Below are 57,671 nucleotides of genomic sequence, written 5' to 3' on the forward strand. Positions count from 1 at the left end.
AACCGCTCTTCAAAGGCTTGTTGGAATCAAACCATCCCAAAACCTGGAACCCATCTAATTTTGCTTCAGGCCTGAGTTTAAATACCGGACTGTTGTTGAACAAAACATCCACATGGTTTTCCAAACCCCAGTTGGCAGGTAGAGAAGTATCTACCCTTGTGACTAGGACACTGCCGGGAACGTAATATTTTTCACCCGGCAAGGGTCTTTCAGCACCATCTCTTACAACTTCCACCAATGCATTTTTCACAGGTAATTTCAGATGATAAGCCAATGCGGAAGCACTTCCAACAGCGATCACTTTACCACCGTTTTCAAGGAAAGATTTGATTTGAGGGATAGATTTGTCCGCCGTTATACTGCCAAGCATGTGTTTGTAGGCTTCAGGAGTAGTCTTCTCATCTGGAGGAGAACCCCAACCTCCACTTTCGCCACCTCTACCAACGGCAGGGATTCCTCCGCTGATAAAGAGAATGGCATCATATTTTTTGTTGAGGTTACCCGCATCGATTTCTTTGGCAAATATCACCTGAAACTCAAAATTGTATTGCTCCAGCATCCATCTCACCCAACCGCTTGGCATCGATCCACCATAAGTATCATACAAAGCAATGCGTGAAGGCTTGATAGGAGTGGTATTGCTTGGGACGGCTTTGGCAGGAAAAACCTTTACGCCATATTCCGTTACCTTAGAAGTCAATACTTTGAGTCCGTTTTGCGGAACATAAAATGATCCCGCAGGCAATCCTTCGACTTCGCTGTTGATCCTTGAAACTTTTACTCCTGATTTCAATAATTCATTGACAACCGTAAAAGAATCATTTTGCTTGCTGCTTAAGTAAAATCCTGTTTTTGAAGAAGGTACTATAACTGAAGGTAAAGCCTCGAGTTTTCCATAAGCCAAAGTTTCAAACGGTCCTGAAAACCCATCTAGAACCCGGTCAAACTGGATTCCCATTTGGTAAGCCAATGTCCAACCTGCAGCATCATAGGGTCTGATGGGAGGGCCTCCGGGATATTGGAAGTCATTGGGATAATCCTGCGGTTCAAACATATCGATCACATGTGGTCGGAATGCCTGATCGGTTTTCACCACATAAGAACCCTTTGGATAGGTTTTGCCCTCCACGGTAAACTGCGAAGTAGCTTTTTCAATCCTAATCCCGGTTTTCACCAAGGCATTGATAAATTTGACTGTAGTGGCAGGATCTTTTTGGTCAGCACTGATGATAAAACCTCTTGGGTCTCTTTCAGCTTTGGCCTGATACAGACTATCATAGAATATGGAAGGAATGGCGCCACCCCTTGCCGAAAATGGATTGGACGGGGTAGGGTACTTGTCCTTTACTTTTTCATAGGCAGTTTTGATGGCATCAATCTTTCTTGGAAATGGCGTCCAATAATCCCCGCTTCCCCTTTCGATGGAGCCTTTGCCCATCGAATAAATATTGTAAAGAAGGTGATCGCTGTTTCTTGAAGCATAATCCAACACAGCAAAATTCATGGATACCGAGTAGTCAATAGATTGTTGGAAATGCCATGCTTTCTGAGGCGTGACAGGAAATGGGGTATTGCTGTTTGGCAATAACCTGTCCGGCACCAAAGGAATTTCCTCTGGATTTGGTCCACCGATGATCTCGGTGAGGATACCGATCATATTGTGGTAATGTGTGGTCGTCCTTAGACCGCCATTGTACCAGGTTGAAAAGGATGAACCGTTCATTCTTGTAAACCCCGGCTTGTTTTCGGCATTCAGCCTGTTATACATCGCCGCACCGACAGCATCGATTCCTGTCACCATCATCGGGTCAAACACATAATTGAAAGGATCTCTATAGGGAGGACCTGCCAAGACCGAACCTGCCGGACCTCTCTGATGGTGGTTATACATCACCTGAGGGATCCATTCTATGAATAGTTGGTGACCAAGGTTGGTGGATTCCTTCATATTTTGGATATAAAAATCCCGGTTGTTGTCATGGCCGATATACTTTTGGTAGAGGACAGGAAGGTTGGAAAGACTTCTTTTCTCAGGTTCTGACTCTCTCATATACCAGTTACCTATTTTCTCATGACCGTCAGGATTGGCATGGACAAATAATATGACCACATTGTCAAGAATCCTTTTTGTCTCTGAATCTTCTTTGGTCAAAACCTGATAGATGGTTTCGGTCAGCTGATGGATGCCAACTGTTTCTGTAGAATGAAGTCCACCATCTATCCATATAATGGCTTTTCCTTCTTCAGAAAGTTTTCTTGCGTCTGCTTCAGTAAGGCCTTCAGCTCTAGCCATTTTAACTGAAATGTCCTTGAATTTATCCAGGTTAGCATGATTCGCAGGAGAAGTGACGATCAGCATCCACTGGTCTCTTCCTTCTTCGGTTTTGCCGATAGAAACGAGTTTGGCTTTGTCGGAAGCTTCGGCCACTTTTTTGAAATATGCCTCAGTTGCAGTGTAATTGCTGATGTGGTAATCGTCACCCATTCCAAATCCGAAATGTTCTTTAGGGCTAGGAATTTTTTGTGCAAAGGAATTGCCTGTACACAACATAAATAGTCCAAGGAGAAAAATTCCCCCTTGGACGGTTTTGGTTATCTTATGTTTGATCATCATTATGGTATGTTTTTAAATCTTACGCCTACGCGGCAGGCACACAGTTCCCCTCTGGATTCATCACATGAATTGTCATTGTATTGGACGATTCTGGTTCCATCTTTCATGACCAAGATGAATTTGAATAAGAAATAGTCATTGATTGCAATGGTCGAAATCGTGGTTCCAGTAAATGCCGCCAACTCAGTCGTAGTCAGGCTATATGTTTTTGGAAAGGTTGTTACCTTTTCATACAATCTGTCTGCAGCCCTCACTGTACTTGGAAGAGGAAATTGCCTTTCGTTGGGATGTACTTTTGCCAAGGATAGAATAATCGGATAAACCGGAGGATTGCCTTCTCTTTTGTTGAAGCTCAGGTAAACCTCGATTTCCTGTACTTCAGCCCTTCCTTCAGCATCATAATAATCCAGTGTCCATTCAAATTTTTGGGAGGTAGCAAAGGTTGGATCTGCAAGATTGAAGAAAGAAACTCTTGCACTTTCAAATGTAGGCAAAGCCGATGCACTTGCATTGATAGTGACCTTTGGTGTAGCGGCATAGGTAAAGTTCTCCCATTCATAATCGACTGTTTTGCAGGAGAATGAGACAAGAACTATGAAGGCTATGAATATTTTATTTTTCATATGATTGATATTTAAATGAGAGTGAATAGGGGAGAATTATTTCTTCCAAAATACAGGGACGATCTGTTGGTTTCTTTGTAACTGGTCTCTGTTTTCGATTACCGTTTCGTTAGAAGTGAGTTCGGTTTCCGCAAAATAGAAACGCTCAGGAAACACATCCAATGGAGCAATCAAATCCTCTAAAGCTGGTAAACCTGTCCTTCGGTAATCATTGTAAGACTCCACTCCATTGCCATACATGGCGATCCACTTTTGCATCATCACGATTTCGAGTTTTTCGGCATCTGAAGCAGCATTGAACTGAGTGACCAATCTCTGGGTAAATCCCGTAATAGTGGCTGCCGGAATTGGGAATGCAGGCGAAAGTGAATTAATGGATTGCATATTTGCTGCAACGGCCGTTGACAAGAGCAGTCCAGCATCCTCACCTGTATTTAAAGTCAAAGCAGCCTCCGCCCTATAAAACCGCATCATGGTATTGGTCAGCAATGGTTGCCTTCCGGCACCTGTTCCGTCACCATTTGCAAATAACACCAACCTGAATGAGTTTGCAGTACTTCCTGTAGTCGATCCAACATTATTCAAAAATCCTGTTGTATTTCCCAATGAAGGGATTCTTCCATTGTCATATACACCTCCTGATGGATAGATTCCAACGATTGCCCTCGTATTTTGATCTGCGGGTGAGGCAGCACCATCTCCCGGATATCTTCCATAATAGCCTTCTCCTACCTGAGAATTGGCCAATCCTGCTCTTTCGTTGATTCTGAAGATGTAGTATCTCAACCTTGGATCATCCTGGGCCTTCAACCTGTCATGTACCACCATACTGACATAGCCATCCCTGCCTGGGGAATATGCGGTACTGTACCATGGATGTCTGGCATCCGGCGCAGTGTTGGTTCCGAAAAGGAAAGAGAAATCATCTACATTACTTTCAATAAGGTTATTGCCTTGAAGCAGTGCATTGATTCCCTGGATGGACCTGGTCGGGTTCGCTTTTCTGGTCTGAAGGAGCAGTTTGAATTTCAGTGAATTGGCAAACTTTGTCCATTTTACTTTTGAACCTTGATAAAAAAGATCCGCTGATGATAGCACGGTAAATCCTTTGTCCATATCCAACAATGCTTCATCTATCAAGCGAAGTAAATCATCGTATATGACTTCCCCGTTGTCAAACTTGGGATCAGATACTTTTGCGGCTTCAAAATAAGGGACATCTCCCCAAACATCCACCATCAGACCAAATAGGAAAGCTTTCTGAAGTTTGGCTATCGCTACATATCCCCAGCTTCCCTGTTCGGTACCCACATTGATCATCGCTTCAAGATCAGGGATGGCTTGTGTGTAATAGCCAAGCCATGTGGCTTGGAAAGTGCCGCCAGTCTGGTCCCACCTGTTCAGGTTGCCTGCAGCCCTATGCTGGATGACATTTGAAGCACCTCTGTTGATGGTGTTGAAATTACCCACAATGGAGAGTTGGGTAGCCGGTAACAAAAGAGAAAGTTGTGGGGAGGTAGGGTTATTGGGATCATTGTTGATATCCACAAAATCCGCACAAGCCCCCAAAAACATGGCTGTCACTGTCAGCAATGAAAGGAATTTTAATTTTGTATTTTTCATAATGTTTTTCTTTGATTGGTTTAGAAAGTGAACCTTAAGTTCACACCATACCTTTTGGTAGGTGGCACTCCCAATTGATCATAACCAAGGTTATTGGCTCCTGCTGTACTTACTTCAGGGTCATACCTCATAGCCGCCGGTGTATTTGGGGCTTTGTACCAAAGGTTCCTTCCACTCATGGAGATAAATGCACTTCCAAATGGGGTTTTTGACAACAATTCTCTTGGGAACATATACCCTAGGGAAATTTCCCTTAACCTCACTACAGTAGCATCAAAGATTGCAGCCTCCTGCACATATCCTGCTGAAGGCCCACTTGGACCAAATCCACTTCCGAAGAAGTAATCATTGTAATTCAAGGCAGTATTATTGGGGATTTTGTTTCCATCCTCATCTAAAAGTGGGGTTCTGGTATTGATATTTCCCAAGTATCCGCTTCCAATTCTGAAGGAATCCCTGTCTTCTGTATCTCTCAAAACACCTCTTGCATAGGTCTCACCAATGGTAGTAGAGAGAATATCTCCACCCGATTTCATATCAAATAGCACATCAAGAGTGATTCCACGGTAGGAGAAGGTATTATTTAAACCTGCGAAGAAATCCGGATTTGGATCTCCGATAGGACCGCTTGTTGTTGCAAGGATCGGCTTTGCTGTCTGTGGATTGACAAGGATGCTTCCTTCATCATCTCTGGCAAATCTAGTCCCGAAAATCATCCCGTAAGGCAAACCTTCTATATGGACATTTCCTCCATAAGTCAGCTGCGCAAAACCACCAAGGTTCTCCACTTTATTTCTGTTTCTAGTAAAGTTGGCATTGATGGACCAGTTAAATCCCCTGTCTGACACAAATGGATTGGCTGTCAATCCGATTTCAATACCCTTATTGGAAGTTTCTCCAAGGTTAATAATCCTGGTAAGGAACCCTGAGGAAGGTGCCGCATTTACCACAAAGATCTGGGAAGTACTTTCTTTGGCATAGTAAGTCAAATCTAAAGTGAATAGATTTTGGAAAAATCTTAATTCTGTACCCACTTCAAATTCTGTTATGAACTCCGGCTTTAAAGCACTATTTGCAAAGCTGTTGGAGATGGTTTGTGTACTGATGCCGGAGTTGGTAGCATTGCTAAATGGAGAGTCAATTCCTCCGAAAGAAGCATTGGCGTTGAATACATTTACAGTCTGGTAAGGAGAAGCTTCATTACCGACTTTGGTATAACCTGCCCTGATCGTTCCAAAATTCAGAACAGAACTATTCATTTTCAATGCTTCTGTAAATACAAGTGACCCATTGACACCACCATACAGGTAACTTCTGTTTTCTGCAGGCAGGGTAGAGGACACATCATTTCTTCCTACAAAATTGAGCGAAGCATAATTTTTATAATCAAAAGTCACATCACCAAAAAAGGCGTAAAACCTTTGCTTGATCAAAGTCTGGTTGTTTGGAATATTACCAAGTGTGATCGTGGTAGTATTTCTGATGTCATTCAATCCTGCCACAATAATTCCATCTCCTGAGAAAGCTGCTCTTCTAGTCAATCTTTGGTTGATATTGTTTCCAAGAATTACCCTGACTTTCAGATCATCATTTATTTTGGTGTTGATGGTAGCCAAAAGAACGTTATCCAATTCTTCCCGGTAGATATTGTCTGTGTTGATGGTACCGTTAGCATAGACACTTGATCCTTTTCCCAAAACACTGAGTCTGTTGTCCGTAAAGCTGTTGAATCCAAAAGTATTCTGGACAGTCAGCCAGGGGGTGATTTCTTTGCCCAATACAAAACTTCCAAAAGTTCTGTCTACTTCACTTGTGGCAGGACTGTTCTTGACAGACCAATAAGGATTGTCCAATGCCCTATAATATACATTGGCTCCGGTTACGGGATTTTCAAATGGATAGCCGGTCAGGTCAAAGCTCGTCGGCATAAATAGCAAATTGCCCATAATAGATCCTGACCCACCAATCGGAGGGCTTGTCTGATTGGTTTTGACATAATTCAATGTTCCCCTTACAAAGAAGCCATTGTCAAGTTTGGCGTTTCCACCGACATTGAAGGAAGTTCTAGTGATGCTGTTACCAGGAACTACACCATCATTGCTCGTCCGCGTAAACCCTGCAATCAAACTTGTTTTTTCACCGCCACCACTGACCATGATGGAGTTTTCAAAGAGATTTCCTCTCCTGAAGAAATTTTCGACATTTTCTTTCATGTAAGACCTATAAGGTACTTCTACAGGAGTGATTCCATTAGCCTCGTAAAACTGAGGAAACTGAGAGGCAGGATTGGTAGTCAATGCCAAAGGGTGGGGGATAGTCGCGCGGCTGGAATAAGGAGAGCCGTATGAACCGAAGACACCCGCCCTGTAATCACCATTGGTTCCCTGACCATATTTATCTTGAAAGTCAGGTATACCTGAGAGCCTTTCATTGGAATAGGAGCTGTTGTAGGTAATCTCCATTCCTTTCCGTCCTTTTCGAGAGCCTGTTTTGGTAGTGATGATGATTGCGCCATTTGCTGCTCTAGACCCATAAAGTGCAGAGGCCGCGGCACCTTTCAATACCGTGAGACTTTCGATGTTGTTGGGATCAATATCAAATGCCCTGCTGGATGTAGATTGGCTGCTTTGTGTTTGGTTGGTTCCGGCTGATTCAAAAGAAGAATTGTCAAAAGGCACACCATCCACAACAAAAAGCGGTTGATTGTTATTGCCAAGTGATGAATTACCTCGGATGGTGATGTTGGTAGCACCACCAGCCACACCACCTGCGCCTTGGATGTTGACTCCGGCTATTTTGCCTGTCAATGCCCTTACAGGATCGGGTTCATTCCTTTGGCTAATTTTCTCGTTGTCTAGGGAAGATACAGAATAACCCAAGGTGTTGGTATTTCTTTCGATACCTGCCGCAGTGATAACGACCTCCGAGAGTTGGAAACTCTCTGTTAGCCTTACAGTGATTTCACTTTGATTGGATACATTCACTTCGGTCTTTTCATAACCGATGTAAGAGATAACGAGAATGTTCTCGGTTGGCTCCAATTGGATCGTAAAAATCCCGTCCAGATCAGATACTGCTCCTTTGGTAGTGCCTTTGATCACAATGTTTGCACCGGGTATAGGCATGCCTGCCGCATCCAGTACTGTCCCTTTGACCAGCTTTTGCTGGGCAAAAACGTTGCCTTGGATACCGAACAGGCAAATCAGGGTGAAAATCATCAAATATCTCCAAGATAATATTGGGATACGATTTTTGGTAAATGTTTCTTTCATAAGCTTTAATAGATTAGAAATGAGAAATAAAATGCCACCATCATCCCAAATAAAGTTGGGTGATCAGGTTACTATAAAATAGGTTATAAGGGTTTTTGTAAAAGTGGCTAGTCTAATTCCATTTGCAAATGGAAATGGTCAGGATATTCTGTGGTGTCGACTGATTAAAAATATGCCTAATAAAAATAGCACAGCCCCCGTTTGAGTAAAAATATCCCAATGTTTATAGCAGGTAGAATTTGGGAAGGATGAATGGAAAAAATATGGTTTGAGTTTTAGACTAGCTATATAATCCTAAAATTGTATCTCATTGTTAAAAAATGGTTTCTAATTTTGCATATTTCAACAAAATTTTTGTAATATTTTTCAAAACTGGTTTTTTGGTAAATAAAACAAAATGGAAAAATGTCTACCCGTTAATTAGACTCCTCGTCCTTGTACCTCTCGGCATAATCCTTCTCATCCATCCCTTTGCTGAACCTTCTGAGATTATAGGTAAAACTCAACATCACATAACGCTGAAGCACATTGGACTGAATATCTTCAATAAACGTTTCCGTGATATTCCTCCTCACATTGGCATTTTCACCCAGCAAGTCATAAACCATCAGGCTGATTTCACCGCGTTGATTGTTGAAGATTTTTTTGCCCAAACTCATATTGATCAGGGAAAAATTGGTATCAAATCCCTGTGACAATCCGGAATTGATCTGATGGTTCAAGTCAAGCCGGTAAATAATTCCTTCCCAAATGATCCAATTGAAGTTGACCCTAAACCTTTGTTGGAAAAATTTACCATCCAAGCTGGAGTTAAGGGTGTTGTTTACTTCATTGAAAGAGGACCTGGACCAAATGTTAAAATCGATCTGATCACTGATATTGCTGCTTAGGGAAAATCCGGTACTCAACCTCTTCGAATTGTTAAACCCGATTTGATCATTGACCTGACCGGGTCTTTGGGTAAATCCAAGCCCAGCATTGATATTGAAGTTGGACTTGATAAATCCAAAAGGCATTCCATAGCTAAACCATGACCTAAAATCCTTAAAGCCGTCTAAGTTCACCGGTTTGTTCAACTGCGACCCGGTTTCCAAAATGATCCCGTCCTGAATTTCTGTAGGTTCGCTGGCAATCAGGGTACTGTTGGAAATGAAATTGTCGACAAACCTTGACTGGGCAAAAATATTCCAGTTTTTATCCGTGTCGGGATTGTTGCTCTTAAACCTCAGCCTGAGTTCATTGGTAAAAGACTGGTCCAAATCAGGATTACCGGTTCTTAGCTGCAAAGGATTGGTGTTGTCAATCACTTGCTGAAGCTGGCCGATCTGCGGTTCATTGGTATAAGTATCGTAATCCAATTGCAGGTTGGTATTGGTGGAAAATTTGTACTCCATCCTCACCGTAGGGGTGAAATTCTGAAAAGTCTTGTTCAACACATCCGGATTGGGAAAGAATTGGTCGTTTTTTAACCTGGCATCCTGGTACTCCAATTCAGTCTGTAATTTATATTTTTCAGAGGTAAACTGATACCCGAATTCCAATTCCTGGGTCAGGTATTTACTTTGAAAAGTATTACTCAATGCCGTATCCAAAGAAAGCGTGCCATTTTCAAAATCCCCGTTTTCAACATTGAAAGTAAGTTTGTCGGAGTCGTTGAACCTGTTTCCGATTTGGTATTCCACTTCCATCTGACCTCTTTGCCCCAAAGGCTCGGTGTAAGAAATGCGGCTTTGCCAAAAATCGCCTGTCCTTTGTCGCGTGGTGCGTTGGTCTATGACCTCCTCACGGTTTCCGCTTTCCTCATAGAAAGTATTTTCTGCCTTACGGTCGGATTCGTCTTCATTCCATCCTTTGGAAAAATTGGTCCTGAAGATGACCGTCCTGCCCGGTTTGTCAAACTTGTGGCTGTAAAGCAGTCGGTTGAAAAGGTCAAAATCCTGGTAGGAGCCTGTTTTGAGGTTTCTGACCGAATTGATCAGGTCCACGCCATTGTCAGTTTCTCCGATAAATCCTGAATTTTCAGTTTCATACCTGGCCGAAAACCTAGGGATATAAAGAATCCGGTTTTTCTCGTCAATGTTATATTCCAATCGGAGATTGGCCTGATGTTGGTTATTGACGCGGACATCCGTACTTTTTTCCCTGTAAAATTTATCTGAGTCATCTGTGGTCACAAAATCCCTGAACCGGTCAACAATACCCACATTTTTCCTTTTGGTAAAAACATAACTTCCTGTCACTTTGATTTTGTCCATCCACAGGTCGGTATAATTCAGGCCAAGGATATTGGTGGTAATTACCCCTTGCTGCGGATTGGTGTTGTCCTGTGCAGTAGGGTCGCTGGAGTAATCGAGGATATTCACATTATTGGCCAATCCTGTAAAAGTGATCCTTCTTTCTTCATCAAATGAATTGATGCTGGCACCTACCAAATACCTCTCATCGGTTCCGTATCCGGCTGTTGTTTTCCCAAATTGCCCTTTTCGCCTGCTTGCTTTGGTAATGATATTGATGGTTTTGAGCCTTTCCCCATCATCAAACCCACTCAATTGGGATTTTTCGCTCTTTTGGTCAAATACCTCAATACTTTGGATGACCTCAGCCGGTAGGTTTTGAAGGGCAGTCTTGACATCCGTACCAAAAAACGGTTTGCCATCAACGAGTATCTGTGAGATATTTTCTCCCTGTGCCATGAGAATTCCTCCTTCAGAACTCACTCCCGGCAATTTTTCTATCAAAGTCTGCGCACTTGCATCCTTCATGGTTTTGAAAGCATCCGCATTGAATAGGGTAGTGTCGCCTTTTTGGGTTCCTGTCGAGCGCCTTGCTTCTATCACCACCTCATTGAGGTCAGTAGCCACTTCACTCACCGAGATCACTCCCAAGTCAAGATTGGCATTCAGTTCCAACGTTTTCAAAAAATCCCTGAATCCCAAATACTGCACTTTGAGGATATATTCTCCCTGCCTAATCCCTGTAAAAGCAAAATTCCCGTCAATGTCAGTAATTGTTCCCGTCACTTGGGAGGAGTCATTGAGCGACAAAATAAGCACATTGACAAAAGGAAGGGCCTCCTGCTTTCCTTCTACCGTGACCATGCCTTTGATATTAAATGACTGAGAAAATCCCTGAAAGGCAATCAAACCAAAAATAAAAACTGATAATAAATACTTCATGAAAACGGTAATTTGAAACTTATAGAAATCAGGTGGACAAAAACAGGTACTTGATACCTCTTTCCAACAAACTTATGTAGGAGAGGTTCTGAAAGGAAGGCATTATTTGCTGAGTGGCTGATTTACCCGAAAAACCGCCCCAGGCTTTATATGGGAAAAATAATTTTCAAGGCCGATTCCCCCTTAGGAAGGGCCTTGAAATTTAAAGAATAAGGATAATTTAAGCCATGGTTAGGTAGCTTGTTGTCGATAGTTTATAGTCCATAGTCGATGGTAAGTTGTCCATAGTTTATAGTCTATGGTCCATTACCTAGGATCTGCGGTCTTTGTAGACAGGCTAGCTTTTTTCTTTTATGTGCTAACAGTGAACTTTCGACCGTATCGACTGTCGTCCGTGGACTGTGGACTGTGGACTTTCGACTGTATCGACTGTCGTCTGTGGACTGTGGACTGTGGACAATCGACTCCTAAATAAAAACACAATCCTCCGGCTTGATGACAAACGTGGCATTTTCCACCAAGGCAGCCTCACTGTCTCTCCTCCTATGAAGTCCGGCACTTTGTTGGGCCGACCAAAGTCTTTTCATATTCCTGATTTCTGCTGCAATAGAAGGCAATTTTCCAGATGCAATGTGTTGTACAAGGTTCCGCATCTCCAACCTCCTGTCTTCCATAGCCAAACTGTCGCCCCTGTTGTACACCAAAGAAACAATGGCCCCTTGGACATCAGGTGGAAGTTTTTCTAATCCGGGATATATCTTTCTTGATTTCTTTGCCCAAATCGGCATGGACTTGGTGTAAAAAACTGTTATGGCAGTGTCCCAAGGTATGGAGACGTTTTTGACCATGTCGGTCAAAGCATTTTTGGCATTGACCTTCGTTTTGCCCACCACCCCCAAAAGGATATTGAAATCGGATTGGGGGAGGAATTCCTTCCAATCATAGGAAAAAGTGGAAGCGTTGACATAGCCCAAATCGTATCCGATCCCGATGGTGATGCCACTGTACTCGCCCGGCAGAATCGGACTTTTGTACTTCCTTTCATAAATGGCTTTGGAAGAAACCTCAAAGGCTACGATGACATCCAATGACCTTTTGGAGGCAATCAAACTCGCACCCGAAGGAATGGGAGGGAGAGTTTGGCTGTAAAGCATTTCCAATCGTGAAAGGGTATTGGTACCGACAATCCCGTCGACATCATTTCCCTTAAATCCCAAAAACCTTTGGACAGATTTTTTTCTTTCCGTAAAATCAGCTGTTAGGGGCACTTGGATGCCAAGGCTATTCAATATGGAATTGGTAGTGACCAAATCAAAAACACCTGTTTCTGTGGTGCCAAGGGTTTTTTGAAGATTCTGAATTCTCTTTTGGAATAGGTTCATAATTGTTTTTTGTTGGGTTAAAAATTTAAAAGAAAAGTAAAATGCGTGTGTCTGAATGGATTCCGGACTAAAGTTTTTGGGTAAATTCTCGCCAAGCATCCTTTCGGGTCTTTAACATATTCAATTGTTCAGAAAGGGAAAATACATTGGTCTCCCCGTCATCCTGAAGGAGGTACTGCCTGTCTCGTTTTCTTCGGGAACTGAAGGATCTCATTTACTTTATGTGAGACCCTTCACTTCACTCAGGGCGATGCCCCAAAATCTGTCCAGGCTAAACTTCGCCAACTAAGATACTGACCTTCAGTGATATATTGGAAAGAATTACAGAATTAAAAAATTTAAAAGAAATTCAGCTTTTTAAGGAAATAGGTAAATTAAACACCGATTTTTTTTCCGACGAAGCCAGAAGAATTGTAATTTAAAATGAAATGTAAATGAAGGGTATGGTAAATTAAATCAAAAAAGACCAAACATGAATTCGGTAAATCTTATGCAAGGATATTTAAATTATAATTTTGAATATTGTATTTATTTGTAAGAGAAATGTTTAAATCCTAAGATGAGTAGTTCACAATTCAAAATATTTATTGTTGAAGATGACCCTTGGTATGGGCAAATACTTCAGCATCATTTGGGCATGAATCCTGACTATGACCTGGAGCTTTTTGCCAGTGGTAAGGATTTGCTGAACAACCTATATAAGAAGCCCGATTTGATCTGTATGGATTTTGGTTTGCCTGATATGGGCGGTGATCGGCTTCTCAAGGAAATTCATGCCCGCAACAAACACATTCCACTGATTGTCATCAGCGCCCAAGAGGAAATCAGCGTGGCGGTGGAACTCCTCAAAGCAGGCGCCAAGGATTACATCATCAAAGATGACCATACCAAGGAACAACTTTGGAAGTCGATCCTTCATATCCGTGAAAACATCCACCTGCGTCAGGAAGTGGAAGTACTGAAAGAGCAACTCGGACAGAAATTCAGCTTCGAAAACACCATTATTGGCCAGAGCGATGCTATAAAGAGAACCTTCAATCTCCTCCAAAAAGCGGTAAACACCAATATCAATGTGTCCCTTACCGGGGAGACAGGTACGGGAAAAGAAGTTTATGCCAAGGCGATACATTTCAACAGTGAAAGAAAAAAGAAACCATTTGTGGCTATCAATATGGGGGCTATTCCCAAAGAACTGGCGGAAAGTGAACTCTTTGGACATGAAAAAGGCGCATTTACCGGAGCTTCAGGAATCAAAACCGGAAAGTTTGAAGAGGCACAGGGAGGAACACTTTTCCTTGATGAAATCGGAGAACTTGACATTTCGCTCCAAAGCAAGCTTCTAAGAGTCATCCAAGAGCGTGAAATCGTGCGTGTAGGAGGGAATAAACCCATAAAAGTAGATATTCGGCTGATTACTGCAACCCATAAAAATCTGGCTGAAGAAGTGAAACAGGGACGTTTTAGGGAAGATTTGTTTTTCCGGATAGTGGGCCTCCCGATCGAGCTGCCACCGCTTCGAAATAGAGACAACGATGTGATCATTTTGGCAAAACATTTTATAGAAGAATTTGCCAAAACCAACAGGACCAAAGCATTGCAGCTAAGCGATACCGCCAAAACCAAATTGAGAAAATATGCATGGCCCGGCAATGTCAGGGAACTCAAGGCTGTCATGGATCTCGCCTGTGTCATGGCAGATACCGCGGAGATCAAAGCAGAGGACCTGACCTTTTATGAAATAGGGGAAAACAAAGCCTATTCTTCAGAAGAAAAGACGCTAAAAGCCTTCGAAGTGGAAATTATTGCACATTTTCTAAAAAAGTATGAAGACAATGTTGTCCTAGTGGCCGATAAATTGGACATTGGCAAATCCAAAATCTACAACATGTTGAAAAGTGGGGAAATCAAATCTAATTAATCAATTATGTACGGTATCGTAAACAAATCCATCGAAGAGCTAGTAGTTCACAACTTTGGAGCTGAAAAATGGGAAGAAATTAAGACAAAGAGCAACCTTGATATCGAATACTTTATCAGCAATGAGAGTTATGATGATGAGGTTACTTTTGTATTGGCACAAACCATCGCCGAAAATTTAAATATACCCTTGTCAGAAGTATTGAAATCCTTTGGTGAATGGTGGATACTTCATACGGGAAAAAATCACTATGGCTACCTATTGGAAAGTGGAGGGGAGAATTTCAGGTCCTTTCTGCTTAACCTTCCCGCATTTCACAATAGGGTGATGATGATGTACCCTAAATTAATGCCACCAGAATTCCAAGTTTCACATGTAGAGGAAAATTCAGTTCATTTACATTATTTGTCCAAAAGAAAGGGGTTGACTGACTTTGTATATGGACTTATGTCCGGCTTGGGAAAGTTTTTTGCTACAGAGGTATTTACAACACATATTACATCTGTCCAAGGCGAAAATACTCATGAAATAATTAAGGTAGAATGGAAGTAAGAGGATCAACCGATCTAAATTTTTTATTGGAAATATTTCCATTTGCATTAGTGGTTGACAAATCATGTCATGTAATTAATTCAGGTAAAAGCCTGATAAAAATTACCGGGGATATTCAATCAACTTCTTTTTTCAACAATTTTGAAATCCAAAGACCCTACTTAAAAGATAAAAACTTTGAAGCATTTAAAAGTCTGAATAATGAGATACTTTTTTTAAAACACATTGGAAGCGGGCTAGTCTTCAGGGGAAATATTAGGTCGAATAAAGGTGATACATCTTTAATATTCCTAATCAGTTTGATGGTGATGGATATAGAAATATTGAAGCCTTTCAAAATCACCTTTTCAGATTTTGCCGCACACGATCCTACATTTGACTTCTTGCATCAAGCCAAACAATCCCAAATCAACGAAGGAGAGTTGAAGGAATTAATCTCAAGATTTAATAAGCAATCACTCGAATTAAGAAGATCGAATACAGAGTTGTCCGAAACCAAATTCAGGCTGCAAAGCATTTTCAATGAGATGACTAATGTGGTCTACTCGGCAAGTTATCCTGAACTTCAGATGTTGTTTGTTACACCATCAGTTGAATCATTGTACGAAATGACGATTGATCAATGGATGACAGATTCTGATTTATTAAAGAAGGTCGTTCATCCGGATGACATTGGAGTTATTTATGAAGTTTTTTCTTTATTGAAAAAAAATGGGTTTTACGAGGTAGAACACAGAATTCTCACTCCTTCCGGAAAAGTTAAGTATGTTCTTAACAAGGGGAAGTTGGTTTATGAAGGAAACAGTCATCCTGTCCGCATTGACGGAGTAATTATGGATCGCACTACCATACATTTCTCCCAAGAAACTCTTGCCCAAGAATTGAGGCTTCAAGAGACTCTTATTGACATTGCCTCTACGTATATCAACCTCGACACCAAGGACGTAGAAAACACCATCAACCGCTCACTTGAAAAAATGGGCCTATTTGTTTCGGCTGATAGGGCCTACATTTTTGATTATGATTTTGTAAAGGAAACTACGACCAATACCTATGAGTGGTGTAATACAGGAATAAAACCCGAAATAGAGAATCTCAAGGAAACTCCCTTAGAATTTATCCCTCAATGGGTTAATTGTCATCAGAAAAACGAGGCTTTCTATATACCTGATATCCAAGAATTGGAAGATGATGGAGAAGGAGGTCTGAGATCTATACTCGAGCCTCAGGGTATCAAAAGCCTGATAGCAATCCCCATGTTGGATGGGAATGAGTTGGTTGGCTTTGTTGGCTTTGATTCTGTAAATGAATACCACCACTACAGCGAAAAAGAAAAGCGGTTATTGTTTCTTTTTGGCCAAATGCTGATCAATATTCGAAACCGCCAAAAGTGGGAAAATAAACTCAATCTTCAGGAGGAAAAATATAGGAACATCATTACCAATATGAATCTTGGTTTATTGGAAGTCGACTTGGAGGATGTGATCGTCTTTGCCAACCAGAGTTTTTGTGAAATTTCAGGATACAAACTTGAAGAGCTGAAGGGCAAAAAAGCAGCTGATTTGTTTTTGAAGGAAGAAGATAGACCAAAAGTCAAGGACAAAAATGACCAAAGAAAAAAATCCATTTCTGACAGTTATGAAATTGAGATTCTGGATAAATATGGAAAACCCCATTGGTGGTTTGTAAGCGGTGCTCCTAATTACAATGATAAAGGTCAAATGATTGGAAGTATCGGGATTCATTTGGACATTACCGAACAAAAGAGGCTGGAACAGGAATTGGCAAAGGCCAAAAACTTCGCAGAATCTGCTGCAAAAGCAAAGGAACTGTTCTTGGCAAACATGAGCCATGAAATCCGGACTCCCTTGAATGTCATCATTGGTATGATACGTCAATTGAGTAAGGGAAACCTTAACACAGACCAACACTTTTATGTCAAACAATCAGAAAGTTCGGCCAAACACCTGCTGACCATTCTCAATAATGTGCTCGATATCGCAAAAATAGAATCAGGCGATATGGAAATCATGAAGGAGCCGTTCAGTCCCAGTGCGCTTGCGTATAACGTGCATTCTATGATGTTCTCTCAGGCAAAGGAAAAAAATCTTGAATTTAAAATAAATGTAAGCCCTAACATCAAATCAGCCCTTATAGGAGATGAAACACGGCTAAGACAAGTCCTGATCAACCTGATTGGAAATTCAGTAAAATTTACTGACAAAGGCCAAATTACTTTATCCATAAATCTAGTCGGTGAAACCGATAATACACAAATATTGGAATTCAAAGTATCTGATACAGGCATTGGTATGTCTCAGGATTTTATATCCAAGATTTTTGACAAATTTTCCCAAGAACAAAACACTGCAAATAGGAAATATGAAGGTACCGGACTTGGAATGGCCATATCCAAAGATCTTATTCAATTAATGGGGGGAAAGATGGAGGTGCAAAGCGAGAAAGAGAGAGGTACCACATGCAGTTTCATCCTTAAGATGCCTATTGGTCTGAGTGAAAATCTTACTGTCAAAGGCAGGGAAATTTCGCCCAATTTGTTCAAAGGCTTTAAGACCTTATTGGTGGAGGACAATGAAATGAATAGATTTATTGCCATGCAAAGCCTTGATTTTTTGGGATTTGAAACCTTTGAGGCTGAAAACGGGCAGAGGGCTATAGAGATGCTCTGTAACAATTCTTTTGATCTCATTCTGATGGATATTCAAATGCCGGTAATGGACGGCGTGGAGGCCACTGTTTTTATTCGTGAAAAACTTAAAATAAATACACCGATAATTGCACTGACGGCCAACGCTTTTAAACAAGATATTGACTTGTATTTAAGCAAAGGAATGAATGATTTTGTCACCAAACCCTACGATGAACAAGAATTTTTTAGAAAAATAGAACATGTGCTAAGCCTTCATTTACAACAATCTTTGAATGATGAAAATAAGGGTAAGTCGGATGTGTCTAAATTGGAAATTGAAAAAAGAGATCCTCTATATGACCTGAATCAACTCAAATTGATTAGCAGGGACAATGACGAATTTGTGAAAAAAATGATCAAAATCTTTGTTTCAATTTCAAGAGAAAACTGTGAAATACTCCAAAAAGCACTGGTAAATGAAGATATTGAAACCATGAACAAAACAGCCCACAAAATCAAACCCAGTATCGATCAGATGGGCATCATATCTCTCAAGGAAACGGTGAGGAAAGTGGAAAAGTACGACCTTTCCAACGGTACTGAAAAGGAACTCCATTCACTCGTTCAGCAGCTGATCTCCACGCTTCTCGACGTCGCTGATGTCTTGGAAGAAAATGAGGATCTTTCCTAAATACAGAATTTTTTTCCAAAATATGGAAAATACAATGACTGAGCACTTTTTTAAACTATCTGAAAATCAATGATTTGATTCACTTTTTTTGATAAGGAACGGCATTTGATCCGACGGAGGGAAACACCAACGTCATGAAATACTTCTACTTCTTTTTATTATTCATTTCACTTTCTGTCCCGGTTCTTGGGCAAAGTGAACCCTCTACTTATTTCAATATATATGTCCCACCAAACAATGAGGCTGTTCAGCGCAATGTGGCCCTCATCCTCACAGCTGTAAGTGATAGCACATTATTTTCCATTTTGGACGATGATATGGACGGTGACAGTGATGATAGTGTAAGTGGAATGCTGATGTCAGGTCAGTCTTACATATTGTATATCAAAGACAACGGAGTCAATGATGATGCGCTTTATGCTTCAGGAGGGACTTTGGCAAGTAATGGTGATTACTATATAATCAATTCTGATAAATTAATTTATGCATCTATGTCTACAGACAGTGATTGGCAGCATGATTTTGTGCCTTCTGTCAATAAAAAAACGGTAGGCCAAAAGTTTTTTGTGTATTCTCCCAAAGTAAGCAATTCCCCCCGGGATTTAAATGTGTTTGCTTACCAGGAGAATACCACCATATCTATTTTCAAAATTTCCTCATCGCCTACAACACAGACCGGATATACAAATATTGATTTGGCTGAAAAGCAACTTGTGGTTCAAAAAACAATCAGCCCGGGTCAAGACATCATCCATTACTCTCCTGATGGTAGAGACATCATGCAATCAGGCGGAACATATTTGATAGAATCCAATAAGGACATCAGTGTCCAATATGGAGCCCTTTGGGGCAATGCCCGAGATGGAGGTGCTTATGTCCCGTCTTCCAATGGCAGTGGTTCAGGAGAGCTGTTTTACTTTGCCGTTCCTTATCAATCCGGTGGTGAGCAAGAGATAAGGATTGCTTCATGGGACAATGCCAATGAAGTGGTCCTCAGCCGCTACCAAAACGGAACCTGGATTACCATGAATAATTGGACTCTCAATGAATTACAGCCTGCAGATTGGGTAGGTAAGCAAAATGGGAATGTCACATTTCCAACAGTTTTTAGAGTGACCTGTTCACCCGGTAAGCGGGTATCCGTTATGGAAGCCAATTGGATGGAAACAGGTTCTACCAATACATCGGACATGTCCACCATGCTGTCTTCCGAGGCTGGTACTTCCTCGGGAAAAAGATTTCTTGCTTACATGCTTCCTCCAAGCCGGCAAAATAATGTCATCAATCCTTTTACAAAACAATTATTCCAAGGTAGTATTTCACATTTTTATCTTTTTGCAGGAAATAAAAACACCTCAGTCACCATCAAGGATGCCAAAACCAAAGGACAGGTATTGAACAAAACATATCAGATAGAGGCAGGAAGGTATGCGGATGCATTTTTCACAATGGACGAATGGAAAAGTGTATACAATGGTACAGGAACTCCTGTAGGCCCGGACAGACCATATGTAATCATTGAATCCACAGAAAGAATCGCTATACTTTCTACCAACTTCAACGACAATTGGATGAATTATTTTGGAACTTCTCTTCCTCAAAGTTTCACCCAATCAGGAAGCCTAAGTAATACTGAAGCCAATCCCGGACAAGAGGTAACAATGATTTCGACAATTGAAATTGGTGGTAATCAAGTAGTGGAAAATGCGACAATTGAGGTAAAGTTTGCATCAGGGTTGATTCCGTTGGAGAGTAGCCTGAAAAAAAACGATCAGATAGTGGAAGAAGGTGTCATTTCATCAACTTCGGAGGGAAGTACTATTACATTTTCCCCTTTGACTTCAATTTCAAGCAATGACAATTACTCCGTAGAAACCACACTCTTGGTGGCGTCTACATACAATGATGGTTCATCCATAACCAATGAAACTGTCTTAAGTGTTGAAACAGTAGTTTCCGGAACGGTAGAAGGGGAATTCCAACAGTCCTATCTGACGCAGGGTATCCAAAACAATGCTTCAAATACCAGTAATCTATTTTATTCAGCTTGCCAGATTGCCACCATAGCGAGCAGTGCCAACAATAGCTGGAACCCATCTTGGGCAGACTATAACAATGACGGGCATGAAGACCTTTTTATAGCAACAAAAGATGTTTCTGCTAACAATGAACTGTACCGAAACAACGGGAACGGTACCTTCACCAAAATCACCAACCATCCACTTGTGAATGAAAAAACCAATACCGTAGCCGCAGTCTGGGCAGATATCAACAATGATGGACGAAATGATGTCTTGCTGGTCAATGCAACCCAACATAAGAGCAAGCTATTTCTCAATAATGGGAACGGTAATTTTTCCGAATTAAAAAACTCCGGAATAGATCCCGATCCACAGTATTTTCATGGTGCAGCCTTTGCTGATTTTGACAATGACGGTTTCGTCGACCTGATCATGACCAATTTCTTTCAGACTCGTTTTCATCAGCTTTACCGCAATAATGGGAACAACAAATTCTCTTTAGTCACCAATACTCCTGTTACTTTAGAAAGCGAGCGGTCCATGGCACCGATCTTAGCTGACTACAACAATGACGGTCTGGTGGATATTTTTATTCCTAATGGCAATAACCGGCCTAATTCCCTTTTCAAAAACCTAGGCAACTTCCAGTTTGAAAAAGTAAAGGACAAAGCCATCGAGGCAGATGCAAAAAACAGTGTCGGGGCAGCATGGGGAGATTTTAACAATGATGGCTTTATAGATCTTCTCGTTACCAATGCTTCAGGCCAAAACAATGACCTGTACCAAAACAAGGGGAATGGTACGTTCGAAAAATTGGAAAACAGTATTGTCTCGTTGCAAGGTGGTGACAGCCACGGGGCTGCATGGTTTGACGTGAATAATGATGGAACTTTGGATCTCTTCATTACCAATGACAATGGACCATCCTTTTTGTACATCAATAATGGACAAGGGGGATTTACAAGAAAACTCGAGGAAATCATCTCAGGCAAGTTGGGAAATTCCTATGGGATAGCTATCGGAGATTATAACAAAGATGGACAACTTGATATGGCCGTATCCACCCATACTAATGGCAATACAAGGTTTTTCTGCCATAATGAGAATTCAAACAGATGGATAGGATTTCAATTACAAGGCGAATATTCCAACAAGCAAGCTTTAGGCGCTAGGGTAGCTATCAAATCAAATGGGCAGTGGCAGTACCGCCAAAATCTGCCTCTCAGTGGATTTGGTAGCCAAAGCACTCATTATGTGCATTTTGGGATAGGTGCCACTGAGACAGTGGACAGCGTCCAGGTGATTTGGCCGAGTGGAACCAAGCAAATAGTTTTCATATTTGGAATGAACCAATACAACATGGTCTTGGAAGAAGGAGGAAAAAAAATCTCCGGCGCAGTGTACCATGATCAAAATAAAAATGGAATCCAGGACGAAGACGAGAAGTTGGTCGCAAATATCCGGCTGAACTTCAATGATGGAAAAATCAACATGGCTTCCAATGACAATGGACAGTTTGAATTTTATACAAACGAGGAAAGCCTGAAGGCCACCCTCAACCAGCCGCAATGGACGATTAATCCAAAATTTGCCCAGTTCCAGGTTTTGGGTGGGCCTGAAGCCATTGAGATCAAACTTCCTGTAAATGCCGTCCAAATCGGCCATGACTTAAGTGTCCAAGTGGCTACGACTGCCTGGCGAAGAGGATTTACAAATGAAACCATTATGCAAATAAGTAATCTGGGTACTGAAAAAGCCGAAAATGTATTGGCCTATCTCAAGCTACCGGAGGAAGCATACCTCACGGGTGCAGATAAGGAATTTACTTCCCCATCACCCAAAACATACACTTGGGAATTAGGTACTTTGGATCCTGGATCTGTAAGGTCTATTCAAATAACCGATAGCATTGGCTTAGCTGCCCAAACAGGACAACTTTTGCTCCTTGAGGCTTATGTAGCGTCAAGTGGAAAAGATATCAATGAGGAAAATAATAAAATCTCAGAAGAGATTGAGGTAGTCGGGGCCATCGATCCCAACGACATCCTAGTAAGCCCCAAAGGAGATGGACCTGAAGGGTATATCCGAAAAAACCAATCGCTTAGCTACACCATCAGATTCGAAAACATGGGAACTTACAAAGCCACCTATGTCAGGATAGAAAACGAATTACCGGAATGGCTTGATCTCAATACCTTTGAATTGTCTTCTTCCAGCCATCCATTTACCTATTCGCTTTCTGCTGAAGGCAAGCTTGATGTATCTTACCGAAACATCGACCTTCCTCCTGCCATGTTGGATTCCATAGGTGCTCATGGCTACTTTAAATATACCATAAGACCAAAAACCAACATTCCTGAAGGCACGCAATTGCCCAACGATGCCAAAATATATTTTGACTTTGAAGATCCGATTGTGACCAACACGGTAATCAATACCATCAAATTCAGTGGAGAAACAGATGTCAAATCCCTGAAAATCTATCCCAATCCGGCAACAGACCGAGTCATGTTCAATATAGAGGAAGATCCTTTCCGGTTGACAGAGCCCCAATTGATTTCCTATTGGGAGATTTTGGATGCTACTGGAAAAATCTTTCAAAGTGGGAGAGAAGATCAGGTGCCTTCACTTCAGATTCAAGTGGGCTACTTACCAAAAGGTTTATATTTTATTAGAGCCTCAAATAGATCAGGAAAAACTTATTCAGGAAAGTTGCTTAAACAATAAAACCCCAATTTTTACTTTAAAAAGAGCCACCGATAGGTGGCTCTTTTTATTTCCATATTTTGGAAAATATTCAATTTTTGGAATAAAATCATTTACCATATTTTATATAAAACATTGATTATCAACATTATAATAATTCAGGAATAATATTGGCATAAAGTGATTCAACAAACAAAACAAAAAAATGACAACAATAAGTAAAAAAGTATTTGTAGTAGACGATGACAGATTTCATTTGGAAATCATGGAACAACTTCTGAAAAACAATGGCATAGAGGAAGTAACCCTTTTCGAAACTGGCATGGACTGTCTCGCGGAAATACATCAAAATCCCTACATCGTATTTTTGGACCATCAGATGGATGTGTATTCAGGATACGAGACACTCCGAAAAATCAAAAGATATAACCCCAATATTTTTGTGGTGATGGTATCCGGTCAAAGTGACATTCAAACCGCTGTGGATACCCTCAAGCATGGGGCGGTTGACTACCTACAGAAAGACGGAAACCTGGAAGTGAATATTCTGGCAGTGATCCAAAGGATTGAAGTAATCAAACAAAAGCTGAAAGACCGAAAGCCATCCGTCCTCAAATCCTTCCTGAACCTCGTTTAACTATGAAAAGGTTTTTAACCCTCGTATTTTTTGCTGCTTTGGGCTTGTCCTCTTGCAAAACCACCAACCTGTTTGTGGACAAAGAGGCTGGGAATGCTGTCGCGGATCTAGACAGTATCTTTTTGCCCGAGGGCAATTATGAGTACCATATCAGAAAAGATGACAAGATCACCGTCAGCATCTGGGGAGAGGACGACTTGAGTGTAGGTTCCACTTACGGGATTTATAATTCCAATGAAGTGTATGGCAAATGGCTGATGGTAGATGCACTAGGGAATATCGAAATTCCAAAAATCGGTTCGGTCAAAGTGGAAAACATGACTACCGGTCAACTCAAACAAGCCTTAGAAATCCGCTTTGGAGAATGGATCAAAAACCCAGTAGTGGACATCAAAATCCTAAACCGCGAAATCACGGTCTTAGGTGAAGTTCGAGATCCTCAGGTAATCAATGTGGACAAAGAGCGCAATACCCTTTTGGAAATGATCACCCGCTGCAAAGGATTGGAAAATTATGCCAATGCCAAAAACATCAAGGTCATGAGACAGGTAGGAGAGGACGTCTTTGTCGCCAATATCGACCTGACTGAAAATGGAGATTACCTCAGGAAAAACATCAACCTCTACCCTGGCGATGTAGTGGTCGTTCCTTCCAAGAAAAATAAAGAATTTGATAGAAGGGTTTCCATCATCATCCCTTTTGCCACAGCAATAACAGCCGCAGCCATCCTTTTTGGAGCATTATAATCCCTCAAAAACATGAACGATTCTTTGAATTTTGTCAAACCCTACCTGCGTGGCTGGCCTATCATCATCGGAGCAATGGTGCTCGCATTTTTGATAGCAAGCAGGTACCTGCAGTATGTAACTCCTATGTATGAAAGCACAGCTAAATTGCGTTTGGCGGATTTGACAGAGGGTGTTCCCAACAGTAACCTCTTCAAGGACCTGGATGTATTTGCCTCTACCCAAAAAATAAACGGAGAAATAGAATTGCTAAAATCTTATGCACTGATTTCCAAGGCATTGGAAAAAGTTCCTTTTGAAGTTCAGGTTTTCAGGTCAGGGAGCATCCGAAAGACAGAATTGTTCCAGGACAGCCCTGTTATCATTACTCCTTTGCAGTGGAATGAAAATCTCAAAGATGTCACCTTCCGCCTAAGCATTAGTGAAAACCAGGATTTGACCATCCGTGATGAAAAGAATAATGTGTATAGCGGCCATATTGGCGACACGGTGTTGATCGAAAATTCATTGGCGGTCATCCAGCTGAATGAAACATTGCTCAAAGAAAAGAATTACCTAAAAATCGCGGATGAGTATTTGTTCACAGTCAACAGTCTTTCAAAACAAATCAGTCAGATCAATGCGGGGATTGATATCATCGCAGTGGACAAGGATATTCCTGTCATCAGGATCAGCTTCAAGTCTTCCCATCCCGGTAAGGCAGCCATGTTTCCTAATGCCTTGGCAGAAGCGTATATCGAAGACTACATCGAAAATAAATACGGGGCGGCAAATGTCACGGTACAATTCCTGAACGAACGTATCGCCGAAATCAGCGAAAAACTGGTTGAATCTGAGGAAATGATTCTCAATTACCGCGACGTTAACAGCATCACCAATATCAAGCAGGAAACAGAAACCGATCTCCGGCAGATTTCCCAACTCAAAATCCAACAAACCAACCTGAAGATGAGTCTGGAGGCGATTAAGGATTTGGAAAAGTATGTCCAGTCAGGAAAGGAAAATTTTCTAGAACTGGCCCCGAATTTTGAGGCTTTTACTGACCTGCTTTCGACAGAAATCATCAAGAACATCAAACAGCTTCAGGCAGAAAAAAAGGATTTGCTCTTACAGTACACCGAAAAGGATGAAAAGGTCATCGTCGTGGATGCCAAAATCCAGGATTTGACCTCCTATCTCGCCGAAAGCATCACCAATACCCGCAAAAATCTCCAGACCAAATATGACAAGTTGAGTTTTGACATCTCAGAATCAGAGAAAGTCTTCATAGAAGTTCCTGAAAAAGAAAGAATGATGACCATCCTGAACCGTGAGTTTGAGATTTTCCAACAGTCATACAATTTCCTCAACCAAAAGAAAATCGAAGCTGAAATCGCCAAAGCCGCCAAGATAGCCTTTCACCGGATCATCACCCCCGCCTCAATAAGCAAAGAGCCTGTTTCGCCCAATCGCATCATCATCAAAGCCGTCTCCGCCATTCTCGGAATGTTTGGTGCCATGTCTTTGATATTTGTGGTGCACATGCTCAAAGGCAGGGTCAACGACCAGGCTTCGGTCGAATCCAACAGCATGATCCCGATAGCCGCAGCTGTTCCCAAACTTAAAAATGATAATGAAAAGGAAGACTTTTTCTTAAAAACCATCGCCCAATGGGAAGTAAAAGGTCTGCTGAACAACAACCAAATCAGTTGTTTTACCGGCTTTGACCATAAGCATGGAGTAAGTTTTATCGCCAAGGAAATGGCCAATGCAGCATGGAGACAAAGTAGAAAAGTGCTTTTGTTGGAGATCAGAAACCAGGATATTGAACCAGGTAGTGATTTCTATCAAGAGGAAATCATCAATAAGAATACCATTAAAGGAATCGTATCTGCGTCGCAATTAAAAACAGTAACTACAAAAGATTGGCAGGAATTCCTTCAGAAAAAAGCTTCGGAATATGACCAAACCATAATTATCAACACCGACTTTGGTCAACCATACACATTGGCCACCATGGCTGCTTCCGGTTTGAATATCGTGTGTTTGGATACTCGTCTTACACCCGCCAAATTGATAACAGAAGTGGATTTGATCAAAGAAGAATACAAGTTGCCCCAAGTCTTCCTTGCACTCAACCGAGCAGGGTATAACCCAAGCCTTATCAGGGAAAGTATTCAATTCATCCAAAAGGGGCTTAAAACCCTAAAAAGAAAAGGATAATATGAAATTTGCAAACAGTCCCAAGGTCATTGTCCTTCTCGATCAGGCGCTTTTTAGCGGCACGAGTTTTCTGTGCACCGTCATCATCGCAAGGATGTTGGACATGGAAACTTTCGGCCAATACTCGGGCTATTTATTGGGAATTTACCTTGCAGTAAGTGGCATTGGTGCATTTGTGATCCAACCCTTGCAGGTTTTGGTAGGACAAACTACAAACCTGAAGCAATATTTGACTTTTGCTTTTTGGCTTCAGGTTTTGGCCGTTTTGATATTTGTGGCGTTGATTTTTGTAATTGCCTTTGTCATTCAGGCCAATATCCCTTTTTCAGCTTTGTTATTTGCAGCAGGCTTTCTTTTGCATGACTTTGGCAGGAGGGTATTATTGGCCACAAACCGTCCCAAATCCACGCTTTTGTTGGATGCTATTTCCACTTTGGGATTGTCAGCAGCCCTTTTCATTTTCTATTTGGATCATCAAAAAGACCTCTCTTCCCTGTTCAGCTATGTAGCAATACCTTACCTTTTGTCCTCTCTGCTTCTTTTTTGGCAGATCAAGCCAATTTACTTTGAAAATGCGGTACTTGTTTCATCATTTCGCTTACATGTAATCGAAGGTAAGTGGTTGTTTCTCACGGCCATCACCCAATGGTGGTCCAGCAACCTGTTTGTGGTGGCCTCGGGGATTTACCTTGGAGCGGCTGCTTTGGGTGCCTTGAGACTTGCCCAATCCCTGATGGGTGTATTGAATGTGTTGCTGCAGTCTTTTGAAAATTACATTCTTCCCCAGACTGCCGCCATCATAAATACCGATGTCCATCAAGGTATGGCCTACCTGACCAATGCCAGCCGCAAAGCAGGGATGTTGTTTTTGCCCGTGTTGGCGGTCACGCTCATCTTCTCCCAACAAATATTTGTATTGGTAGGAGGGAAGGAATATGCTTCATATGCCTACCTCCTGCAGGCAATCACCTTGTTGTATGTATTGGTTTTCATCAGCCAACCCATACGATTATTGATCCGCGCCTTGAGACTCAACAGGCATTTCTTTTACGGCTATTTGTTTAGCCTGACATTCGCATTGGTTTTTTCCCATGCGCTTCTTTCAAATTTTGGGTTGTCCGGAGTCCTGATAGGATTGGCAGCTTCCCAGTTGCTCCTGATAGCGTACTGGGTATACATTTTATTAAACAGAAATCTTCAATTATGGAAATCATTCACATCGTTTTAGGCAAAGCCAATCCTGACCGCCTAAATGGGGTAAATAAGGTGGTTTTTCACCTTGCCACAGAACAATCCAAAGCCGGAAAAAAGGTTCAGGTTTGGGGTGTCACGCCAAATCCAGTCCATGATTATCCGGAAAGAAATTTCAAGACGCTGCTGTTTAAGGCGGAGAGTTTTCCTTTTGCTGTAAATGCTGCATTGAAAAAGGCAATTCTATCTAACCGTAACGCCGTTTTTCACCTGCATGGCGGATGGATACCGCTCTTTAGCAGCCTGTCCGGTATTTTGGCTAAAAACCACATCAAATATGTACTCACACCCCATGGCGCTTACAATGAAGTAGCCATGAAACGCAGTTCCTTTCAGAAGAAAAACTATTTCCATTTGTTCGAAAAATCCCTGCTCCAAAGGGTTCATAAAGTGCATGCCATCGGCAAAAGTGAGGTAGAGGGTCTGAATCATATTTTCCCACATGCCCATTCATTTTTGTTGCCTTATGGATTTGATTTGAACACGGACAGTATCAAAACTTTAAAAAATAAAGACTTTACCATAGGATTTGTCGGTCGCTTGGACACGCATACCAAAGGCTTGGATTTGTTGATGGAGGCCTATGCTATTTTCCATAAAAAATATCCCGATTCCAAATTATGGATTATTGGGGAAGGGGAAGGACAGGCTTACCTGGAGAATTTCATCACCGAAAAACAACTCAAAAATGTAGTGCTTTGGGGCAAAAAATTTGGAACAGAAAAGGATGCATTGATTGGTAAAATGCACGTTTTTGCCCATCCTTCGAGGAATGAGGGCCTTCCAACAGCTGTCTTGGAAGCAGCAGCATTGGGTACACCTACCATCGTCACTTATGCTACCAATTTGGCCGAATATGTCTCAGAATTTAAGGCTGGCATAGGCATTGAAAATGAAAGTATAAATGCCCTGGAAAAAAGTATGGAGGTGATCTATAATGCCTATCAATCCGGGCAAATGGATACTTATATCCAAGGTGCCAAAGAAATGCTTGAAAATGTTTTTGCTTGGCCTGTTTTGGTCGAGAAGTTTGATGAATTGTATCGGTAAATGAAACTGGAATTTATACCCAAAGACCATAGTGCCTTTCTCAGGAAAATCAATTGGCAGTTGTTGCTGATCTTGCTCCTGATGACAGCCTGTTTTTTTACATGGAGTGAAAATGTGGTCATCACCCGCATCATTAAAGTCATTGGGCGGATGGGCATGTTGGCCGCTTCTTGGTATGTGTACCGAAGCATCATTCAATATGGCGCTGCTGACAATCTAAAAACTAACAATGTGCTCTCCATCAGTTTTTATGGACTGTACCTGCTTTTGGGTTTTGCCTCGTTTATGTGGAGCACCAATGTCGGCTACAGTGCCTTGCAGTGGTTTATGACTTCCCAAACATTGGTTTTCTGCTTTTTCTTTGTCAAAAGTCTGTATTTATTGGATCAATATTTCCCCAAGCATCCCATCAGACTTTATAACCTCCTAGGCAACAGTGCCTTTTTGCTGATCTTGGTTTTTGTCATCGGAATGTGGGTCAATCCGGATGTGTTTTACCGCCTTACCCATGGAGGCGAGGAGGCACGTCTGGGAGGATACATGATGAATCCCAACGAATTGGGCATGCTGGCAGGAGTGGGGGTTGCAGGGCTGATGTTTGATATCCGAAGAAACTACAACAAATGGTGGACGATTGTCAAACTGCTCATCTTGTTCTATGGCTTGTTTGCGACAGGTTCTCGTTCATCCTTGATTGGGGCTTTGTTGATCATCGGGTTTCATGTCTTACAATCAGAACAGAAAAAGTTCGCCATTGCCGCTATGGTGATCATGATGATGGTGGCCCCGATTGCCATCTATAAAGTGGTGCTCAAAGACGGAGATCCCGAAAGGATGGAGGAAGTCCTCACCTTAACAGGAAGGCTTCCTTTCTGGCAGGCCTTGATTAATGAAGGCCTGCCAAGAGAACCTTTGCTTGGATTCGGGTTTATGCGGATCGATTACAAAGAGTATTTTCAAAGTGCCCATACCTACCCCGGCAAAATGACCCACAATACCTTTATGCAGGTACTGATGAACCTAGGGTTGGTAGGAATGACTTTGGTGCTTTTTCAGATGATTTTTACTGCCCGGGGGATTTTACGGGAAGATGCAGAAAAGAAGCTGATGCTTTTTTGCCTGCTGATACCCATCATCATCAATTCCTTTACTGAATTTGGTGTTTTTGGAGAATCCAATTACGGGATTCTATTCTACCAATTGGTCATTCTCTACATCTCTTTCCAAGCCGGAAAAATCCTTACCCCGAGACATCGCCTTCATTTGGTCAAAATGGGGAGGATATGTTTGAAGTAAATCAATTTATTTTTATTCGATATTGGGATATTGGATATTAATTGATATTGGATATTAATGGATATTGGATCAGCCGCGGCGGACAAGTTATTGATTGATATTGGATCCTCCGTAACGGATAAGTTACTGATTGATACTTAGGCCGAAAAGGATGCTTAATTATTTTTTAATAATGGCAGACTAGCCTGTAACCATATCAAATTTTTCAAAAATGGTTTCCAAAACATTACATTTTTCCAAAATATGGAAAATTTATTTTCCCTAAAATAGCCTTATAACCCTGTTTTTCAATGATTTATGTTTCAGGCACTGCATTTGGCATAAGTCAGAAAACAAGATTAAAAAATGGATCAATTTCTACAAGCATTGGGATTTACCAGAACTTCAGAAAAGACAGAAGGTAGAAAACTCTACGTTTTGCATAATCCCGACGGAAGTCCAAGATGGATCTGGAATGCGGAAAACCCAAACCCCGATTTTTTGAGGTTTTATGCGGTTTCTAACCTGCGGTCAAATGTCTTCAGTATCCTGATAAAGGCCATCTTCTTTTTAAAGTTGCAGCATCTTTTTTTTAAGCAAAACAGCCTTTTTGTACTTGCGGAGGAGACACATATTCTGAATCCTTATTTAAAGAGCAATTTCGCATTGTTTACAGGAACTGCGGGCCCAAACCGAAAATTGGTTCTTTTCGCCAAACAGAAGTTTGTAAAAATTGCCCTGAATGAAAATTCCACTGGGTTGATCGAACAGGAAAAAGCCAATCTTCAACAGGTGAATGGAGGAAAATATCTTGAGATCCCTTCGAGCAAAAGCTTAGGAAACGGCATCTTGGCACTTTCTGATTTGGGTAGCTGGGGAAAGCGGATCAATTCATTTACTCCACTTCATGCTAAAGCGCTACAAGAGCTCACACAAAACAAACTCAGGGAAAACATCCTGTTTGGCAAAACAGAGATCTACCAAAACTGTCTCCAAAATCTCGAAATAGAGAAAGAAACCTCCTTCGACTTATTGCCAAAGCAATTGGTAGAAAATCTGAGAACTTTGGCCATTTCACTCAGCAGGCAAACAATTCCCACCCATTTTGCCCACGGTGATTTTACCCCTTGGAACTGTTTTGTCGAAGAAGAAAAAATTAGCTTGTACGATTTTGAATTGGCTCATGAAAACATGCCTTTTGGTTTTGATGCCTTCCACTTCGTGATGCAACAGGGAATCTTGGTAGACCATCTTCCTTACCAAGCCATCAAACCAAAACTGGTGGCCGCATTTGAGTTACTTACCAAAGAGGAAAATAGGTCCAATCTGGATTTTGATGCCTGCTTCAAAGCGTATTTACTGGTCAATACTTCTTATTACTTGCGCATTTATAGCCAACAGGAAAAATGGCACACCCAAGTCAATTGGTTGCTCAATACCTGGAATGAAGCCATCAGCGACGCACTTTCTTCCGCAGAAAGCCATCGTTCCCTGCTGATCGGGAATGTCTTTGACTTTGTCCAAAACCAACAATATGCAGCGATCAAATTTCTCAATACACATCCCAAAAGTTTGTCGGAATACGCAGACATTGACCTGCTGACAGAAAAGACCACTGCCCAAACCCTGCTTCAATATCTCAAACAGCACATTCTGGTAAAGCGTGTCAACATCCAGCCACAATCCCACATGATGAGTATGGTTGCGGTTTTGCAGGATGGAAGCTTGCTTGCCTTGGACCTCATCCGGCAACTTAAAAGAAAATCCTTGGCCTTTATGAAGGTTTCAGAAGTGATCAACAGGTCAGAAAGGAATGACTATGGTGTTAAAATTCTGAACCTAAGCGATACGCAAACTTTTCTGAAATACTTCTATGGCCTTAATTTCAGTCCGATTCCTGATCGATACCTTCATTATTTTGAAAAAGAAGAAAGTGCAAACATTGATCATACGATACTAAGTGCCCAAGTTGCATCAATGCCTGAAAACAGAGGCATGTCAGGATTGATCAGTAAAGTGAATTATGGTTTGGATGTGTTGAGGAATATTTTCCATCAAAAAGGAATCATTATCACTTTCAGTGGGGTAGACGGGGCTGGAAAGTCCACCATCATCGAGCATACCAAAAAAGAACTGGAGAAAAAGCTGCGCAAAAAAGTGGTGGTGATCAGACACCGTCCATCGATTTTGCCCATCCTAAGCGCCATCACCCAAGGAAAAGAAAAAGCTGAACTAAAAGCCGCCAATACCCTTCCCCGTCAGGGTCAAAACAACAATTGGATCAGTTCGCTGCTGCGCTTTGGGTACTATTATACTGACTATTTGTTTGGGCAGTTTTATGTCTATGTCAAGCATGTGATGCGCGGCGAAGTGGTGCTGTATGACCGCTACTATTTCGACTTTATCAACGACAGTTTGCGCAGCAATATCCGCCTGCCCAAATGGCTGACAAAGGCAGGGTACAAACTATTGCTGCAACCTCACCTCAACTTCTTTTTGTATGCGGATGCCGAAACCATCCTCAAACGCAAAAAAGAATTGGACGCGGAAGCGATTGCTACTTTGACCAAAGATTACCTGAGTCTTTTCAGTGATTTGGATAAGAAGGCGAAAGGGAAATACTTCCCCATCGAAAACCTGCATCTCCAAGAAACCATGGCAATCATTACTTCCAAAGCCCAAATACAACTTGTTTGATATGAAGAACCTGATACAAAAAGCTATCCGTAGGCGCAATCCTAGTTTCACCTTTGATCCGGCATTGGGTAATGTCGCGCTTTGTTCCTTTATCTGGACACAATGCTGGGGTTTGTTGAGAGGTTTGAAGTTGCTGTTTCTCTTCAAAAATCCCAAAATGGCAATGTTAGGAAAGCGGGTCAGCTTTTTCAATACACCCAAAATCACATTTGGAAGATTCCTGAAATTGGGAAATGATGTCTATATCAGCGCATTGGGAAAGCAAGGCGTGCAGCTAGGTGATAATGTCAGTATCGGAGCATTCAGCAGGGTAGTGGTGTCTACTTCCTTTAACCATTTGGGTGAATACATCAAAATCGGAAACAACGTGGGCATGGGTGAATATGCCTACTTGGGCGGGGCAGGAGGATTGGAGATAGGAGATGATTCGATTATCGGTCAGTACTTCAGTTGCCATCCCGAAAATCACATCGCATCCGATCTGTCAATAGCAATCCGCCATCAGGGAGTTACAAGGAAAGGCATCAAAATCGGCAAAAACTGTTGGATCGGCAGCAAGGTGACCATCTTGGATGGGGTGGAAATCGGCGAAGGAAGCATCATCGCAGCAGGTGCTGTGGTAAACAAATCCTTTCCTGAAAATTCTATTATCGGGGGTGTCCCCGCAAAACTTTTAAAAACAAGAATATGAAAACAATCTTAGCTACAGCTTATGCCATCAATCCATTTAAAGGTTCAGAAGACGGTATGGGCTGGAATTTCGTAATGCAGATAGCACGCTTCAACAAAGTAATTGCCATCACAAGAGAAAATAACCGCCCGCACATTGAAAAATACATTGCTGAAAATCCGGACAGCCTGTATGACAATATCCAATTCCTCTACTTCGATTTGCCATATTGGATGCGGTTTTGGAAGAAAGGCGGACAAGGTGCCATGCTGTACTACCTGATTTGGCAGCGTGGAATCATGTCTTTTATCAAGAAGCAAAACCTGAAATTTGATATCGTCCATAACCTCAATTTTCACAACGACTGGACTCCCTCGTTTCTTTGGAAGTTGGATAAGCCGTTTGTTTGGGGACCTGTGGGACATCATCCTCTGATTCCTGCCCAATACCTCCAGCCCTTTGCAAATAAATACCGCATCATTGACCGCCTGACTTGGATGGTCAAGCAATTTTTCTGGAAAATCTCTCCGGCCCTGCACAAGACTGTCAAAAATGCGGACCATATCCTCTGCATGAACAACAGTGTACCAAATATTTTAGGCATTCAGTCCAATTATTCCATCGCACCTTCAGTAGCTACCCAGGATTTTGGATGGAAAGAATTCGACAGTTACAAGGACAAATTCACCCTCATATCAGCGGGACGCTTTGTACCGCTCAAGGGATTTGATTTGACTATCCGTGCCTTTTCTGAGTTTTTGAACGGTTTGGACGCAAAAGACAAAGAGAACTGCGAACTACTTTTGATTGGAAGCGGACCGGAGGAAGGGTTTTTGAAATCCTTGGTTACTGATTTGAAATTGGCGGATCGGGTAACATTTATCTCCTGGATTGAAAGGGGAGAACTGATGGCAAAATTCAAAGATGCTTCTGCATTTCTCTTTCCTTCCCACGAAGGGGCGGGGATGGTAGTCGCTGAGGCTTTGTCTTTTGGTCTGCCGGTCATCTGTCTGGACAATGAGGGCCCAGGGCAATTTATCAGCAGTGAAAACGGTTTTGCAATTCCGATGGGAGACTATGACCAAACAGTTACGGGCTTGGCGGCTGCCATCCAAGAGTTGCATGCATCACCCGAGAAAAGGAAAAAAATGGGAATAGCTGCAAGAAAGCAGTTTGAAAACTGCTTCCATTGGGATAGGAGAGGGGAACAACTTCAGAAAGTCTACGCCGACTTATGAAAGCACAACCTAGAGTATTCGCTTTTCATTTATTGAATGACCGCAGCGGCAGTCCCAAAGTGCTTGGTCAAATCATCAGAAGCTGGATTCATGAAGGGAAGGAAGTACATCTTTATACCATGGTTCACCAAGATGGCTTTCTTTCCAATTTGGAAGGAGTAAACTATCATCACGGATGGTATAAATTCCAAGCCAATCCCTGGTTGAGGCTGATCTATTATTCCTTGAGTCAGCTCATCTTATTCTTCAAGATGCTGGGAAAGGTAAAGAAAACAGATACCCTATACATCAACACAGTTTTGCCTTTCGGAGCGGCGTTGATAGGGAAGTTAAAAGGCTGCCGGGTGATTTACCACATTCATGAGAGCACGGTCTCCCCTACAATTTTGAAGTGGTTCTTGTTTAAAGTGGTGTCTTGGACAGCTTCCGATATCATCAATGTATCCCAATATGTGGCGCAAAGTCATGGAATCACCAAGATTCCCAACCATTTGGTGTACAATGCCATTGATGAAAATTTTTTGTCCAAAGTTTTAACCAAAGAAAAAAATGAAAGCCCTTCACATGTTTTGATGGTTTGCTCCTTGAAAGCATATAAAGGACTTTATGAATTTATACAGCTTGCCGAAGACCACATGGATTTTTCCTTCAGAATGGTTTTGAATGCCGGTCAAAAAGAAATTGATTCCTTTTTCTCAGGTCAGCATTTTCCGCAAAATCTTGAAATATATCCTTCCCAAAAAAACCTCCATCCCTTTTTCCAATGGGCAGATGTGATTGTAAACCTCTCCCGACCTGATGGATGGATAGAAACATTTGGGCTGACCATCATCGAAGGAATGGCTTACGGTTTACCTGCAATTGTGCCTCCGGTGGGAGGGATTTTGGAGGTGATTGAAGAAGGAGTGACGGGGTACAGTGTGGACCCGAGAGACAGGAAATCGCTCAACAAGAAGCTGCTTGAACTGATGGCCAACCCTATTAACTTCCAAAATTTCTCCAAAGCGGCTTTAAAAAGATTAGAGGTATTCAAAGAAAAAACCATGCTAGAGCAAATCAACAGGATTGTTTGATTAGGTATAAACTGAAATTCGGCTTTACGCTATTATGCCAGAAAAATGATAATTCCATCTTAATCATGGCAGAGGACCGAAATGGGCGGTACTTCCGACTTCCGACTTCCGTCTTCCGTCCCGCTTGTAGAGAAATATCTGTTTACTGGCCAAAAAGAGGATAAATATAAAATACTAAACCATAAAGTGATGGAAATACAAAAAACCAATATCAAAGATTGCTTCTTGATCCAACCTAGGGTTTTTGAAGACGAACGCGGTTACTTCCTAGAAAGCTTTAACAGCGAAAAATTCGAACAAATCACCGGAATTGAAACGGAGTTTGTTCAGGACAATGAATCCATGTCAAACTACGGTGTCATCCGTGGACTCCACGCGCAGCGAGGAGAATCCGCCCAAGCCAAACTTATCCGGGTAATTCATGGAACCGTGATAGATGTGGTGGTGGATGCCCGATTTGACTCACCCACCTTTGGTGAAATTTTCACAGTAGAAATCAGCAGCACGCTCAAAAACCAATTGTTTATTCCAAAAGGATGTCTTCACGGCTTTTCGGTTTTGGAAGACAAGACCATCTTTTCTTACAAGTGTGATGCTTTTTACAATCCTGAAATGGAAATCGGGGTTTATCCCCTTGACCGATACCTCGCTATTGATTGGAAAGTAGATACAACCCATGCACAGATTTCCCTCAAAGACCAAAAAGCAATGTCATGGTTGGAATATGTGGCATCCTTTGAGCAAAAGAGATTTCTCAAAACCGTGCAGGTAGTGTAGCATATTTTCTAAAGGAAAAGAAGTGAAATTCCCTTGATCCCTTTTCAATCCTGTTCCATTTTGCAATTCATTTCCAAAAAATGGAAAATAGGATACTGTCAAATATTCGCTAATCTCCTGAATAAAAGCATTTTATTGTTTTGGCACTGCTTTCGTCCTTAAGCAAACAATTGAAATAATCATGAGCAAAAATTTAACACAAAAGAAGAAAATTGCCATCATCGGGACAGTGGGTGTTCCTGCCAATTATGGTGGCTTTGAAACCCTTGCCGAGCACCTCATCGAAGACCTCGGACAGAAACATGACATCACTGTCTATTGTTCGGGTAAAAAGTACAGCAAATCAGAAAGGGTTTCAAGCTATAAAGGGGCAAGACTCAAGTACCTGCCTTTTGATGCCAACGGAATCCAAAGCATCCCCTACGATACCTTATCAATCATAAGCGCACTGTTTTTTGCGGATGTGCTTTTAGTCCTTGGGGTTGCGGGTGCGTGGATTTTACCTTTCGTTCGGATCTTTACCAATAAGAAAATCATCATTTCCATAGATGGGATTGAGTGGAAAAGAGACAAGTGGAATCTTTTGGCCAAGTGGTACTTGTTTTGGGCAGAAGGCATGGCGGTCAAATACTCCCACATCGACATCTCAGACAATGAAGCCATTCAGGATTACACCGCAGCACGATACGGTTCCTTGAGCAGAATCATCGAGTACGGGGCAGACCATACTATGAAAGTTGCGGTTACGGAAGAAGCAACGGAACAATATCCTTTTCTCAAGGAGCAATATGCCTTTAAGGTCTGCAGGATCGAGCCTGAAAACATGGTGCATGTCATTTTGGAAGCTTTTACCAAAACAAGCCGGATGCCTTTGGTCATCGTAGGCAATTGGGACAAAAGTGACTACGGAAAGTCCCTCAAAACCAAATACGGTCAACATCCCAATATCCACATTTTGGATCCCATCTATAACCAGGAAAAGCTGGATGTACTCCGCGGAAATGCCTCTCTGTATGTTCACGGTCATTCGGCAGGAGGCACCAATCCCTCCTTGGTAGAAGCGATGTACTTAGGCTTACCTATCCTGGCAAACGGTGTTTCCTACAACAGAGTCACCACTGAAAACAGGGCCCTGTACTTTTCCGATCAGGAAAGTTTGATTGCTGAAATCAACAAAATCTATACTGCCAAATTGAAACTGGTAGGGGAAGAAATGCGGGCAGTCGCCAAGCGCAGGTACACTTGGTCCCATATTGCCTTCAAATATGAACTGTTGGTAGAAGAGGCCTTGAACACCTCAGAAAAGGCCAATGTGGAAGCCGAAACCAAAAATATCCCCTATGACCAACTCCTTGAATTGGGCCATGCCCACTTAAAAACCAATTTAAACTTCTAATTACCTTTTCTATGAATTCGATCCATATCATTGGCCCTTTGGCCGCCTTTTTAATGACACTTTTGGTGATACCTGTGTTGAGAAAAATTGCCTTCCGAATCAACATGGTGGACAAACCCAACTTCCGGAAAGTACATACTTTGCCCATTCCTCTGATTGGCGGTGTCGGGATATTCATCGCCACCACTTTGGCCTTAGGCTTGGCTTTGCCTTTTGATTTAGACATTTTGGGTTTCAAAAATATTTACCTCGCCATGAGCATTTTATTGATGATGGGCGTGATAGATGATTTTTTTGAATTGAGAGCTACCATGAAACTTGCTATTCAGCTAGTATTGGCGCATTTCATTTTTTCCCAAGGAATAAAAATCGAATCCCTACACGGTATTTTTGGTATTTATGAATTGGCCGATTGGATGCAATACGGTCTTACCGTGGTAGTAATCGCGGGGGCTGTAAATGCCTTCAACCTGATGGATGGCATAGATGGACTTGCGGCAGGACTTGCCATTGCCGGCTTTGCGGTTTTCACCGTATTGGCTGTTTTGACCAATCAGTTTCTGCTTGCATTGGTATTTCTGACATACATCGGTGGATTGTTTGGGTTTTTGAGATTTAACCTGAGCAAAAGCCAAAAAGTATTTATGGGAGATGCAGGTTCATTGATGATGGGCTTTATTTTGGTGGTATCAGGAATCAGGCTGATCCAATCCGCACAGAGTACAGCCAACGTCTCTTTGGTAATCCTTGGCGTGGTGGCGGTCATGCTTATTCCGGTTTTTGATGCTCTCCGTGTTTTCAGAAAAAGAATGAAATCCGGTAAAAGTCCTTTCAATCCCGACAAAACCCACCTTCACCATTTGGTATTGACCACCGGTCTGAGACACAAAGCAAGCAGCTTGGGAATAGTGGGACTGATGTCCGGGATAATCCTGATTGGCTTTATCAGTTACCAATTGGTAGGACTGACGGTTGCTTTTATAGCTATGCTGTTTCTGTTTTCCTTTGTCACATCCCTTTTACAATTCCACAACAGGTTGATGTCGTGGAAAACCAAGATCAAAAGGATGGAGAATACCAACCAATAGACTCAAGAAGCAAGACATAAGATTCAAGACTTGATCCATCAACAACAATTAGAACCACTATAACAATTTCATCACTTACACCTGTCCGCCGTGGCGGAACCGCTAGAACCACTACAACAATTACACCTGTCCGCCGTGGCTGAACCAATCCACCTCTATGTTCTCTATGACCCTATGTGGTAAAAAATCCACTTGTCCCATCTGTGCAAATCCTTTAAATCTGTGGTTAAATTTCCCTTCCCTGTTTTGGCGAAAGGCCCAATTCCCGACTACCCATAAAATTAGCCAAAACCAAACCCAACTCATTTCACATTTTTTCTATAAACATGCCACCCGTTCAGGGTTTTCTACCAACCCGAAAACATCGAAAACCAATATACCTGTCCGCCGTAGCGGAACCATTACAACTTTTCTAACCCGACAACAATTACAACCACGAGAACAATTACACCTGTCCGCCGTGGCGGAACCTTTTCAACCTGACCACCCGAAGCAGACAACAAGTTTCACCTTATGTGCTCTCTCAGTATTCTGGGGCGAAGTAAAAAATATTTCCATCCAAAACGATTTATAATAAGTCAAGGGTAAAAAAAACTCTCAGGTTTGAAACCTGAGAGTCAAATTAAAAACTTACAAATTAAGGCTGTTATTTTTTCGCCGATTTCCCACTTGCGTCAAGTGCTGATTCCCGAAGTTCAGTTATCAATTTTTCCATTTTGGTATGCCACGCATCAAACTTTTCCAAAACAGAAGTTACTTGAATGGCACTTTTCTCTTCCTCCAAGGTAGATGATTCATCTTTGTCCTTAGATTTCTTGGATTTTTTCGCCGCCTTCAATTTATTAGGATCAAAGGACTTCAGTTCTGAAAGCCAATTGTCCTTTTCCATCAACTTACTGAGTTTTTTGCCCTCTTTGATGGGTTTTTTGGAATCTGATTTAGAAACTTTAAGGCTATCGATGGTTAGATGCTTTTTCTTAAGTCCTAGTCCATAGATTTCGTTGATTTCTACCAAAAAAGCATCCACAACACCCTTTAAATGGAACAGAAATGAATATTGATGCGCTTTCTCAATCTCAGAACCGGAAATAGCAGGATTTTTAAGTTCTTCCAGATAAAGTTTCGCATAGTTTAACCTTGATTCTGTTATTGCCTTCAAAGGGGTATAGTTCTTCATTTTCATTATTAATGTATGTTTTGGTCAAATTTACCTAAAATCAAAAAGCCGAAGTCCAATGTTAAGTGATATTTTAATATAGGAACAAGAAAGGGTTGATTTGGATTATTTTTTTGTGAAAACCGTCAGGGTAAATGCACCAAAATGACAGCAATTTGATAACCCTCGAATCCAAAGTTGGATTGAAATGAAGCATACATTTGTGATAATTCTTCAAAGGTATTTTTTCGTCTGTTCAGGAATTAGGCACTGCTTTTGGCAGTGTCATTTTTTTTTTACCTGCTATGACTTAAAAATGGTTTGGTTCAAGCCCTTGGTTTTATTTTATTACTTTTTTCAGTATCCAAGAAACCAGGATTCCTGCCATAAACAATTTCCAGCCAAATGCACCCCGTCCCATTGTGGAAATATCCTTTCCGAAAATGCACTAAGTGACGATTTGATGGACAATCCATCGAAAAAAGTAATATGATTACAATTATGATTTAGAGATTTATTCTGGCTGATGGTATTGGTTGACCAGGGATATGATTTTGTGGAATACCTCGGTGTTTTCATACACTCCCCTGAATTCGCCTGAATGTGCCCCATAGGCAAAAATCGGCACCATAATCCCGGTGTGATCGTCGCTGTGAAACGCCATTTCCACTTCATTTCCTGACACTTTTCCCTGTGGCAAACTCAATCCGGCAGTTTCGTGGTCTGCGGTGATGATCAAAAGGGTATTTGGGTTTTGGTCGACATATTGGATCATCCAACCCACTGCCTCATCAAAATCCAACAATTCGGTGACAACAGTACTCCCACTATTGGCATGTCCGCCCGAATCAATCATGGCAGCTTCCACCATCAGAAAAAACGGTGATTTTTTCGATTTCAAAAAGCTGATAGCGTTTTTACTGCTTTGTAAAAGGTAATCTTCTCTGCCTTTGGCCATCGTAGGCATCCCGCTGGAAGAAGCAAAATACCCCACTTTTTCCGCAGGGGAATTCGCGATTTCTCCCATACTTTTCATCATAGTAAAGCCATTTTCTTCCAATTCCTTCAACCTGTCCGTCCCAAATTGGGTGAAATCCCTTTTTCCTCCTCCGATAAAAAGATCGAGTTTGCTTTCAGGCAAGTATTGGGCTATTTTATCGATGTCGTCCCGTTCGACATGATGCGCATAAAAGGAGGCGGGAGTTGCCCCGGTAAGGTTGTCTGTGGTGATGATTCCACTATTGAAATCATATGAATCGAGGATTTCGGTAATATTCTGAAGTGCCTTTCCATCTGTTCCTGTTCCCAAAGCCCGGTTATTGGTTTTTTGTCCTGTGGCATAGGCGGTTGCTCCTGCTGCTGAGTCGGTAGTAAAATCATCCGCCGCTTGGGTTTTGACAAAACCGATATTTTTGAGTTGCGTGAGGTTCAATTGGTTTCCATTGGCAAACATCCCTGCTGAAATCTGCGCCAATCCATTTCCGTCTCCAATCATCATAATGACCCGATCAATTTTATTTTCCACTCCGTCATGGTCGAATTCAGGCTTATAGGTCTCGTGGATTTTTGTACCTACAAAGATGTTGTTTTCCAGATTTTTGAGATACTGATTTGCCTCATAGGGTTGGTCTGTGTTGATGTAATCTATCCCAAGGTCTGCAAAAGCTTTCCATGCTGACTTGCTGTCAGGAGAGGCCCAAAACCTGACCGGCTTGTCAAAAGCGTGTACTTTGGAAATAAAAGACACCAATGAATCCCTTTCGGATTGGACAATTCTGCCTTTGCCATTCCAAACTGAAAATTGCCTGAAACTCAGACTGACCATTCCAATTTTTTCCCAAGGAAGTCCCGGGCTGAGCACTTTGTTTTGATAATCAAAGAATAGGTAAGGCGGATAGTTTTTATAATCTTCGGGTTTGGGCCGATTGCCAGAAATAATCAGCTTGAGGCCAGTCTGATTTTGCTCTGAAAAGAGTAAGTGCTCAAATTCGGAAGCATCTTTTACTATTTGATCCAAGGTAGTATAAGCCTCAGTTTTGCAATCAATCAGCAAGTGAAAGTCAAAGGCATCTATCATCCCAAGTGATTTGGCCTTTTGGATAGGTTCGAAATAAAGGGACTTCAAAGTCCGCTCCGTCCGGATACTTTCTGCTTCGTGGGCTGCCATCAATTCCCCTTTTTGCAAAATCACGTCCACTTCGATCGAAGCACATCCTGCCCCAAAAGCATCCCAAAAAGGCACAGTTCTCAGGTAATCATTGTGGGAGTGGAGCTTGTAAGTGGGAAGGTCCTGCCCAACTGCCAGCAAAGCAAAGACTGTCGAGGACAGAAGGAGGAAAAATATTTTTTTCATCTTCAAAAGTAAGCAGGGCAACTTATCGGATGGCCCTGTTTTTTACCTGTTTTGGTGATTTAACAAAAACATAAACCAAAGTGCCTTTTGGGATAACAATGCCCGAGGTCCGGTTCACCTTTCGATCCTTTATTCTTTCTTCAAAAAGTCTATGTTATTGGGTTGGAGTTCCGAATTGACTTGGGCCTTGTAAGATTTCTAAGGAAATGAATGTTAACAATAAGTTGACATAGAAAACCTGTCCATGATGCCAAAAAGCCCCATCTTGTTTGTTCAAAAACTTTTGAATTGATGAAAAAATTAAGATTGATCTCGCTTGTTTTATGCTTTTTGGCATTTGCCGTTGTATCCAAAGCACAGAATCCAAGGTTGAATCAAACCCAAGTTATCGGAAGCCACAACAGTTACAAAAGCGCGATGCCCGCCCCGATTTTGGAGTATTTACAAAAAATCAATCCCGCTGCTGCGAAAAGTTTGGAATACGAGCATTTGCCGCTTTCAGAGCAATTGGATCTGGGACTTCGTAACCTGGAATTGGATGTATTTCATGATCCCATGGGAGGAAAATATACCAATCCCAAGTCCCTGGCAATGCTACCCGAAGGGACTATTTTTGACTCCAAAAAAGAACTGCAGGAGCCCGGATTGAAGCTTTTTCATGTTCAGGATTTGGATGTACAATCCCATCACTTACTTTTCAAAAACGCCCTTTTGGAGTTAAGGGACTGGAGTAATAAAAATCCCGATCACCACCCTGTATTTGTCTTGATCAATGCCAAAGACGGACTAGTTCCGATGACTGTTAGCCCACTTTCTTTTTCAGGTATGGCCTTGGATAGCATCGATTTGGAAGTCAGGACTTACTTGGGAATGGACAAATTGATTACTCCTGATCAGGTTCGAGGTGCGTATGAATCTGTCGAAAAGGCTGTCCTGGCAGGCAACTGGCCGGAAATGGATGCTGCAAGAGGCAAGTTTCTCTTTGTGCTGGATGAAAGCGAAGAGAAAATCCGTCGTTACCTAACCCAAAAACCAGGACTAAAAAATGCCGTGCTCTTCGTCAATCTGAAAGAAGGAAACCCGGAAGCTGGCTTTAGAATCATCAATGATCCTATCTCCAATGAGACCTACATTCAAGAACTTGTAACAAAAGGCTACATCATTCGAACTCGCGCCGACTCCGATACCAAAGAAGCCCGAACAGGAGACTATACCAAGTTCGAAAAAGCGAAAGCCTCCGGCGCTCAGGTAATTTCCACCGATTATTACATGCCTTCACGTCTTTTCCCATCGGACTATTCGGTGAGTTTTGAAAACAAAACTTTTGAGAGAACAAACCCTATTTTAATTCAAAAGTGAATTACTCCAAGCTCATTCCTGCACTAATAGGTGTAGGTATTATGTATTCTTGGCCTCGGGTGCCGCTTTTGGCCCAATCTGGAAGTGAGGCTAAAGTGGCTTTTCTAGCTGATATCCATTTGCAGGATGTTTATGGGGACTTTCAGTCGGATGATTTCAAAGGGGTAATCAATCCGAAAACCGGCAAGCATGCGACTATCCGCACCATGGAAAGTCAGCTAAATTCTACCCGCCTTTTCAATGAAAATTACTTTGCGCTTTTAGCGGCATTAGAGGATTTGCGAAAGCGAGGAATCAAGCTTGTCGCACTTCCGGGTGACTACACGGATGACGGTCAGCCGATGAATATTTTGGCCTTGAAAAGAATTCTTCAGGATTATTCAGACCGGTACGGCATGCGCTTTTTCATCACGACGGGAAATCACGATCCAGTTTCGCCTTTTGGCGGACCTGATGGTAAATCAGATTTCATGGGAGAAAATGGGCAAAATCAGGCGGTATCGAGTGAACCTAAAAATGATAACAAGGAAGTTGCGGTAAGTTCCGAGATGAAGAATTGGGGCTATTTTGAAATCTGTGAGGAATTGAAAGGCTTTGGATTCAATCCCGGAGCACAAGATATTTTTTGGACACATCCATTTATGACCTTTGATTACGAAGGGTATGATTTTCATAAAGTCAGCGCGGAATCATCCATCCGCGCGCGACTTTTCCCAGATCCCAAATCAGGATGGATGCTTCCGGATGCCAGCTATCTCGTTGAGCCTGTAGAAGGACTTTGGCTTTTGGCCATTGATGGCAATGTCTATACTTATTCCGGTGATGCGAATCAACCGGATTCCACCGCTTGGAGAGGATCCGGTATCGGCTTCAACTTAGCTTCGAAAACAAAACAGCATCAACTCGAGTGGATCAAAAAGATCAGTGAAGAAGCTGAAAAGCGTGGAAAAACGCTGGTTTCCTTTAGTCATTATCCCCTCACGGATTTTCATGAAGGAGCTTCTACAGAAATGAAAAAACTCTTTGGTATTAGTAATTTTCAATTAAGTCGCGTTCCTGAAAAGAATGTATCCCAACTCTATGCAGCCGCAGGTATCCGGGTGCATTTCGCAGGTCACATGCACATCAACGACACAGGAAAGCAAGACGAAAATTCAAATGGGCAGCTGGTAAACATTCAGGTACCGTCTTTAGCAGCCTTTCCTCCGGCATACAAAATCATGAAACTTGAATCAGATAAATCTATGGAAGTACAAACTCATCTTTTGCAGAAAGTAGACCGATTTGACGAGTTTTTCGATCTCTACAAAATGGAACATCAGTGGCTAAGTCAGAAAACTGGTGCTACAAACTGGAATCTGAAGGTATTGGACGCGGTCGATTATGTGGAATTTACCCAGCTTCACCTTCAGGAATTGATCCGTTTGCGGTTTTTGAAATCCGATTGGCCGACCGATTTGGGAATTTTGGTGAATGGAATCACCCACCCCCAACTTCAAGAGTGGATTGATTCTCCGGCGGATCTAAAAGGAGAACTTCTGAACGCCATTTTAGAATCTATCGAAAGCACTCACCATAAAGGTGATTTAATGGAGGATTTTTACTTAATCAAAAATGGAGGTGACCTTGGAAGTTATAAAATCCCAATGGCACGAATGGCGGTATACCAAAGCTTGCACAAGAGAAATCTCAAAACAGGAAACGTATCTTTGAATGCTCAATTCTCGGATTTTCTGGAAATTTTCGGGAGGCTTTGCAATGGTCTTCCTTCTGATGATTTCTCTATTGATCTTCGGGATTTGAGCGTGAAAAAGGTTGACTAGGATTCTTAATTTAACTTACAATCCGTCGGTAACTGTTTAGAGATTGGTAATTAAAGAATGAAAAAAGCCGAACGAATCCGTTCGGCTTTTTGGTCATATAATACCACTTGAGAATTTTTAGTATCCGGGATTTTGTTCAAGGAATCCGGGAATGTTGGAAGCTCCGTCTATCGCTCGCTGAGGAATCGGGAACAATCTTTTGTTGACATCACTGTCAGTCTTTTCGGTCCAGCTATCCTCATATTTTCCAAATCTGATTTGGTAAATTCTTCTCAGACCTTCCCAGTATAGTTCAAATCCAGATTCACGGAAAAGAATATCCAAATCAATAGAATTCAGTGGAGCTGGAGTTTGGGCAGGACGTGCATTTCTAGAAGTTCTCAGCGTGTTGATATCGGCAAGAGCTCCAGGATTATCGCCTTTTCTCAATTTGGCTTCAGCACGCATCAGATATACTTCGCCTAATCTGAGCAGAACGATATCCACACTACTGTTGCTGCAGCAGTTTGGAGCAGTTCTGCTAAATTGATATTTAGAAAATCGGTGACCTGTATTGTGAAGACTTCCTTGATTGGTGAAATCTACCTGGAAGGTGTGATCCACATAGCGAATGTTTGAACCGCTGCTTCTTCTGTTGATCACCGGGTAGATTCTCACCTTACCATCCGGACACTTCAATATGTTCCCACTCGCATCTTTTCTTGGTCCCCAGATGACATTTCGAAGGATTCCTCTATCCATTTCAAATAGTAATGGATCTACGCAATAATAATGATCTGCGTCATTGGTGGGGTTTATGCCAGTAAGGTCTCTGAGGTTTTCAGGAACGATCGTTTTCTCCTGAAAAAAACGGGCATCAGCGTCGGCTGGATCCACATCTCCATAGGCGTCGTACCAAGTCTGAACGAAGTCCGGAGTGGCCGCAACTGCATCTGTACCTCTCGTATTGGGAAATTCCGGTCTTGGGACTTGATCCCCGGAAATAGACCAATATTGCCATCTGCTGTGTTCGGTCTGAAGTACCCCTCTCTGATCAAGTGAAAATATAATTTCCTTATTTGTAACATTATTATCATTGAACAAGTCAAAGTATTCCGGTGACAGAGAATAGCCTCCGTTGATGACATTGTCAGTATATCGAATCACTTTGTCCATGTCTTCCACTCTGAAATTGGGCGTTCCATATGGATCTCGATATACAGCAGCATTCAAATAAAGACGGGCCAACAATGCCTCAACTGCATGCTTGTTCATTCTACCGGGAACACTGTTACTGCTGATCACATCAACTACTGAAAGGAGCTCCGACTCGAGATAATCAATAGCTTCTTGTCTTCTAAGGATCTCTGATTGCTGGTTAGACCGTTCCTTTCTGAAAACAAGTCCCCAGTTGTCCAGAGCCATCATGTTTAGGTATGCCTTAATCGCAATCATTTCGTAAAGTGGATTTTGGGCGCTCGGATTTCCATTTTGCACTTCCAATCCCAATTGCTCTTCCGCTGCTACTGCTCTGGACAAGGTCAGGGTAACAAAAGTCCAAGTATCCCCCACCAAGCTATTTCCAGGGGTCATCAGATGCTGGTGTACGGCAATAAATTTACCTCCGTCAAACCAGTCCGTACCACCTCGATAGGGAAGGATTCCTTCATCAGATGCGACTTCCTGAAGCCCAAAATTGGTCGTGTGAAGCCATACTTGACGCATCATGCCATATACCGGAGCTATGGACCCACTCACAATTTCCGCTTGACCCGTTCCTGTCAGTGACTCATCGAGGATTTCTTCCTCCAATGTTGTGCAGCTTAGAAAAGCGAGAAAAAAAGCGACTGTTGTTATTATTTTGCTAAAACTTATAGTTTTCATATGATTATATTTTTATTGGAGGCCACAAGGAATCTCACATGGGAAATGATTATCTACAGGTTCTTTAAAAGGTTAAATTCAGGTTGACCATGTAGGTCCTAGCCATAGGGTAAGTGAATCGATCGATACCAAAGGTTTGAATTCCTGCAGAAGTTGCTCCCGTATTCACTTCCGGGTCAAATCCAGAATAGTTTGTAATCACAAACAAGTTTTGACCGGTAAGAGCAATCCTGATATTTTGAAAGGCATTTCCCATTCCTAGCCTATCTGGGCTTATATTATATGCCATCGTGGCATTGTTCAATCTCAAGTAGGATCCACTCTCCAGGAATCGGGTAGAGACCGTATTGGCATTGTTAAAGGATTCGTTGGGGAATTGGACTGCAAAATCCGTGGTGTTGTTGGATCTGGAAAGTTGAGACTTAGTGAAGAGAGACATAGTCGTATGATTGTAGATCTCATTTCCTGCGCCTCCGTTGAAATTCATTCCAAAGTCAAAATTCTTGTACCTTAGGTTAGTGCTGAAACCATAAATCACCTTGGGGATCGCACTACCTACTACGCTCCGGTCATTGTCCAAGATTGCACCGTCACCGTTGATATCCACAAATCTGTTTAGTCCATCTTCTCCGATTCCATCAAACTGAAGCATGTAAAATGCGCCGATCGGCTGATTGTTGATGTAACCGTTGATGGTTGCTCCAGTTTGACCGGCACCTTGAGCCTGACCTGTTGTTAATACCGCAAAAGGGGAATCTCTTACTTCGTTTTGTATCAAAGTGATATTACCACTTATTACATAAGAAAAGGCTTGCTGCGGCTTGCTGTTGTAATTCAAGGCCAATTCGATTCCACTGTTGTGAATCTCCATACTCTCGATGTTATCCCAGAAAGTAGAGGTAGGCTGAATCGGATCGGCTGGAACTACTTCTAAAAGGATGTTAGAGGATACTTTGTTGAAATAATCCATAGTACCGGTCAATCGATAATTTAAAATAGCAAAGTCGATTCCCGCATTAAATTGGGTAGATACTTCCCATTGTAAGTCAGGGTTTGCCAATCGGGTAAAAACAATCCCATACGGGTAGTCGTCCAAAGTCCTTCCCTGGGTATCGATAGGGTAAGTATTGAGACTGCCAGCTCCGGTGGCTAATCGATCCTCTGAGAAACTTGCTTGGGTAATCTTGGATGGAATTTCCTGATTTCCGGTTTGTCCCCAGCTGGTACGAACTTTCAGGTTGTCAAAAAACGAGTTGGCCATAAAGTCTTCTTTCGTCACATTCCAGCCCAAAGCAAAAGAAGGAAAGTAGCCATATTTGTTATTGTCTCCGAACTTGGAAGAACCATCTGCACGGATTGTAGCCGTAAACAAATACTTCTCATCATAGACATAATTTAATCGGCCAAAGAAGGATTGTAATTCATTCCGAACCCCTGAAGCGCTTATCGTGGTCGGAAATTCACTGGTGCTGTTTTGATCCTGAAATCTAGGTTCGATATTGTTAGCTGCAAATCCTCTGGCGGAAGTACCTCTGAATTCGTCCAAAAATGTCTGGTAAGAATGACCTGCCAGTGCAGTGAAATTGTGCTTGGCTTTACCCCAATTATAGGTTAGGGTATTTTCTACCAGACTATTGGTATTGGCAGAAATCAATTGATCCAAACTACCATTTGCCACATTGGACTCATTTACAACTTCGGTGAACGGCTTATACTGTACATATCTATTGGTAGTGGAATAATCCACCCCAAGATTTAACTTATAAGTAAGGCCTTCTATGATTTCGAAAGAGGGAGATATGGTACCCAAGATCCGGTTGTTTGCGGCATTATCGCTGTAGAGCTGATTTCGCTTGATCGGATTCAAGGCATTGGTATTGAGCAAGGTAGGTTCACCATCCGTTAAGGCAGGAATCGTGGGATTCAAGTTAAGCATATCACTGATGGTAGATTCGATGCTTGGCCGGAGATTTTCAGTATAGGAGGCTGTCAGATTGTAGTCTATGATTAACCTTCCCTCAAAAGCTTTCTGATTCATGTTCAGTTTACCGGAATAGCGCTTTAAATTGCTATTCTTCAAAATGCCTTCCTTGTCTAGATAGCCAAGGGAAGCGAAATAGGAAAATTTCTCGCTGTTTGCTCCGCTCATGGATAAACTGTAATCCTGAGAGAACCCTGTTTGGGTCAATTCATCTTGCCAACGGGTATTTCCGTCGAAATCCTCCAAATTGCCACCTACTGCCACTACTTGGCGTCGAAACTCATCTGCCTCGAAAACGTCAATTTGATTGGCCATCGAAGACCATGCAGTAGATGCTGACAAGTTTACCTGAGAAGTTCCGGCTTTACCTTTCTTTGTAGTAATTACAATGACCCCATTGGATGCTCTGGAGCCATAAAGGGCCGTGGCACTAGCATCCTTTAACACATCGATACTTTCGATATCATTAGGATTTAAGAAGTTGAGCGGATTGGAAGCGATTCCTGTGTCGGAATTATCCAACAAAAAGCCATCAAGAACATAAAGTGGCTGTGTTCCTGAGCGCAAACTTCCGATTCCCCGGATGATTACATTCTGATTTGCCCCGGGTTCCCCACTGACTGAGGTAACATTCACTCCGGCAACTTTCCCCTGCAAAAGATCTACAGGATTGGCAATTATTCCCCGGTTGAAATCTTCATTTTTTAAAGAACCAATGGAGCCAGTCACATCTGATCTTTTTTGTGTACCATATCCTACCACAACAAACTCATTAAGCTGAGAATCGTCGAGTTGCATTTGGATCGATAGTACTGATTGTCCTTTGATGGGAACTTCCATAGTAGTATATCCCAAATAAGAAACCACAAGGATTGCATCATTGGGCACATCGATTGAAAATTTCCCATCTAGATCTGAAATGGTTCCGGTAGTCGTTCCTTTGACAAGAAGTGCTGCACCTGGCAACGGCGCTCCTGTCTCATCTTTAACAGTTCCTGTGACTACTGCAAAGTCTTTTATGTCTGAAGATGCAGGTAAGGCTTTAGCCTGAATTCCTGACAATCCTCCCGAAAAAAAGATCACACTGCAGATTACGCACATTCGAAGCGTTGCTTGTGTTTGTTTGGAAGTAAAATTTCCCATAATCAATAGGTTTAAATTGGTTTAAGTACTTTCCAAAATTACCATGTGAGGGACGGTCGGAGGTCTAGTTTCTTTTTATATCCTTGTTATGTTTTAATAACCAAAAAATAATCCTGAAGGCCTTTTGTTAAGGACATGTTACATATGGTTGATAAAAAGCAGTGAATTCAAATCCAAGTTATTTAATGGTTAATTCTTCCTAAAAAGGCAAAGGGCTTCCTTCCCAAAAAATAGCTCCAAGTATAATTCCTTCCTCTACTGAGTAGGGAGGAACCATCTGCCGGATAACCCAATTTAAAGCTATGATTTTTTTGAATACCGTTATTTTTGGAATCATTTCGAACCTAAAAATTGATTCTTCACTCAGATTGAGTATTAAGGAGGAGTCTTTCTCTACCGAAAAAGATCCTAAATCCGAAATCAAATTACCTTTTATTTCTGAGGGATTTCTGTCGGATTTTGTTTTGTAAAAAAAGACTTTCAACAACCCCAACACACGAAAACCATTACACCTGTCCGCCGTGGCGGAAGATTTTATATCTGCGTTCATCCATTTTATCTGTGGTTAAAAAATAACCTTCCCTGTTTTGGCGGAAAGCAACTTCCCAATCACCCTTCAAATTAGCCAAAACCAAACCCAACGCATTTCACATTTTTTCTATAAATATGTCACCCCTTCGGGGTTTTCTACCAACTTGACAACCTGACAACGCGAACCAGACAACAAAAAAGACACAAGATGCAAGACAAAAGATCAAAGACTTGATTCAGCGACAATAATTAAAACCACTATAACAATTACAACAATTACACCTGTCCGCCGTGGCGGAACTTTTTCAACCCGACAACGAGAAGCAGACAGCCTGACAACCCTTGCTCATTTCCATTATTTGAAAGTACTTAAAACTCCATTTTGATCCCGTGGTTAATCACCCTCCCTTCAACACCAGCCCCTCCAGTTCCAAATCCCTCAGTTTCATTCCTGCAAGTAAAAGGTTATCTGACTCAATGTGTTTTTGGCATTCATGAATCATAGCAATTAGCTTTTTGGCTTTATTTATCCTATCAAAAGGAAAAGGGTCAATATTGGACGCAATAATCTTATTGAGTTTTTGGTTGATCTGTTCTTCCTTTTGTTTCAGCTCGGATTTTACTTTTACCACTTCCATATTTGTTAATTATTTAAACATATTAAAGTCAATAATATAAACAATTGTCACACATATCCACGCACTTTCAATTTGATGATCTAATAAAAATTTATAGACCTTTTTTAACTCTCTGCGGTTTAAACGAATAACGTTTTGTACTATGCTTGATTTTAATTCTCCTTTGCCCATCCCGTCTCCAAAGACTATATTTACCTCAAAGAGCCTTTTGTGAATTTCTCTACCCTATGCAAGTAATTTATCAACGTTCAGAATTCCTGAAAAAACTGTTTCCTGCCATAGACATCCATGACAATGATCAATTGATCCGGGTGTTGAAGGAGTTTTACAGCGTTGGACAGCTTTCGGCTGATGTGAAGATTTCAGAGGACACCATAGAGATCAATGTCCCTGATGCTCCTCTAGGCGGAGATCCGGCAGCATTTCAGAAAGCGAACAAACTATGTGAACACGGAAGGTTTTCAGAAGCGCGTCCAATCTTGGAAGAACTAATCAGCAAATATCCACCTGTAAGTGAATACCACAGGACTCTTGCCCAATCTTATGAGGAAGAAGGAAACCATGAAAAAGCCATTGATATTTTGATCGATGCCTTAAAATGGGATCCCAAAAATCATTGGGCATTGATTCTGATGGGAAACATCTATTTCAGGTATTATAACGATTTGAATGTTGCAATGACTTATTTCGACCAAGTGGTTGAATCTGACCCCAAAAATTATATCGCACTCAATAATATCGGGGGCACATTTTTACAAGCCGGAAAGCTTACACTTGCCGAAAGATACTTGGGGAAGGCGTATAAAGCGAATCCAAAATTCCCCAATATCACTTTAGGGATGGGCTTACTTAATTTTCAAAAAGGTGATTTCAGAAGTGCTTTTGATTTTTCCATTCAGGCTTTAAGATTTGAACAAAAATTGGAAAGCCAAGTCTATAAGACTGCCCTTAAATTGGCTTTGGATTCTTCAGATACACTTATTGAAAAACAGACAGGAAAAGAATCATTGATTGATTTTATTCAAGAAATTGAGAAACTGACAGGTAAAGAGGTTGTAATTGAACAGGATTCAACCATCTCCACAGCCGCCAAGGTAGAGTTTGCAGAAAATCACCACAGAGACTTTCATAAAATTCTTCATAACCCAAAATACCCACAGACAGATCATTTGATCGCGCATGAATTGGTTCATTTAAAACTTGCCGAAGAAGCGAGGAAGAAAAAATGTAACAAGTTATTTATAGGCAAGGACTCTAAAATTGAAACTTTCAGGAAAGGAATCCAGAGCACCCTAAAGAAACTTGAAAAGAGAGGGGTTTCTCCTGAAAATATTGATAAGTATGCAAAAAGCCTTTTTGATGGAATACTCAGTCAAGTTTACAACACAGCCATTGATCTCTTTATTGAGGATTTCTTATACAATCAGTACCCTGAGTTGAGGTATATTCAATTCAGATCATTATACCAGATGAATCAGGAAGGCCATAAGGCGGTCAATGACCCCAAAATCATTGAACTTTCTCCTCCGGATATATTGACCAAAAGCAGAATATTCAATGTCGTTTCAGCAAGACATTTTGAGGACCTGTTTGGTGTTAAAATGGAAAAGCAATATGCCCTCCGTCCATTTGAAAAAGACCAAGCAGACCTTTTTTGGGATGAATTCAAAGAGTATAGAAGCGATAGAAAGGAAGGGGAGGAATATGAGCTCGTGCAGCATTGGGGGGAGGATTTGGAATTGGGATCCTTTTTTGAACTTGTAGATGAAATAGAATACAGGTCTCAGAACCAACCATCCTCAAAATCTCCGGAAGATGTTCTGACACAGATCGAGCAAGATCCCATGCAATTAAATTCCTTTGACCTTGAGGAAGAAGAGAGTCTGAAGAAATTCCAAGAAGAGCATGCAGGAAAAGACATCAATATGGCGGTGGCCATGTATATGGTAGGGGCCTTGGAACATTTTAGAGGAATGTCAAATGACAAAGTCAAGGAAATTGCCTATGAAATTGCAATGCTTGGTCAAACAGGAATTTCCCCAGAGAAAAAGGGATACAAGCTGAATAAAATCCCCAATACTACTTTTACCGGATATAAGTTACTTGCCTATTATTATGTCAGTTGGGCCATTGCCATACCCGAAATGCTGAGGGAGCTTCAGATGCCATTTGATAAGGAATATCAACTGGCTTTAACACTTTCCAAATAATTTTATGGAAAAACTTAAAGATGTCATTAGGAATCATGATTTTAACCCAGAGGACTATGATGGTTTTATGTGCAGTGAGTTTCAGTTTATGCGATTTTTCTTTTTGGAAAACAGAGATCTTTTAACATGTTTTGATGAAGTAAATAGTTTTTTGGCGGCAAACGGATTTCTCCAACTTAATTTTACGGATTTTAGAGAAGAATTGTCAATAAGCGCGGATGGAGTGGGCCTTTATGCCGATCCTTATGTCAATGAAACGAACAGGAAATTGATTTTAACAATTGACAAATATGATCCTTGGAATAATTCTATTGACCTGATGATTGTTGAATTGATAAGGTTACGAAAAGAGAAAGATTGGGCTAAATTTCAAAACCCTAAAAATTTAGCTGTGGCCTTGAGTATTGAAGCATCAAAATTATTGGAGCAATTTCTAGGAGAAAATCCTACGGAAGTCAATACGCAAAAAATCAAGGAAAAATTAGCTACTGTTTTTTCTTATAGTTTGCTTTTGGCTGAAAACTACGGATTGGACATAAAAGAGATTGTCTTGGAAAAGATCCAAAACCACAATGAAGAATACCCTATTGAGAATGGAAAAGGTTTTCACGAAAAAGCAGATAAAAAATAAATGCTTTAATTTTCAAGAGAACAAAATTAATTAAACACCCATACATGATTTCACCCAATTCTAGCTCAAAAGGCTATGTGTATATTTTGATCAACATTTCTATGCCAGGGTTAGTAAAAGTGGGCAAATCCACTAGAAGCCCTGAGATCCGCGCGGCAGAATTATCCCAAGCATCTGGGGTTCCCCATAGTTTTCAGATTGTTTATCAGACATTAGTTGATAATTGTGATTTGGCGGAGAAAGAGGTCCATAAGTTTCTAAACCCTTATAGAGAGAACAATAACAGGGAATTCTTTAGAATACCAGTAAACAGGGCTATTGATGTTTTACGAAAGGTGATTGTTGAAAATAACTTGAAAGAGTCTGACTTCGATATAGATCCTTACAGATTTTCCTATGAAGAGTTCCATTCAGCTGAAGCCTTATTCGAGAAAGTAATATCAAATGAAAATTATTGGGAACAAGCAAAGCTTCATTTGAAAGGAGGTCATCTTCTCAATTGGCTGAAAAAAAAATCAGAGTTTGATGCTTTGGTTAATGCTGATCATTTTAAAGATAAAAGTGATGATTTAGATTTTTATTTTTCCCTGATTGTATTTTCTGTTTTGCCAGGTAAGTTTAGGATTTTCGGATATGAATTAGGCTATTTATTAGACATTCATAACTTTTATGAACGAGAATTTAACGATGAAGAAAAATTTCCAAAATTATTATTATCAGGTAAACTATTTAAAGTTTATCAAGGGTATTTAAATGCAAAAAAATTAGAAGATGATAGCATTGTTACATGGCTAAAATTTACAAATTGGTCATTGGGAAAACCATATCAGGATAGAAAAGTAAGAGTAAAGGCGATGTTAAAATGGAAAGTTAAGTCAAGTAACTTTTTATTTTTCAATTCAATGAGTTATGAAAAATCCGAATATTTAATTGATAAAACTTCATGGACATTAATGTCAGAAGTTTTGGGTATTCCATCTGATATTAAGGAAAAGGCACTTTCACAAAATGAAGATGATGTAATTGAAAGTGTAAAGTATCTTAAAGTTGTAGAAAAAATATTAACCGGAGAAGAGTCAAGTTCATCATTTAGTAAGTTTGGCAAAAAAGACCTTATTGTTCTATTGCCAAAAGAAGAATATTTAAATGAACTTAAAAGGCTCAACGGTAAAGAGTACTTATCTTTTTTAGAATGCGCGATTACAATTGAAGAATTTAAAAAAATGGATGAGGAATATTTACTTCCAGAAAACCTTGTTTCGACACTGTTTAATCCATTGACCTTTTATGAATTTTTGATCGTAAGAGAAATGTTAAGATATTTTTTAGGGAATTGTAAAAATAATTTTGTAGGTGCTACGGTATTTAAAAGGGAGCTTATGATGCAGTTTGAACCTTATTTAAAGATTCTAGCAAAGGAATATTCATATATTGAAGCTGATTCAACAAACAAAATCGCAATTCGAAACAAAATTTTTAACCCGAAAAACTTTCAATTATTCGAAAATCAAATTGGGGTAATTGTAAAACTTAAAAGCCATTTTTCTTACCGAAGAGGATTTGTTTTCACTAAAACTGAGATCAAAGAAAAAGTTAAAAAAATTACTGAGGAGTATATTATACCTCATGATATTAAAAATAAACTTTTAGAATTGGACTTAAGCACACTGGAAGAATTTTTAAGCGAGTTTTCTCCAAAAATAAAGTCTGTAGACTTGGACGATAGGGTTATACACCAAACCCTTCTTTTCAGTATCAAGAACGGTCTAAAGAGAAATTATCAAGAGGCATTTTTTCTTTTGAGCAAAACTTTTCCATCAGTAGATAATTCTCAAAAGGTTGGAAATAAAATATTTGAAAAAACCCCAATAACACAAATACCAATGGGTTTGCACTACAGTATGGTTTCAACTTTTTCACTAGAATTTATTCCCACTAACATATTTTTAAGCAATTTGGTATTACCTTCTGAACTTACTCAGCAACTTAGATCCAATGATCTAGAAAGTTACATAAAAGGTTTAACTACTTTTTTTAAACAAGCCAATAATTGGATACCTAAGAAAACGCTAAAAGCTATAGAAGAGATTTTTATCATACCTCATCATATTCAAATGGGTATTATTGGGTATGGTGTTAATGAATATATACAATCTATAAATTTTCTCAAAGATCTTGGTTTGGAAATTGTTAATGGGCTAGAAAAGGATAATATCATATTTAGGACAAAAGGATTTTTAAGAACCTCCGAGGGATCAAATAAAAGGTTATTGAGAAGAAGTCTTCGAAACTCTTTTCCAGAAAGGGGAAATTACAATTCTAAACCCTTCTCTTTTTTTGAAAAAGGAAGATTATCATATAGGACCGAATTAAATGAATCAATATCAAAGGTGAATAAGTTATTAGCGGATTCAAATGTTGATAAAACTTTTCTTGTGTGGTACGAGAACGATTTAATTCAAAAGAAGGAACTTTTGGAATATCAGGAATCAGTTGGACAAGGTGGTTTTTCGCATTTTAATTTGATTTATGATCTGAATTCATGTAATCATACAGAGGCAAAAAAAATAATTATTGCCAAATACGATAAGAGACTGGACAAAACACTTAATGATTTGAAAAAAGAAATTAGAGTTAAATTTCAATTTTTGCCGA

General features: G+C 41.1%; 34 protein-coding genes (2 of these 34 only partly in view). 22 read left to right on the plus strand and 12 right to left on the minus strand.

Annotation, left to right across the window (positions count from 1 at the left end; genetic code table 11):
• From MMU05_RS10915 to MMU05_RS10940, 6 genes are all read right to left on the minus strand, one after another.
• Positions 1-2,611, minus strand: the 5' portion of a protein-coding gene (locus MMU05_RS10915; RefSeq protein WP_241141752.1) for a M14 family metallopeptidase. It extends 152 nt beyond the left edge of the window; the window shows 2,611 of its 2,763 coding nt (coding positions 1-2,611); it begins with the start codon at positions 2,609-2,611; its stop codon lies beyond the left edge, outside the window.
• Between the two features lie 2 nt (positions 2,612-2,613).
• On the minus strand, positions 2,614-3,237 hold the full coding sequence (locus MMU05_RS10920) for a hypothetical protein (RefSeq protein WP_241141715.1): 624 nt from the start codon (positions 3,235-3,237) through the stop codon (positions 2,614-2,616).
• Between the two features lie 36 nt (positions 3,238-3,273).
• A complete protein-coding gene (locus MMU05_RS10925) occupies positions 3,274-4,860 on the minus strand; it encodes a SusD/RagB family nutrient-binding outer membrane lipoprotein (protein ID WP_241141716.1) in 1,587 nt (528 codons plus the stop codon).
• A gap of 20 nt (positions 4,861-4,880) precedes the next feature.
• Positions 4,881-8,132: a SusC/RagA family TonB-linked outer membrane protein gene (locus MMU05_RS10930; protein WP_241141717.1), complete on the minus strand. Its 3,252-nt coding sequence runs from the start codon at positions 8,130-8,132 to the stop codon at positions 4,881-4,883.
• A gap of 416 nt (positions 8,133-8,548) precedes the next feature.
• Complete coding sequence (locus MMU05_RS10935; RefSeq protein ID WP_241141718.1) at positions 8,549-11,308, minus strand: outer membrane beta-barrel protein; 2,760 nt, start codon at positions 11,306-11,308, stop codon at positions 8,549-8,551.
• Between the two features lie 467 nt (positions 11,309-11,775).
• Complete coding sequence (locus MMU05_RS10940; RefSeq protein WP_241141719.1) at positions 11,776-12,690, minus strand: hypothetical protein; 915 nt, start codon at positions 12,688-12,690, stop codon at positions 11,776-11,778.
• A 559-nt stretch (positions 12,691-13,249) separates the two neighbouring features.
• Here MMU05_RS10940 and MMU05_RS10945 point away from each other — a divergent pair.
• From MMU05_RS10945 to MMU05_RS11025, 17 genes are all read left to right on the plus strand, one after another.
• Positions 13,250-14,608, plus strand: a complete 1,359-nt coding sequence (locus MMU05_RS10945) for a sigma-54-dependent transcriptional regulator (protein WP_241141720.1) — start codon at positions 13,250-13,252, stop codon at positions 14,606-14,608.
• Between the two features lie 6 nt (positions 14,609-14,614).
• Positions 14,615-15,160, plus strand: a complete 546-nt coding sequence (locus MMU05_RS10950; protein ID WP_241141721.1) for a heme NO-binding domain-containing protein — start codon at positions 14,615-14,617, stop codon at positions 15,158-15,160.
• Entirely contained in the window at positions 15,151-18,501 is a 3,351-nt protein-coding gene (locus tag MMU05_RS10955; RefSeq protein ID WP_241141722.1) for an ATP-binding protein, read from the plus strand. Before MMU05_RS10950 ends, MMU05_RS10955 begins: the two co-directional genes overlap by 10 nt.
• 134 nt (positions 18,502-18,635) lie before the next feature.
• Positions 18,636-23,249, plus strand: a complete 4,614-nt coding sequence (locus tag MMU05_RS10960) for an FG-GAP-like repeat-containing protein (RefSeq protein ID WP_241141723.1) — start codon at positions 18,636-18,638, stop codon at positions 23,247-23,249.
• 184 nt (positions 23,250-23,433) lie between these two features.
• The gene (locus tag MMU05_RS10965; RefSeq protein WP_241141724.1) at positions 23,434-23,865 is read left to right on the plus strand and encodes a response regulator; all 432 of its coding nucleotides are present in this window, start codon (positions 23,434-23,436) and stop codon (positions 23,863-23,865) included.
• Between the two features lie 2 nt (positions 23,866-23,867).
• Positions 23,868-24,611, plus strand: a complete 744-nt coding sequence (locus MMU05_RS10970; RefSeq protein ID WP_241141725.1) for a polysaccharide biosynthesis/export family protein — start codon at positions 23,868-23,870, stop codon at positions 24,609-24,611.
• Between the two features lie 12 nt (positions 24,612-24,623).
• Positions 24,624-26,813 carry a GumC family protein gene (locus tag MMU05_RS10975; protein WP_241141726.1) on the plus strand — a complete coding sequence of 730 codons (2,190 nt, stop codon included), beginning with the start codon at positions 24,624-24,626 and terminating at the stop codon, positions 26,811-26,813.
• Between the two features lies 1 nt (position 26,814).
• Positions 26,815-28,041 (plus strand): MATE family efflux transporter, encoded by a 1,227-nt coding sequence (locus MMU05_RS10980; RefSeq protein ID WP_241141727.1) that lies wholly within the window; start codon positions 26,815-26,817, stop codon positions 28,039-28,041.
• The gene (locus tag MMU05_RS10985; protein ID WP_241141728.1) at positions 28,017-29,114 is read left to right on the plus strand and encodes a glycosyltransferase family 4 protein; all 1,098 of its coding nucleotides are present in this window, start codon (positions 28,017-28,019) and stop codon (positions 29,112-29,114) included. Before MMU05_RS10980 ends, MMU05_RS10985 begins: the two co-directional genes overlap by 25 nt.
• Positions 29,115-30,410 (plus strand): O-antigen ligase family protein, encoded by a 1,296-nt coding sequence (locus MMU05_RS10990; RefSeq protein ID WP_241141729.1) that lies wholly within the window; start codon positions 29,115-29,117, stop codon positions 30,408-30,410. It begins immediately after the preceding gene.
• Positions 30,411-30,755: 345 nt separating this feature from the next.
• Entirely contained in the window at positions 30,756-33,086 is a 2,331-nt protein-coding gene (locus tag MMU05_RS10995) for a nucleoside/nucleotide kinase family protein (protein ID WP_241141730.1), read from the plus strand.
• 1 nt (position 33,087) lies between these two features.
• A complete protein-coding gene (locus tag MMU05_RS11000) occupies positions 33,088-33,777 on the plus strand; it encodes an acyltransferase (protein WP_241141731.1) in 690 nt (229 codons plus the stop codon).
• A complete protein-coding gene (locus MMU05_RS11005; protein ID WP_241141732.1) occupies positions 33,774-34,994 on the plus strand; it encodes a glycosyltransferase family 4 protein in 1,221 nt (406 codons plus the stop codon). Before MMU05_RS11000 ends, MMU05_RS11005 begins: the two co-directional genes overlap by 4 nt.
• Positions 34,991-36,067: a glycosyltransferase family 4 protein gene (locus MMU05_RS11010; protein WP_241141733.1), complete on the plus strand. Its 1,077-nt coding sequence runs from the start codon at positions 34,991-34,993 to the stop codon at positions 36,065-36,067. The genes MMU05_RS11005 and MMU05_RS11010 overlap by 4 nt, the downstream gene beginning before the upstream one ends.
• Before the next feature lie 189 nt (positions 36,068-36,256).
• Positions 36,257-36,844, plus strand: a complete 588-nt coding sequence (gene rfbC, locus MMU05_RS11015; protein WP_241141734.1) for a dTDP-4-dehydrorhamnose 3,5-epimerase — start codon at positions 36,257-36,259, stop codon at positions 36,842-36,844.
• Between the two features lie 181 nt (positions 36,845-37,025).
• On the plus strand, positions 37,026-38,240 hold the full coding sequence (locus MMU05_RS11020) for a DUF1972 domain-containing protein (RefSeq protein WP_241141735.1): 1,215 nt from the start codon (positions 37,026-37,028) through the stop codon (positions 38,238-38,240).
• 11 nt (positions 38,241-38,251) lie between these two features.
• Positions 38,252-39,328, plus strand: a complete 1,077-nt coding sequence (locus MMU05_RS11025) for a glycosyltransferase family 4 protein (protein ID WP_241141736.1) — start codon at positions 38,252-38,254, stop codon at positions 39,326-39,328.
• A gap of 646 nt (positions 39,329-39,974) precedes the next feature.
• Here the strand turns inward: MMU05_RS11025 and MMU05_RS11030 are convergent.
• Together MMU05_RS11030 and MMU05_RS11035 are read right to left on the minus strand one after the other, a co-directional pair.
• Positions 39,975-40,511 (minus strand): DUF6586 family protein, encoded by a 537-nt coding sequence (locus tag MMU05_RS11030; RefSeq protein WP_241141737.1) that lies wholly within the window; start codon positions 40,509-40,511, stop codon positions 39,975-39,977.
• Positions 40,512-40,998: 487 nt separating this feature from the next.
• Positions 40,999-42,837, minus strand: a complete 1,839-nt coding sequence (locus MMU05_RS11035; protein ID WP_241141738.1) for an alkaline phosphatase — start codon at positions 42,835-42,837, stop codon at positions 40,999-41,001.
• 291 nt (positions 42,838-43,128) lie between these two features.
• Here MMU05_RS11035 and MMU05_RS11040 point away from each other — a divergent pair, with 291 nt between their 5' ends.
• Both MMU05_RS11040 and MMU05_RS11045 read left to right on the plus strand, forming a co-directional pair.
• Entirely contained in the window at positions 43,129-44,196 is a 1,068-nt protein-coding gene (locus tag MMU05_RS11040) for a phosphatidylinositol-specific phospholipase C1-like protein (protein WP_241141739.1), read from the plus strand.
• A gap of 41 nt (positions 44,197-44,237) precedes the next feature.
• A complete protein-coding gene (locus MMU05_RS11045) occupies positions 44,238-46,019 on the plus strand; it encodes a metallophosphoesterase (RefSeq protein ID WP_241141740.1) in 1,782 nt (593 codons plus the stop codon).
• A 117-nt stretch (positions 46,020-46,136) separates the two neighbouring features.
• Here the strand turns inward: MMU05_RS11045 and MMU05_RS11050 are convergent, their stop codons facing one another.
• From MMU05_RS11050 to MMU05_RS11065, 4 genes are all read right to left on the minus strand, one after another.
• Positions 46,137-47,882, minus strand: a complete 1,746-nt coding sequence (locus tag MMU05_RS11050) for a RagB/SusD family nutrient uptake outer membrane protein (protein ID WP_241141741.1) — start codon at positions 47,880-47,882, stop codon at positions 46,137-46,139.
• Positions 47,883-47,946: 64 nt separating this feature from the next.
• A complete protein-coding gene (locus MMU05_RS11055; protein WP_241141742.1) occupies positions 47,947-51,006 on the minus strand; it encodes a SusC/RagA family TonB-linked outer membrane protein in 3,060 nt (1,019 codons plus the stop codon).
• 199 nt (positions 51,007-51,205) lie between these two features.
• Positions 51,206-51,556 (minus strand): hypothetical protein, encoded by a 351-nt coding sequence (locus tag MMU05_RS11060; protein ID WP_241141743.1) that lies wholly within the window; start codon positions 51,554-51,556, stop codon positions 51,206-51,208.
• 379 nt (positions 51,557-51,935) lie between these two features.
• On the minus strand, positions 51,936-52,175 hold the full coding sequence (locus tag MMU05_RS11065) for a hypothetical protein (protein WP_241141744.1): 240 nt from the start codon (positions 52,173-52,175) through the stop codon (positions 51,936-51,938).
• 227 nt (positions 52,176-52,402) lie between these two features.
• On the opposite strand from MMU05_RS11065, the gene MMU05_RS11070 reads away from it, so the two are divergent.
• The 3 genes in view from MMU05_RS11070 to MMU05_RS11080 are tightly spaced (at most 44 nt apart) and all read left to right on the plus strand, a layout consistent with a single transcriptional unit that may run on beyond the window.
• Positions 52,403-54,385 carry a tetratricopeptide repeat protein gene (locus tag MMU05_RS11070; RefSeq protein ID WP_241141745.1) on the plus strand — a complete coding sequence of 661 codons (1,983 nt, stop codon included), beginning with the start codon at positions 52,403-52,405 and terminating at the stop codon, positions 54,383-54,385.
• A gap of 4 nt (positions 54,386-54,389) precedes the next feature.
• On the plus strand, positions 54,390-55,016 hold the full coding sequence (locus tag MMU05_RS11075) for a MazG-like family protein (protein WP_241141746.1): 627 nt from the start codon (positions 54,390-54,392) through the stop codon (positions 55,014-55,016).
• A gap of 44 nt (positions 55,017-55,060) precedes the next feature.
• Positions 55,061-57,671: the 5' portion of a GIY-YIG nuclease family protein gene (locus tag MMU05_RS11080; protein WP_241141747.1), read on the plus strand. 239 nt of this gene lie beyond the right edge of the window; 2,611 of the gene's 2,850 nt are visible here — the first part of the coding sequence; its start codon is at positions 55,061-55,063; its stop codon lies beyond the right edge, outside the window.

This window comes from Cognataquiflexum rubidum (assembly GCF_022538115.1).
Lineage (GTDB): Bacteria > Bacteroidota > Bacteroidia > Cytophagales > Cyclobacteriaceae > Cognataquiflexum > Cognataquiflexum rubidum.

What these genes read in the sequence shown, in the direction of transcription:
- MMU05_RS11055 (WP_241141742.1), bottom strand. Translation starts at nt 51,006, where the DNA reads ATGGGAAATTTTACTTCCAAACAAACACAAGCAACGCTTCGAATGTGC.
- MMU05_RS10965 (WP_241141724.1), top strand. Translation starts at nt 23,434, where the DNA reads ATGACAACAATAAGTAAAAAAGTATTTGTAGTAGACGATGACAGATTT.
- MMU05_RS10995 (WP_241141730.1), top strand. Translation starts at nt 30,756, where the DNA reads ATGGATCAATTTCTACAAGCATTGGGATTTACCAGAACTTCAGAAAAG.
- MMU05_RS10930 (WP_241141717.1), bottom strand. Translation starts at nt 8,132, where the DNA reads ATGAAAGAAACATTTACCAAAAATCGTATCCCAATATTATCTTGGAGA.
- MMU05_RS10980 (WP_241141727.1), top strand. Translation starts at nt 26,815, where the DNA reads ATGAAATTTGCAAACAGTCCCAAGGTCATTGTCCTTCTCGATCAGGCG.
- MMU05_RS11075 (WP_241141746.1), top strand. Translation starts at nt 54,390, where the DNA reads ATGGAAAAACTTAAAGATGTCATTAGGAATCATGATTTTAACCCAGAG.
- MMU05_RS10970 (WP_241141725.1), top strand. Translation starts at nt 23,868, where the DNA reads ATGAAAAGGTTTTTAACCCTCGTATTTTTTGCTGCTTTGGGCTTGTCC.
- MMU05_RS11025 (WP_241141736.1), top strand. Translation starts at nt 38,252, where the DNA reads ATGAATTCGATCCATATCATTGGCCCTTTGGCCGCCTTTTTAATGACA.
- rfbC (WP_241141734.1), top strand. Translation starts at nt 36,257, where the DNA reads ATGGAAATACAAAAAACCAATATCAAAGATTGCTTCTTGATCCAACCT.
- MMU05_RS10950 (WP_241141721.1), top strand. Translation starts at nt 14,615, where the DNA reads ATGTACGGTATCGTAAACAAATCCATCGAAGAGCTAGTAGTTCACAAC.
- MMU05_RS11050 (WP_241141741.1), bottom strand. Translation starts at nt 47,882, where the DNA reads ATGAAAACTATAAGTTTTAGCAAAATAATAACAACAGTCGCTTTTTTT.
- MMU05_RS10920 (WP_241141715.1), bottom strand. Translation starts at nt 3,237, where the DNA reads ATGAAAAATAAAATATTCATAGCCTTCATAGTTCTTGTCTCATTCTCC.
- MMU05_RS10935 (WP_241141718.1), bottom strand. Translation starts at nt 11,308, where the DNA reads ATGAAGTATTTATTATCAGTTTTTATTTTTGGTTTGATTGCCTTTCAG.
- MMU05_RS11040 (WP_241141739.1), top strand. Translation starts at nt 43,129, where the DNA reads ATGAAAAAATTAAGATTGATCTCGCTTGTTTTATGCTTTTTGGCATTT.
- MMU05_RS10925 (WP_241141716.1), bottom strand. Translation starts at nt 4,860, where the DNA reads ATGAAAAATACAAAATTAAAATTCCTTTCATTGCTGACAGTGACAGCC.
- MMU05_RS10955 (WP_241141722.1), top strand. Translation starts at nt 15,151, where the DNA reads ATGGAAGTAAGAGGATCAACCGATCTAAATTTTTTATTGGAAATATTT.
- MMU05_RS10975 (WP_241141726.1), top strand. Translation starts at nt 24,624, where the DNA reads ATGAACGATTCTTTGAATTTTGTCAAACCCTACCTGCGTGGCTGGCCT.
- MMU05_RS10940 (WP_241141719.1), bottom strand. Translation starts at nt 12,690, where the DNA reads ATGAACCTATTCCAAAAGAGAATTCAGAATCTTCAAAAAACCCTTGGC.
- MMU05_RS11065 (WP_241141744.1), bottom strand. Translation starts at nt 52,175, where the DNA reads ATGGAAGTGGTAAAAGTAAAATCCGAGCTGAAACAAAAGGAAGAACAG.
- MMU05_RS11005 (WP_241141732.1), top strand. Translation starts at nt 33,774, where the DNA reads ATGAAAACAATCTTAGCTACAGCTTATGCCATCAATCCATTTAAAGGT.
- MMU05_RS10960 (WP_241141723.1), top strand. Translation starts at nt 18,636, where the DNA reads ATGAAATACTTCTACTTCTTTTTATTATTCATTTCACTTTCTGTCCCG.
- MMU05_RS10945 (WP_241141720.1), top strand. Translation starts at nt 13,250, where the DNA reads ATGAGTAGTTCACAATTCAAAATATTTATTGTTGAAGATGACCCTTGG.
- MMU05_RS11030 (WP_241141737.1), bottom strand. Translation starts at nt 40,511, where the DNA reads ATGAAAATGAAGAACTATACCCCTTTGAAGGCAATAACAGAATCAAGG.
- MMU05_RS10990 (WP_241141729.1), top strand. Translation starts at nt 29,115, where the DNA reads ATGAAACTGGAATTTATACCCAAAGACCATAGTGCCTTTCTCAGGAAA.
- MMU05_RS11060 (WP_241141743.1), bottom strand. Translation starts at nt 51,556, where the DNA reads ATGAACGCAGATATAAAATCTTCCGCCACGGCGGACAGGTGTAATGGT.
- MMU05_RS11020 (WP_241141735.1), top strand. Translation starts at nt 37,026, where the DNA reads ATGAGCAAAAATTTAACACAAAAGAAGAAAATTGCCATCATCGGGACA.
- MMU05_RS10985 (WP_241141728.1), top strand. Translation starts at nt 28,017, where the DNA reads ATGGAAATCATTCACATCGTTTTAGGCAAAGCCAATCCTGACCGCCTA.
- MMU05_RS11010 (WP_241141733.1), top strand. Translation starts at nt 34,991, where the DNA reads ATGAAAGCACAACCTAGAGTATTCGCTTTTCATTTATTGAATGACCGC.
- MMU05_RS11045 (WP_241141740.1), top strand. Translation starts at nt 44,238, where the DNA reads ATGTATTCTTGGCCTCGGGTGCCGCTTTTGGCCCAATCTGGAAGTGAG.
- MMU05_RS11000 (WP_241141731.1), top strand. Translation starts at nt 33,088, where the DNA reads ATGAAGAACCTGATACAAAAAGCTATCCGTAGGCGCAATCCTAGTTTC.
- MMU05_RS11035 (WP_241141738.1), bottom strand. Translation starts at nt 42,837, where the DNA reads ATGAAAAAAATATTTTTCCTCCTTCTGTCCTCGACAGTCTTTGCTTTG.
- MMU05_RS11070 (WP_241141745.1), top strand. Translation starts at nt 52,403, where the DNA reads ATGCAAGTAATTTATCAACGTTCAGAATTCCTGAAAAAACTGTTTCCT.